The 57,671-nt window shown below is 44.8% G+C and carries 56 protein-coding genes (1 of these 56 running past the window's edge); 40 read left to right on the top strand and 16 right to left on the bottom strand.

Annotation, left to right across the window (positions count from 1 at the left end):
* The 12 genes in view from gspC to DBZ36_RS19200 are tightly spaced (at most 15 nt apart) and all read left to right on the top strand, a layout consistent with a single transcriptional unit that may run on beyond the window.
* A protein-coding gene (gene gspC, locus DBZ36_RS19255) for a type II secretion system protein GspC (RefSeq protein ID WP_158589153.1) crosses the window boundary here: on the top strand, positions 1-321 show its 3' portion. The gene continues 546 nt to the left of window position 1, outside the view; only the last 321 of its 867 coding nucleotides appear in the window; its start codon lies off the left edge, out of view; it ends in the stop codon at positions 319-321.
* 15 nt (positions 322-336) lie between these two features.
* Positions 337-2,376, top strand: a complete 2,040-nt coding sequence (gene gspD, locus DBZ36_RS19250) for a type II secretion system secretin GspD (RefSeq protein ID WP_120356611.1) — start codon at positions 337-339, stop codon at positions 2,374-2,376.
* Position 2,377: 1 nt separating this feature from the next.
* Complete coding sequence (gene gspE / locus DBZ36_RS19245; RefSeq protein WP_120356610.1) at positions 2,378-3,880, top strand: type II secretion system ATPase GspE; 1,503 nt, start codon at positions 2,378-2,380, stop codon at positions 3,878-3,880.
* Positions 3,881-3,883: 3 nt separating this feature from the next.
* The gene (gene gspF, locus DBZ36_RS19240; protein WP_120356609.1) at positions 3,884-5,098 is read left to right on the top strand and encodes a type II secretion system inner membrane protein GspF; all 1,215 of its coding nucleotides are present in this window, start codon (positions 3,884-3,886) and stop codon (positions 5,096-5,098) included.
* Positions 5,098-5,535, top strand: coding sequence for a type II secretion system major pseudopilin GspG (gene gspG, locus DBZ36_RS19235; protein ID WP_120356608.1), 438 nt, complete (start codon positions 5,098-5,100; stop codon positions 5,533-5,535). Before gspF ends, gspG begins: the two co-directional genes overlap by 1 nt.
* 7 nt (positions 5,536-5,542) lie before the next feature.
* Positions 5,543-6,124: a type II secretion system minor pseudopilin GspH gene (gene gspH / locus DBZ36_RS19230; RefSeq protein WP_120356607.1), complete on the top strand. Its 582-nt coding sequence runs from the start codon at positions 5,543-5,545 to the stop codon at positions 6,122-6,124.
* Positions 6,121-6,531: a type II secretion system minor pseudopilin GspI gene (gene gspI / locus DBZ36_RS19225; protein ID WP_233558188.1), complete on the top strand. Its 411-nt coding sequence runs from the start codon at positions 6,121-6,123 to the stop codon at positions 6,529-6,531. Before gspH ends, gspI begins: the two co-directional genes overlap by 4 nt.
* Positions 6,532-7,155: a type II secretion system minor pseudopilin GspJ gene (gspJ, locus tag DBZ36_RS19220; RefSeq protein ID WP_120356606.1), complete on the top strand. Its 624-nt coding sequence runs from the start codon at positions 6,532-6,534 to the stop codon at positions 7,153-7,155. It begins immediately after the preceding gene.
* Positions 7,155-8,144 carry a type II secretion system minor pseudopilin GspK gene (gspK, locus tag DBZ36_RS19215; RefSeq protein WP_120356605.1) on the top strand — a complete coding sequence of 330 codons (990 nt, stop codon included), beginning with the start codon at positions 7,155-7,157 and terminating at the stop codon, positions 8,142-8,144. Before gspJ ends, gspK begins: the two co-directional genes overlap by 1 nt.
* Positions 8,141-9,400: a type II secretion system protein GspL gene (gene gspL / locus DBZ36_RS19210; RefSeq protein WP_120356604.1), complete on the top strand. Its 1,260-nt coding sequence runs from the start codon at positions 8,141-8,143 to the stop codon at positions 9,398-9,400. The genes gspK and gspL overlap by 4 nt, the downstream gene beginning before the upstream one ends.
* The gene (gene gspM, locus DBZ36_RS19205) at positions 9,397-9,867 is read left to right on the top strand and encodes a type II secretion system protein GspM (RefSeq protein ID WP_120356603.1); all 471 of its coding nucleotides are present in this window, start codon (positions 9,397-9,399) and stop codon (positions 9,865-9,867) included. The genes gspL and gspM overlap by 4 nt, the downstream gene beginning before the upstream one ends.
* Complete coding sequence (locus DBZ36_RS19200) at positions 9,864-10,625, top strand: type II secretion system protein N (protein WP_158589152.1); 762 nt, start codon at positions 9,864-9,866, stop codon at positions 10,623-10,625. The genes gspM and DBZ36_RS19200 overlap by 4 nt, the downstream gene beginning before the upstream one ends.
* On the opposite strand, the gene yrfG is transcribed toward DBZ36_RS19200, so the two are convergent.
* Positions 10,614-11,285, bottom strand: a complete 672-nt coding sequence (yrfG, locus tag DBZ36_RS19195) for a GMP/IMP nucleotidase (protein ID WP_120356601.1) — start codon at positions 11,283-11,285, stop codon at positions 10,614-10,616. The genes DBZ36_RS19200 and yrfG overlap by 12 nt on opposite strands.
* Before the next feature lie 78 nt (positions 11,286-11,363).
* Between yrfG and nudE the strand changes: the two genes are divergently transcribed.
* The 4 genes from nudE (at position 11,364) to DBZ36_RS19175 (ending at position 14,102) form a co-directional block, all read left to right on the top strand.
* Positions 11,364-11,930, top strand: a complete 567-nt coding sequence (gene nudE / locus DBZ36_RS19190; RefSeq protein ID WP_120356600.1) for an ADP compounds hydrolase NudE — start codon at positions 11,364-11,366, stop codon at positions 11,928-11,930.
* Positions 11,923-12,744: a 3'(2'),5'-bisphosphate nucleotidase CysQ gene (cysQ, locus tag DBZ36_RS19185; RefSeq protein WP_120356599.1), complete on the top strand. Its 822-nt coding sequence runs from the start codon at positions 11,923-11,925 to the stop codon at positions 12,742-12,744. The genes nudE and cysQ overlap by 8 nt, the downstream gene beginning before the upstream one ends.
* A gap of 138 nt (positions 12,745-12,882) precedes the next feature.
* Entirely contained in the window at positions 12,883-13,269 is a 387-nt protein-coding gene (locus DBZ36_RS19180) for a c-type cytochrome (protein WP_199711935.1), read from the top strand.
* A gap of 44 nt (positions 13,270-13,313) precedes the next feature.
* Positions 13,314-14,102 (top strand): AAC(3) family N-acetyltransferase, encoded by a 789-nt coding sequence (locus DBZ36_RS19175; RefSeq protein ID WP_120356598.1) that lies wholly within the window; start codon positions 13,314-13,316, stop codon positions 14,100-14,102.
* A 13-nt stretch (positions 14,103-14,115) separates the two neighbouring features.
* Here DBZ36_RS19175 and ylqF read toward each other — a convergent pair whose 3' ends face one another.
* Positions 14,116-15,042 (bottom strand): ribosome biogenesis GTPase YlqF, encoded by a 927-nt coding sequence (gene ylqF / locus DBZ36_RS19170; protein ID WP_120356597.1) that lies wholly within the window; start codon positions 15,040-15,042, stop codon positions 14,116-14,118.
* A gap of 166 nt (positions 15,043-15,208) precedes the next feature.
* Here ylqF and DBZ36_RS19165 point away from each other — a divergent pair, with 166 nt between their 5' ends.
* Positions 15,209-16,837: a methyl-accepting chemotaxis protein gene (locus DBZ36_RS19165; protein ID WP_120356596.1), complete on the top strand. Its 1,629-nt coding sequence runs from the start codon at positions 15,209-15,211 to the stop codon at positions 16,835-16,837.
* Between the two features lie 66 nt (positions 16,838-16,903).
* Here the strand turns inward: DBZ36_RS19165 and DBZ36_RS19160 are convergent, their stop codons facing one another.
* Positions 16,904-17,755: an SDR family oxidoreductase gene (locus tag DBZ36_RS19160; protein WP_120356595.1), complete on the bottom strand. Its 852-nt coding sequence runs from the start codon at positions 17,753-17,755 to the stop codon at positions 16,904-16,906.
* A gap of 71 nt (positions 17,756-17,826) precedes the next feature.
* The gene (locus tag DBZ36_RS19155; RefSeq protein WP_199711929.1) at positions 17,827-18,963 is read right to left on the bottom strand and encodes an MBL fold metallo-hydrolase; all 1,137 of its coding nucleotides are present in this window, start codon (positions 18,961-18,963) and stop codon (positions 17,827-17,829) included.
* Between the two features lie 101 nt (positions 18,964-19,064).
* Here DBZ36_RS19155 and DBZ36_RS19150 point away from each other — a divergent pair, with 101 nt between their 5' ends.
* A complete protein-coding gene (locus tag DBZ36_RS19150; protein ID WP_120356594.1) occupies positions 19,065-19,703 on the top strand; it encodes a TetR/AcrR family transcriptional regulator in 639 nt (212 codons plus the stop codon).
* 58 nt (positions 19,704-19,761) lie between these two features.
* On the opposite strand, the gene gorA is transcribed toward DBZ36_RS19150, so the two are convergent.
* Together gorA and DBZ36_RS19140 are read right to left on the bottom strand one after the other, a co-directional pair.
* Positions 19,762-21,111, bottom strand: coding sequence for a glutathione-disulfide reductase (gene gorA, locus DBZ36_RS19145; protein ID WP_120356593.1), 1,350 nt, complete (start codon positions 21,109-21,111; stop codon positions 19,762-19,764).
* A gap of 55 nt (positions 21,112-21,166) precedes the next feature.
* A complete protein-coding gene (locus DBZ36_RS19140; RefSeq protein ID WP_120356592.1) occupies positions 21,167-23,140 on the bottom strand; it encodes an ATP-binding protein in 1,974 nt (657 codons plus the stop codon).
* 151 nt (positions 23,141-23,291) lie between these two features.
* Between DBZ36_RS19140 and prlC the strand changes: the two genes are divergently transcribed.
* The 12 genes from prlC (at position 23,292) to glpG (ending at position 36,896) form a co-directional block, all read left to right on the top strand.
* Positions 23,292-25,322, top strand: a complete 2,031-nt coding sequence (prlC, locus tag DBZ36_RS19135) for an oligopeptidase A (RefSeq protein WP_120356591.1) — start codon at positions 23,292-23,294, stop codon at positions 25,320-25,322.
* 36 nt (positions 25,323-25,358) lie between these two features.
* Entirely contained in the window at positions 25,359-26,261 is a 903-nt protein-coding gene (locus tag DBZ36_RS19130; RefSeq protein ID WP_407641494.1) for an AAA family ATPase, read from the top strand.
* The gene (locus DBZ36_RS19125; protein WP_120356589.1) at positions 26,261-27,226 is read left to right on the top strand and encodes a DUF58 domain-containing protein; all 966 of its coding nucleotides are present in this window, start codon (positions 26,261-26,263) and stop codon (positions 27,224-27,226) included. Before DBZ36_RS19130 ends, DBZ36_RS19125 begins: the two co-directional genes overlap by 1 nt.
* Positions 27,223-29,139 carry a transglutaminase family protein gene (locus DBZ36_RS19120; protein ID WP_120356588.1) on the top strand — a complete coding sequence of 639 codons (1,917 nt, stop codon included), beginning with the start codon at positions 27,223-27,225 and terminating at the stop codon, positions 29,137-29,139. The genes DBZ36_RS19125 and DBZ36_RS19120 overlap by 4 nt, the downstream gene beginning before the upstream one ends.
* 5 nt (positions 29,140-29,144) lie before the next feature.
* A complete protein-coding gene (locus DBZ36_RS19115) occupies positions 29,145-30,236 on the top strand; it encodes a mechanosensitive ion channel family protein (RefSeq protein WP_120356587.1) in 1,092 nt (363 codons plus the stop codon).
* A 463-nt stretch (positions 30,237-30,699) separates the two neighbouring features.
* Complete coding sequence (locus DBZ36_RS19110) at positions 30,700-31,794, top strand: branched-chain amino acid ABC transporter substrate-binding protein (protein WP_120356586.1); 1,095 nt, start codon at positions 30,700-30,702, stop codon at positions 31,792-31,794.
* 99 nt (positions 31,795-31,893) lie between these two features.
* A complete protein-coding gene (gene livH, locus DBZ36_RS19105) occupies positions 31,894-32,820 on the top strand; it encodes a high-affinity branched-chain amino acid ABC transporter permease LivH (protein ID WP_120356585.1) in 927 nt (308 codons plus the stop codon).
* A complete protein-coding gene (locus tag DBZ36_RS19100) occupies positions 32,817-34,094 on the top strand; it encodes a high-affinity branched-chain amino acid ABC transporter permease LivM (protein WP_120356584.1) in 1,278 nt (425 codons plus the stop codon). Before livH ends, DBZ36_RS19100 begins: the two co-directional genes overlap by 4 nt.
* Position 34,095: 1 nt before the next feature.
* Entirely contained in the window at positions 34,096-34,860 is a 765-nt protein-coding gene (livG, locus tag DBZ36_RS19095) for a high-affinity branched-chain amino acid ABC transporter ATP-binding protein LivG (RefSeq protein WP_120356583.1), read from the top strand.
* 9 nt (positions 34,861-34,869) lie between these two features.
* Positions 34,870-35,571 (top strand): ABC transporter ATP-binding protein, encoded by a 702-nt coding sequence (locus DBZ36_RS19090; RefSeq protein ID WP_120356582.1) that lies wholly within the window; start codon positions 34,870-34,872, stop codon positions 35,569-35,571.
* A gap of 153 nt (positions 35,572-35,724) precedes the next feature.
* Positions 35,725-36,057: a thiosulfate sulfurtransferase GlpE gene (gene glpE / locus DBZ36_RS19085; protein WP_120356581.1), complete on the top strand. Its 333-nt coding sequence runs from the start codon at positions 35,725-35,727 to the stop codon at positions 36,055-36,057.
* Complete coding sequence (glpG, locus tag DBZ36_RS19080; protein WP_233558187.1) at positions 36,054-36,896, top strand: rhomboid family intramembrane serine protease GlpG; 843 nt, start codon at positions 36,054-36,056, stop codon at positions 36,894-36,896. The genes glpE and glpG overlap by 4 nt, the downstream gene beginning before the upstream one ends.
* 17 nt (positions 36,897-36,913) lie before the next feature.
* Here glpG and DBZ36_RS19075 read toward each other — a convergent pair whose 3' ends face one another.
* A complete protein-coding gene (locus DBZ36_RS19075) occupies positions 36,914-37,321 on the bottom strand; it encodes a flagellar basal body-associated protein FliL (RefSeq protein ID WP_120356580.1) in 408 nt (135 codons plus the stop codon).
* Between the two features lie 178 nt (positions 37,322-37,499).
* On the opposite strand from DBZ36_RS19075, the gene DBZ36_RS19070 reads away from it, so the two are divergent.
* Positions 37,500-38,066, top strand: a complete 567-nt coding sequence (locus DBZ36_RS19070) for a chorismate--pyruvate lyase family protein (protein ID WP_120356579.1) — start codon at positions 37,500-37,502, stop codon at positions 38,064-38,066.
* Positions 38,067-38,068: 2 nt separating this feature from the next.
* Positions 38,069-38,926, top strand: coding sequence for a 4-hydroxybenzoate octaprenyltransferase (gene ubiA / locus DBZ36_RS19065; protein ID WP_120356578.1), 858 nt, complete (start codon positions 38,069-38,071; stop codon positions 38,924-38,926).
* On the opposite strand, the gene plsB is transcribed toward ubiA, so the two are convergent.
* A complete protein-coding gene (gene plsB / locus DBZ36_RS19060) occupies positions 38,923-41,313 on the bottom strand; it encodes a glycerol-3-phosphate 1-O-acyltransferase PlsB (RefSeq protein ID WP_120356577.1) in 2,391 nt (796 codons plus the stop codon). The genes ubiA and plsB overlap by 4 nt on opposite strands.
* A 114-nt stretch (positions 41,314-41,427) precedes the next feature.
* Positions 41,428-42,510 (bottom strand): glycerol dehydrogenase, encoded by a 1,083-nt coding sequence (locus DBZ36_RS19055; protein WP_120356576.1) that lies wholly within the window; start codon positions 42,508-42,510, stop codon positions 41,428-41,430.
* Positions 42,511-42,945: 435 nt separating this feature from the next.
* Between DBZ36_RS19055 and dhaK the strand changes: the two genes are divergently transcribed.
* The 3 genes from dhaK to ptsP are packed head-to-tail and all read left to right on the top strand — an operon-like array spanning position 42,946 to position 47,085.
* A complete protein-coding gene (dhaK, locus tag DBZ36_RS19050) occupies positions 42,946-44,010 on the top strand; it encodes a dihydroxyacetone kinase subunit DhaK (RefSeq protein ID WP_120356575.1) in 1,065 nt (354 codons plus the stop codon).
* Between the two features lie 10 nt (positions 44,011-44,020).
* A complete protein-coding gene (dhaL, locus tag DBZ36_RS19045) occupies positions 44,021-44,659 on the top strand; it encodes a dihydroxyacetone kinase subunit DhaL (protein ID WP_120356574.1) in 639 nt (212 codons plus the stop codon).
* The gene (gene ptsP / locus DBZ36_RS19040) at positions 44,659-47,085 is read left to right on the top strand and encodes a phosphoenolpyruvate--protein phosphotransferase (protein ID WP_120356573.1); all 2,427 of its coding nucleotides are present in this window, start codon (positions 44,659-44,661) and stop codon (positions 47,083-47,085) included. The genes dhaL and ptsP overlap by 1 nt, the downstream gene beginning before the upstream one ends.
* Positions 47,086-47,383: 298 nt before the next feature.
* On the opposite strand, the gene dhaR is transcribed toward ptsP, so the two are convergent.
* The 4 genes from dhaR to mtgA form a co-directional block, all read right to left on the bottom strand.
* On the bottom strand, positions 47,384-49,315 hold the full coding sequence (dhaR, locus tag DBZ36_RS19030; RefSeq protein ID WP_158589151.1) for a dihydroxyacetone kinase operon transcriptional regulator DhaR: 1,932 nt from the start codon (positions 49,313-49,315) through the stop codon (positions 47,384-47,386).
* A gap of 156 nt (positions 49,316-49,471) precedes the next feature.
* Positions 49,472-49,783: a nucleotidyltransferase family protein gene (locus tag DBZ36_RS19025; protein WP_120356570.1), complete on the bottom strand. Its 312-nt coding sequence runs from the start codon at positions 49,781-49,783 to the stop codon at positions 49,472-49,474.
* Positions 49,776-50,189, bottom strand: a complete 414-nt coding sequence (locus DBZ36_RS19020) for an HI0074 family nucleotidyltransferase substrate-binding subunit (protein ID WP_120356569.1) — start codon at positions 50,187-50,189, stop codon at positions 49,776-49,778. The genes DBZ36_RS19025 and DBZ36_RS19020 overlap by 8 nt, the downstream gene beginning before the upstream one ends.
* A 53-nt stretch (positions 50,190-50,242) precedes the next feature.
* A complete protein-coding gene (mtgA, locus tag DBZ36_RS19015) occupies positions 50,243-50,926 on the bottom strand; it encodes a monofunctional biosynthetic peptidoglycan transglycosylase (protein ID WP_267900187.1) in 684 nt (227 codons plus the stop codon).
* Positions 50,927-51,140: 214 nt separating this feature from the next.
* Between mtgA and DBZ36_RS19010 the strand changes: the two genes are divergently transcribed.
* Complete coding sequence (locus tag DBZ36_RS19010) at positions 51,141-52,007, top strand: TraB/GumN family protein (RefSeq protein WP_120356567.1); 867 nt, start codon at positions 51,141-51,143, stop codon at positions 52,005-52,007.
* Positions 52,008-52,022: 15 nt separating this feature from the next.
* On the opposite strand, the gene DBZ36_RS19005 is transcribed toward DBZ36_RS19010, so the two are convergent.
* From DBZ36_RS19005 to DBZ36_RS20490, 3 genes are all read right to left on the bottom strand, one after another.
* A complete protein-coding gene (locus DBZ36_RS19005) occupies positions 52,023-52,433 on the bottom strand; it encodes a hypothetical protein (RefSeq protein ID WP_120356566.1) in 411 nt (136 codons plus the stop codon).
* A 165-nt stretch (positions 52,434-52,598) separates the two neighbouring features.
* The gene (locus DBZ36_RS19000; protein WP_120356565.1) at positions 52,599-53,567 is read right to left on the bottom strand and encodes a DUF5107 domain-containing protein; all 969 of its coding nucleotides are present in this window, start codon (positions 53,565-53,567) and stop codon (positions 52,599-52,601) included.
* A gap of 190 nt (positions 53,568-53,757) precedes the next feature.
* Positions 53,758-54,105 (bottom strand): hypothetical protein, encoded by a 348-nt coding sequence (locus tag DBZ36_RS20490; protein WP_147395047.1) that lies wholly within the window; start codon positions 54,103-54,105, stop codon positions 53,758-53,760.
* A 98-nt stretch (positions 54,106-54,203) separates the two neighbouring features.
* On the opposite strand from DBZ36_RS20490, the gene rfbB reads away from it, so the two are divergent.
* From rfbB to rfbC, 4 genes are read left to right on the top strand one after another with little or no spacing between them, the layout of a single operon-like run.
* Positions 54,204-55,268: a dTDP-glucose 4,6-dehydratase gene (rfbB, locus tag DBZ36_RS18990; protein ID WP_120356747.1), complete on the top strand. Its 1,065-nt coding sequence runs from the start codon at positions 54,204-54,206 to the stop codon at positions 55,266-55,268.
* The gene (gene rfbA, locus DBZ36_RS18985; RefSeq protein WP_120356563.1) at positions 55,265-56,155 is read left to right on the top strand and encodes a glucose-1-phosphate thymidylyltransferase RfbA; all 891 of its coding nucleotides are present in this window, start codon (positions 55,265-55,267) and stop codon (positions 56,153-56,155) included. Before rfbB ends, rfbA begins: the two co-directional genes overlap by 4 nt.
* Positions 56,152-57,027: a dTDP-4-dehydrorhamnose reductase gene (gene rfbD, locus DBZ36_RS18980; protein ID WP_120356562.1), complete on the top strand. Its 876-nt coding sequence runs from the start codon at positions 56,152-56,154 to the stop codon at positions 57,025-57,027. The genes rfbA and rfbD overlap by 4 nt, the downstream gene beginning before the upstream one ends.
* A 14-nt stretch (positions 57,028-57,041) precedes the next feature.
* On the top strand, positions 57,042-57,596 hold the full coding sequence (gene rfbC / locus DBZ36_RS18975) for a dTDP-4-dehydrorhamnose 3,5-epimerase (RefSeq protein ID WP_120356561.1): 555 nt from the start codon (positions 57,042-57,044) through the stop codon (positions 57,594-57,596).
* Positions 57,597-57,671 lie beyond the last annotated feature (75 nt).

Genomic DNA, 57,671 nt, shown 5'->3' with positions numbered 1-57,671 from the left:
ACCAATCGTTCAACTAGAACAAAAGTCGCAGAAATTGCCTCGACCCCGGGGAAATTGAGTGACTATATTCGTATCTCTCCAGTACAGCAAGACGGTGAAGTTCGAGGATATCGTGTCAATGCAGGCAAACAACAACAGTTTTTTGAAGAATCGGGTTTACAGGCTAATGATTTGGCAATCGCTATTAATGGTTATGACTTAACCGATAAGGAACAGGCCATGCAAATCATGCAAGAATTACCCTTACTAGTGGATGCAACCGTGACGGTTGAGCGTGAAGGGCAACTTGAGGATATTTATGTGCAGTTACCACAAGAATAGGAACCACAAATAGACATGGGAAATAATACCGTTTGTCGCTGCTTGTTACTGCTAGTACTAAGCTTGAGCAGTGTTGCACAGAGCACAGAATTCACCGCCAGTTTCAAAGATGCTGACATTAACGAGTTCATCCTAACTGTGGGGCAGAACTTAAATAAAACCATAGTGGTGGACCCAAGTGTGCGCGGTAAAGTAAGTGTGCGTAGCTATGATTTACTTAATGAAAAACAGTATTACCAGTTTTTTCTCAATGTATTGCAGGTTTATGGGTATGCAGCTGTAGAGATGCCCAATGGCTTAATTAAAGTAATAAAAAGTAAAGATGCAAAAATTGCTGCCATTCCGGTACTTGGAGATGATGGTTATGCGCAAGGCGATGAAATGATAACTCGTGTTGTTGCGGTTAAAAATGTATCTGTACGAGAACTAGCACCACTACTACGCCAACTAAATGACAATGCTGGCGGTGGTAACGTCGTCAATTATGACCCTTCAAACGTGATTATGATTACGGGCCGCGCCGCTGTGGTCAACCGATTAGCAGAGATCGTTCGTCGTGTTGATAAAGCTGGCGATCAAGATGTTGACATCATTCGTCTGCGCTATGCAAGTTCAGGAGAAATGGTAAGGATAGTACAAAACCTCATCGCGACTACCACAGCCAAAGGTGCTGCACCGAGTCTGTTACAGCCAAAAGTGGTAGCTGATGAACGAACCAATAGCTTGATCATTTCGGGCGAGCCTCAGCTTCGTCAACGCATTTTGGCTTTGGTTAGTCAATTGGACAATGAACTCGAAACCTTTGGTAATACGCGGGTGTTTTATCTTAAGTATGCCAAGGCCGAAGACCTTGTTACTGTGATAACTGGGGTGCAAAGCTCCTTAGCAAGCGAAGAGAAAAGCGCAGCGAAAGGCCGTACTAAAAATGGAACCTTTTCTGTGGTTGCGCATTTAGAAACCAACGCGCTAGTGATTACTGCCCAACCCGATACGATGCGCACCCTTGAAGGTGTTATCGGTCAATTGGATATACGCCGTGCGCAAGTGAATGTAGAAGCAATAATTGTTGAAGTCGCCGAAGGTGATGGAGTGAGCTTAGGTGTTCAATGGGCAACGCAAGCTGGTGGTACTCAATTTAACGATGGCATTAATGTTCCAATAACCGAAATAGGTGCTGGGATCTACGATGCACAGCCTACTGAGGGAAGTACGGTTATTTCTGACAATGGGGCGACTACAATCAATCCAGATACCCCGGGTGACATTTCTGCATTGGCTAGCTCGCTAGCTAAAATATCGGGAGCCGCATTTGGATTTAGTGGTGCAAACTGGGGTGTGCTCATTCAGGCTGCAGCTAACGATTCGCGCTCAAACTTGTTGGCAACACCATCCATCACCACTTTAGATAACCAGGAAGCTTTTTTTGTTGTTGGAGAAGAAGTGCCCGTGTTAACCGGTTCAACTTCCGGCTCCAATAATGACAATCCGTTTACAACTGTTGACCGACGAGAAATCGGCATCAAGCTTAAAGTGACGCCGCAAATTAATGAAGGCAACGCAGTTCAGCTGACCATAGAGCAGGAAGTATCTAAGGTTCAGGGGCAAACAAATCTAGATGTGGTATTCGCGACTCGCCAACTGAGAACCACTGTATTAGTTGATAGCGGTGAAACGGTCGTGCTTGGTGGACTGCTTGACGATCAAGTTGAAGAAAGTGAAAGCAAGGTTCCAATTCTTGGAGATATTCCAGTGCTTGGGCATTTATTTCGCTCAACAGGCTCCAAAAAAGTGAAGCGCAATCTAATGGTTTTTATTCGCCCAACGATTATTCGCGATGCATCAACCATGCAGGACTTGAGTGCTCGAAAGTACTCACAAATTCGTGCGCAACAGCTTATGCGTAGCGATATAGGTATTGCCCTGATGCCGAATACTAGAACCCCCGTTTTACCAGAATATGGCGTTATCGATGAAGTTCCAGTGGAAGTACAAGAATATTTGGACTACATAAAACAGAAGGAACTCGAGGAGCAAGCCGAGCAGGAGACGCAATAGTATGTCTCATTTGCCAGTAGAGCAAAGTCAGCAATCCAAAGACCTCGATTGGCAGTTGCCGTATAGTTATGCGAAAGCGCATGGCGTATACCTACACCGAGAGAACTCTCAACTCGAATTATGCTATTGCCAGCAGCCATCATTAGATGTCCTACTAGAAGTATCACGATTTGTTGATGAAGACTTTCTTCACATTGAGCAGGATCAACAAGGTTTTGAAAACGGACTAACTCAGTGTTATCAACGAGACAGCTCGCAAGCTCGAGAATTGATGCAAAATATCGGTAATGAGATGGACTTTTTCACCTTAGCCGAAGAATTGCCAAACAACGAAGATCTACTCGATAGCGATGATGACGCGCCAATTATTAAGCTGATTAACGCCATGCTAGGCGAGGCCATCAAAGAAGGTGCCAGTGACATCCATGTTGAGACCTATGAGCGCCAGTTAGTTATTCGCTTTCGTATCGATGGTGTCTTGCGTGAAATATTGCGGCCTCAGCGCCGCTTAGCCTCTTTGCTTGTTTCTCGTATTAAGGTTATGGCTCGCCTCGACATAGCCGAAAAACGGTTGCCACAAGACGGGCGGATCAGCTTGCGCATAGCAGGAAGAAATGTCGATGTTCGTGTTTCAACCATGCCCACCGCGCATGGTGAGCGGGTTGTGTTACGTCTGCTTGACCAAAACCAAGCGCGTTTAAGTCTGGGTAACCTCGGCTTACAAACGCATTCGCAACAGAATTTACACGATATATTATACAAACCGCATGGCATTGTTCTGGTGACCGGTCCAACCGGCTCTGGTAAAAGTACCACGCTATACGCAGGGCTAAGCGAGATCAATGGAAGTCAACGTAACATCCTTACGGTTGAAGACCCAATTGAATACAACATCGAAGGCATTGGTCAAACTCAGGTAAACACCAAAGTTGATATGACCTTTGCCCGCGGCCTAAGAGCTATCCTTCGTCAAGATCCAGATGTGGTTATGATCGGTGAGATTCGTGATCTGGAGACCGCTCAAATTGCTGTGCAGGCTAGTCTCACTGGACATCTAGTGTTATCTACATTACACACCAACACTGCTATCGGCGCCATTACTCGGATGCGTGATATGGGCATTGAACCTTTTTTACTCGCGTCAAGTTTGCTTGGGGTGCTAGCCCAGCGACTAATCCGGTGCCTGTGCAGGCAATGCCGTCAGCCGCATATGGCAAGTGAGCAAGAAATGGCCTTGCTCGGTATAAAAGAGAGTCTCGAAATATATAGCCCTCGGGGTTGCGAGCAATGTAACGGAACAGGATACAGAGGTCGAGTCGGCATCTATGAACTGTTGCAGGTAAACGATAGGGTCCGAGACTTAATTCATAGCGATGCAAGTGAGCATCAATTTATACAAGCGCTTGGAGACGAACACCTTTCGATTCGGCAAGATGGTATTTCCAAAGTTCTTTCTGGTGTCAGTACGCTGGAAGAAGTATTGCGTGTGACTCGAGAGGAGTAAGACGTGCCTGCGTTTGAATATCAAGCCATTGATGCTAAAGGTAAAACTTGTAAAGGAGTATTTGAAGCCGATACACCTAGGCTTTTGCGCAGTCACTTAAGAGAACAAGGCTTACAGATATTTGATTACAAATTAGTTAATCAACAATCTAAACATAAACTTAAAGGCGGCTCAAAAACAACGGTATCTGCCGCAGACTTGGCATTAATTACTCGCCAACTGGCAACCTTAATCAGCGCGGGATTACCTATCGAAGAATCTATCGAAGCGGTTTCCCAACAGTGTGAAAAACCAAAGTTACAAGCTGTCATTGTCGCTGTGCGCTCAAAAGTACTAGAAGGTCATAGCCTTGCTGAATCGATGCAGGAATTTCCTCGGGTATTCAACCACTTGTACTGTGCAATGGTAGCCGCCGGAGAGAAGTCTGGACATTTAGACGGGGTACTTGAACGTCTCGCCGATTACACCGAACAGCGTCAAGCTCTGCGTTTAAAGACGCTGCAAGCAACTATCTACCCTGCAGTGTTAACCCTGGTGTCGATAGCGGTGGTGGTATTGTTATTGGTGTCAGTGGTGCCCAAAGTTGTTAGCCAGTTTGTCAACATGGGACAGCAACTACCATGGACAACTCAACTCCTGATCAATACATCTGAATTTATCGCAAGTTACGGCATCGTTTTATTTATCGTCGTTGTTTTTGTGCAGCAATTAGTAAAGCGTTTGTTGCTAAACCCGCCGCTTCGGTTGGCTTGGGACAAGCGAGTGTTGTTTTTACCGGTGATTGGTCGAGTGAGTCGGCAGTTGAATACCGCCCGTTATGCTCGAACCCTAAGTATCCTGAATAGCAGTTCAGTTCCTTTGTTAGAAAGCATGGCCATTTCAGCCCAAGTGCTTGGCAATATGCATATGCGAAGCTTATTGTTGACCGCAGCTGAACAGGTACGTGAAGGTAGTGGTTTATACCAAGTTCTAGACGCAACTCACTTGTTTCCACCGATGATGTTGCACATGGTGTCAAGTGGAGAACGCTCGGGGGAATTGGGACAAATGCTCCATCGTGCTGCTGACAATCAAGATCAACAATTTGAAGCACAAGTTAGTATTGCGTTAGGGGTATTTGAACCAGCGCTGATCGTATCGATGGCAGGTATAGTCCTATTTATTGTGATGGCAATTCTACAACCAATTTTAGAACTTAATAATTTGATGGGGATGTAATGAAAGCAGCGAATAAACGTCAAGCTACACTAGGATTTACCTTGCTTGAAGTGATGGTTGTGGTGGTCATTCTGGGCATACTTGCCAGTGTGGTCGTGCCAAACTTAATGGGTAATAAGGATGTCGCAAACCGTCAGAAAGTTAAATCAGATTTAGTGAGCTTTGAAAATCAATTGGATTTATATCGCTTGGCTAATGACCGTTATCCTACAACCGAACAAGGTCTAGAAGCTTTGGTTGAAAAACCTACCATTGAGCCGCTTCCGCGACGTTATCCTGAAGATGGCTATCTACGTCGCTTACAGCAAGATCCTTGGGGTAACGATTACATTCTAATTAGTCCCGGCGAAAATGGGAAAATTGATGTGTTTTCAATGGGGCCGGACGGTGAAGAAGGCACAGAGGACGACTTAGGGAACTGGGATATGGATTTTTAAATAGACCATGATAAACGCGACGGCGCGAGGATTCACCTTAATGGAAGTGATGCTAGTAGCACTAATCATGGGCCTACTAGCAACAGCCGTTGCGGTTCGTATTGTACCAACGCAGCAAGATAGTGAACGCCAACTACAACAATTTTCTACAGTACTCACTTACGCGCAAGAGCAAGCCTTAATCAGTGGTCGTCCGATAGGGATGCACGTCAATGCTCAGCAGATTCACTGGCTAGTTTTAAACATCGAAGACAAGATTACGTGGCGCTGGAGTATCGTTGACCAAAAGCCTTTGTTACCGCAAACTTTTGAAGCCTTGGAACTGGAGTTACAACTAGACGGATTCGATCAAGGTGAAGATTTACGACTTAGTAGCGATACACTAGCTAGCGGAGATTTTGGTGTTGCTAGTCAACGTATATTCGAGCGTGACTTTGTCACCGAGCAAACCCAAGAGCTTAGCCCCCAAGTGTTGATTTCTCCCGGTGGAGAAGTGACACCCTTTGTGTTGCATGCCAGAGATGAGCAACAACACTGGCGTATAAGTGTTGATGATCTTGGCCAGCATCAACTTGAGCCTATTAAATGAAAACGTTGAATGTGCCAAGTCGTGGACTTAAACATCAACAGGGAATGACCTTGCTCGAGGTGATGGTCGCGATGGCAATTCTTGCGATAGCAGGCGTGACTATCGCGCAAAGTGCATCAGGGCATCTGCGTTCGCTACAAATGCTAGAGCAAAATACCTATGCCTTGTGGGTTGCTGACAATCAAATGGCCGATTTGGTACTTACCCAAGACTGGCGTAGCGCCGCTGGTGATAAAGGCACAGAACAAGTTGCACAACAGACCTTTTTTTGGCGTTGGGAGCGCGTGGCGACGTCCGATCCCGAATTTTTAGCGTTACGTGTATTCGTCTACGAAAGCGAAAATCTGCTAAATAAACGCGATAATCCAATTGCCCAGCTGCAAACCTATGTTTGGGACGGATCGTAGATGCGCCAAATTCAGCATGGATTCACCCTTGTGGAACTAATGGTCGCTGTTGCGATTTTCAGTTTCTTGAGCCTAGCTAGTTATCAGATGCTGCAAGGCGTTTTGAATACTGATAAACAAGCAGAAGTACATGCTAAACGATTGGCTGAGGTGAACCGTGCCTTTGTACTCATTGGCCGAGATATTAACCAATTAGTTGATCGTCGCATTCGTCAAAATGGAGAGCAACATCAAAGCTCTTTTAATGCGGGCTTATTTGAGAACGATAGTGAAAGTTACGGCTTGGAAATATTACGCAGTGGCTGGAGTAACCCTCAAGCAATGCTACCTCGTTCACAATTGCAAAAAGTTGAATATATACAACAGCAAGACAGTCTTCTTAGGCGCCACTATTACTACGCGGATACGAGCGTTGGCGATGAGGGAAGAGCCCAAGTAATATTGAGCGAAATTGAATCGTTTGAACTGCGTTTTATGGACGATGGTCAGTGGTTGGAAAAATTTGACAGTGAACAATCAAAGCTACCAAAAGCGCTGGAAGTTAACATACAACTTAAAGACTTAGGAAAGCTAAGACGAGTGTTTATGGCTAATGATATTACGACTCAGGTAGAAAGCTTGTGATGATTAGTGCGCAGCGACAACGCGGTGCCGCATTGGTTACCGTGATGCTTATTGTCGCACTGATGGTTATTGTCGCTAGTGGATTTGTGCAGCGAACCTCAACCTCAATTGCGCGTGTCTCCTTGCTAAAGGAAGATCGCAAGCTCTACTGGTATCTTGAAGGGGCGCAGCAATTTGTACTAAAAATATTGGCCCAAGACTTATCGGATAACGAACAAGTGAGCTTGGGTCAGTATTGGGCCACCGAGGGTTTAGTTTTCCCAATTGAAGATATACAAGTTGCTGGCGAAGTGCTTGATGCACAAGCGTGTTTTAATCTAAACGCATTAACTACGATCAGCGGCGATGAAACGTTTGAAGCGACCGATGAGCTTAGCCCAACAGAGCTGTTATTTAAAAACATACTCATGAGTGGAGATATTGATGAGTATCAAGCTAGTCAGCTACTGCAAGCTCTTCAAGATTGGCTAGACGAAGATACAGTACCTCGAGAACTTGGAGCCGAAGATGGAATTTACGAAGCCAAAACCCCACCTTATCTTCCGGCCAATCAAGCGCTATTGGAAATAAGCGAATTGCGGGCAGTTGAAGGTTATCAGCAGAGCATTTACCACTTCCTCGAACACTTAAGCTGTGCGCTTCCAATCACTGAGTTAGTTATCAATGTAAATACGTTAAAAGCTGAGCAAAGCCCGATATTGATGGCTTTGTTTTATCCAAGTTTAAGTCAAGATGATGCTATAAGCTTGTTAGATGATCGACCGCGAGAAGGTTACGAGAGTATCGAAAGCTTTGTTGAACTCGCATCAGCGAAGGGACATTCTTTGGCCCGAGAAGACTTTAACACTCTACTAGGATTAAGTAGCCAATACTTTAAATTGCGTTTAGTCGCGCAGTCCGACAATAGTCAACAAGAGCAATCAGCACTGATTTATATGCAAGACGGGCAAGCGCAGATATTACGACGACAATTAGGAATACAATTGTGAATGAAACCTTGATCTTACATTGGCCGGCAAGCAAGCAATCAAGTGTGATGTGGGTAGTCTATGACAATCTTGGGGCTAAGCTAATCTCTAGCGGTCAGTGCAAGATTGAACAGTTAAGTGAACTGCAAACTAAAACTAAACAACGTCAAGTTATTGTACTCATGCCTGCGAGATTATGCCGTGTCATTAGCCTAGAGTTAGCCAAAAGTGCACAGCGTAAATGGCGGAAATTAGTTCCTTACATGTTAGAAGATGAGCTTGCGCACGACCCTGAAGAGCTGCACTTTGCTTTATTAAAACGCCAAGCAACAACCATGTCATTTGTGGTCTGCCAAAAGCAGTATATCAATCAAATATTAGACCAACTAAATACGCTTGAAATTAAACTTAGTCAACTCGTTCCTGATGCCTTATTGCTTGAGCAAGAAGGGGACAACTATACCGGTTTAAGAATCGATGATGAATGGCTTCTACGTGGCCCCGAACTGCTATTTTGTGGGGTTAAAACGAAACAAATTGAGTTCGTCCTGGCGGCTATTGCAGCCCAAACTAAGCTTACAGACAATTCAGGTTCCGAAATAGTTGATGAAACTACAGAGGATGCTGCGCAGCCTTTGCGCCTACAGAGCTATCATGCGCTGAAACTGAGCCCTAGTTTAGAGCAAGACTGGGAAGTTCATGCTTTGGAGCCGCAACTCCCACTTGAAGTGTTAGCGCAAGGCCTACAAGTACAACAATTCAGTTTGCTTCAGGGCGAATTTGAAGCGGAAAATCCTTGGCGAGAGACGTTCGCACATTGGAAAAAAGTACTCGTTGCCGCGAGTATCTGTTTAGCCTTATTAGTTGGGGAACAATACCTTGAACTGAGGCAACTGCAAGCGCAAAGCCAACAAACAACTGAGCAGCTGCGCGACCTTTATAAAGAGGTGTTTCCAAATGCAAGACGCTTTAGAGACTCCCAAATTCAACGTGATTTTAAACGGGTATTAGCTCAGCAGGCTAGCGGTGGTTTAAACCCAGACATTGAGATACTAATTGCCTTAGAACCGGCGTTTGCAAAGGTACCGGATCTAGACGTAAGCTCACTGCGTTTTGACCAATCACGCGGCGAGCTCAGGGTTCAAGCCCAAGCGGATAGCTATCAAAGCTTTGATAAATTTTCTAGGATCGCCAGTGATTTTGAGGTGGAACAAGGTGCAATGAGCCAAGGAAAAAATAAAGTGCAAGGCAGTTTAGTCATACGGAGTCGCCAATGAAACAGTGGTGGGTACAACTGCAAAAAAGAGAGCAACAACTGCTTATTGTTGCTTCAATGTTCGCGTTTTTTGCCTTGGTATATTGGGGGATTTGGCAACCATTGAGCAGTCAAAAAGCAAACCTGAGTCAGCGCCTACAAACTCAGCAAGTTCTATTGGACTGGGCCTTGGACAATCGAGATCGCTTAAAACAAGCACCGCAACAAGCTGACGGCAGCTTTGACAATTTGAACCAGTTGGTAAGTAGCACAGCAAGAGCCAATGCAATTACTATCACTCGTTTACTACCCAAGGAAAATCAAGTTGAGTTGTGGATTGATGCGGTTCGATTTGAATCCTTACTTACTTGGTTGGAACAACTAAAAAAGAACCATGGTGTTAGCACACTACTCCTAGAAGTCGAAGAAATTGAACAGCGTAGCGCGTGGGTAAAAGTTCGGCGTTTGAAACTAGGAGAGTCTCAGTGAGCAAGGTGCTTAAGCCAATAGTATGGGCTTGTTTGCTAGTCTCGATTGCCATCTGGGGATTTATAAAACTATTGCCGGTTAGCGCTGTTTTGGCATGGACACCAAACTCAACTCCCTTAGCTTGGAAACAAGCAAAGGGAAGTTTATGGGAAGGTAGCGTTAAGAGCTTAGCCTATGCGGGGCAAGAGTTAGGTCCGATCCATTGGCAATGGTTGGCTGGCGACTTGTTAAAAGGGCGCTGGGCATATCATGTCCAAGTTGGAAACGGACGGCTCGGAGGAGGTGAGGGTATAGTCGCTAAATCATTGTATGGTTGGCAATTAACTGATGTGAATGTTTACTTACCTGCACAACGCTTAAACGACACCGTTGCGCTTATGCTACCTGTGAGCGTTGATGGACTTTTGGAGCTACAGATAAGGCTGCTTGACTGGACCGAGTCCTGCCAGCAAACGATTACTGAATTTACCTGGCGAGGACCACAGATTGCCAGTCCGCTTGGCGTACTCGAATTTGAAAATGTTGTTGGTCAGATAAGCTGTGACCAACAACAGCTGAGTTTGGAAATTAAGCATAATGACTCTAAGCTTGACTTAGAAGCAGAGATTTTGGTTTCGTCCTCGCAATGGCTTAGCAGTGGTAAACTTAAAGCTGGTGCCGGTCTTGATAAGCAGTATCACGATTTACTGCCGTATATAGGGCAAGCAGATGCGCGTGGCTATTATCGTTTTAATGATAGTGGCCCATTAATGTGGTGAAACTGGGTCAAATAGTTCGTTATATAAATCTACAGCGCGGTGGCGCTCAAAAACTTTGCTTTGGTTTTGGCTATCTGGAGTTTTAATACCTAGGGTATATGCAATGCCAAAGTTTGACGCAGCATCTAGCAGGTGCTCATTATCGTCAACAAATAGACAACGACTAGGATCGAAGGGGTAGGATTTTTGCAGTGCGCTCCAAAGCTCAGCTGCTTCTTTTGGGTATCCAAATTGATGGGTCGAAAACATTCGATCTAAATGAGTATCAATAGCTGTTTGTTGAATTTTTAGTTCCAGGCCATCGGGATGGCAATTGGTTAACAATACTCGCTGGATCCCTAGCTGCGATAATTTTGACAAAAAATCCTTGGAATCGGCTCTCCAAGCAATACGGGCACTAAGCTCAGGGCTTGATTTAAGCGCTCTCACATCGAGCTGAGTCACTTGGCTCCAATGATCAAGACAATACCAATCCAAGCTACCAGCAACAGCTTGATAGTGCTGGTAAAGGACGGCTTCAGCTTGTGCATGGCTGATTGCGTGTGCCTTGGCATAACAAGCTGGCAAATGCTGCAACCAAAAATAGTTGTCGTAGTGGAGGTCGAGTAAGGTGCCGTCCATATCGAGTAAGACAGTGTCTATTTGTTGCCAGTCAAACATGTAGATGCGCTTTTTCTTGTCAGTTTAGGCTTGGCAGTGTAACAATGTTGTAAACATAAAATAAGGTTATTGAGTGTTATGCGTCGCGGACCACCAAAGATCCATCGCAGTCATACTGTTGCCCAAAGTCGATTTTTTCAAATTGAAGCCTTGGATCTTGAGTTTAGCAATGGTGAGCAACGCGTCTACGAACGCCTCAAAGGAGGTGGACGTGGCGGGGTTATGGTATTACCTCTGGATGAAAACGATGAGCTAATCTTGATTAGCGAATACGCCGCAGGCAGCGAACGCTACGAACTAGGATTTCCTAAAGGCTTAGTTGACCTTGGCGAAGCCCCTCTTGATGCTGCTAATCGCGAGTTACAAGAAGAAATAGGCTATAAGGCCGGTCGTTTGGATTTGTTGTGTGACTTAAGTGTTGCCCCAAGTTATTTTACTAGCTCTATGTCGATATACTTGGGCCGGGACTTAAGCCCAAGTCAGCTAGAAGGTGATGAACCTGAGCCATTGGATCAAGTGAGGGTCCCATTGGCACAAATTGATACACTATTACTAAACCCTCAATTTAAAGAGGCTCGTAGTGTCGCTGCCTTATTGATGTTAGAGCGTAAGTTACGCTTCGAACAAGGAGATACGGATGCCTAATATTGACCAACTATTAGAGCCAGCGATAACGATATGTCAAGACGCTGGACGTCTCATAAAAGCGATCTATTTGGAAAATAGCTATCAATCTGAAACCAAGGCCGATGATACCTTGGTTACGAGTGCCGATATTGCCGCTCATCATCAAATTATAGCGGCGCTCAAACGTTTAAGTCCTGAGATTCCAATCCTCTCAGAAGAAGATGCTGACATTGCGTATGAAAAGCGAAAACAGTGGTCGAGTTATTGGATTGTTGATCCACTCGATGGCACTCAAGAATTTGTAGCACGCTCCGGTGATTTTGCTAGTGAATTAGCGTTGATTGTAGATGGTGAGCCTGTTCTAGGTGTGGTTTATGGTCCAATGCAAGATGTTTGTTATTTCGCAGTTAAAGGAAATGGCGCATTTAAGCGCGACTCCGGCGGTACCAAGGCGATAACCGTTCAGCAGCATCATCAGCATCCTGCTCAAGTTCATATTGCGGTTAGTCGGGTACAAAAACTTGCCATACTGCATTCAGGACTCGATCCTGAATTTGATTATCGATTTACCCCTTTAGGCAGTGCGAGTTTGAAAAGCTGTTTAGTGGCTGAAGGTAAAGCTGACGTCTATGTACGCTTAGGTCCAACTGGAGAGTGGGATACAGCTGCGCCGCAGATTATTTTGCGCGAGGCAGGCGGTGATTTACAAGATTTAAGCATGCAACCACTTAGCTATAATCAACGTGAAAGTTTGATTAATCCAAATTTTGCAGCGCTTGGTGATTTGAATTTGCCATGGCTAAAAATATTAGCAGGATTGGAACGACGTTGATGACAGGGTATACTGCCAGATATCAAGGATGTACCTACTTAGATAACAATCTAAAAACATAATAATATTCAGGAGAGACCCCTAGTGAAGCTGATCCACAAAGCCGTTGTTGTCAAAACCATCGTTGTCGCAGCCCTCATGGCGATGAGTTCTAGTCTTTTTGCTGCGGACATGAGCGATGCTGCAATCGCTGATCGTATTACACCTGTTGGTCAGGTTTATCTCGATGGTGAAATAGATGTTAACAAAGCACCAACAGCGAGTGCTGATACAGGTCCGCGTGATGGTGCAAGTGTTTATCAGAGCTTCTGTTTCGCATGCCATGGAACTGGCGCAGCCGGTGCTCCGAAAAAAGGCGATACAGCTGAGTGGGATGCTCGCCTAGCTCAAGGCGAAGATACCTTATTTGACCACGCTTGGAATGGTTTTACCGGCGCAAAGGGTATGATGCCGGCTAAAGGAACGTGTATGGATTGTAGCGAAGATGAAATTAAAGATGCAATTGCGTTTTTAGTCGCTCCTTAGAGTATCTTTAGCAGTATAGCTACCAAACTATACTGCTGTTCATAATGACCCATATTCACCAAAGCCTACAATCTCAGTTAAAGGCCGCTAGTATTGATACGCAGCGGCCTCTACTTGTTCATTCTTCAATGAAAGCCATTGGACATGTTGATGGTGGCCCGCAAACGGTACTAGATACATTTTGTGACCACCTTAATGTCGAACAGTCGAATCCTGGTTTACTCATCTTCCCTAGTCATAGTTGGCTCGACGAAAGCAATCCTGGTGGTGTTTTCAAGGTGCAAAGCGAGCCTTCATGTGTGGGTTTGCTTTCAGAGTTGTTTCGCCAGCGCAGTGGGGTTCAACGCTCAAAGCACCCTACCCATAGTGTATGTGCTATCGGCAAAGGTGCTGAGGAATATCTTGCGCTTGACGATCAGGCTCAAAGCCCTTGTCCGCCCAAAGGGTGTTGGGGGGAGCTCGCTAATATGCAGGCGCAGATCGCCTTTATTGGCTGCACTTTGAGTAGTAATACATTTATACATAGCCTAGAAGAAAAAGCCAATGTACCCAATCGGTTAGGAAATCCTTTGCACTTAGTAATTGAGTCGCAAGCTTATCGCCGGCAAGTGCTTATGCAACGCCATCAAGCTCCAGTAAAAGACGTATCCAGGCACTATGTGAAGCTTGCACCAGCCTTATACAAGCATGGCGCACTTAAGCAATTTGAGTTTGGTGACGCTGCTTGCTATTTGCTCGATGCAGCTAAAACGCAGGCTATCTGCCTAAAGCTTTTGAATCGCGATAGCGACCTATTTGGAGATCCAGCCCCAATTCCAAACGACTGGTTTTAATGTCAGATAAACGCTAGTAACGACGCGGTCTTTTACGGCGCTTTTGTTTATTAGGATCGGCAGCTTTCTCTGCCAACATGATGTCCACGGCAGCTTGTTCAGCAACAGCCATCTCGGGACTTTCAAGCGTAATTCGGCCTAAGGTCGCATCCCTTAATTCATTAAGTACAATTGTCGATACTTTGGTGAAATCAATATGTCCGCCGCGCACTAAACAACCCCGTTTTCTTCCTATTTCTTCGAGCAGTTCAATTTCAGACTCAGGCAAACTCTCAAACCCGTAGCGTTCTTTAATGAGTGTCGGGTAGGCCAACAGTAGGTACTCTGCAGCAAAGGCCGCAACTTCATCATGACTGATAGCAGTGTCTTTAACTGCCCCTGTTACTGCTAATCGGTAGCCGCTGGCTTCATTATCGAACTTGGGCCAAAGCATGCCCGGAGTGTCACGCAGTACTATATGCCCATCTAAGCGAATTCGTTGTTGAGCTTTGGTAACGGCTGGCTCATTACCGGTTTTAGCCACAATGCGGCCCGCAAGGATATTGATTAGCGTCGATTTTCCAACATTGGGAATACCACAAATTAAAGCGTTAATCTGTTTATCTGCGCTACCTTTATTGGGCACTGTTTGACGCACTAGCTTTAGTAATTGACTAGCCATTTGTGGTTGTTGGGCACAGCTAATTGCAAACGTTTTGATGCCACGCTCTTTTTCCAAATGAGCTTGCCAGGCTTGAGTCAGCTCTGGATCCGCCAAGTCACTTTTGTTAAGCACTTTAATACAGGGTTTGTCACCTCGAAGACTCGATACCATCGGGTTTTCGCTGCTGTACGGGATGCGAGCATCAAGTACTTCGATAATCACGTCAACGCCAGGCATAATTTCGCCGATCTCTTTTTGGGCTTTATGCATATGCCCGGGATACCACTGAATGGCCATTACTTGTCCTCACCTATCGTTGTGCGCGAAGTTTAGCTGAAAATGCCGATGAACTCGAATATTGAATATAGTTAACAAATGTGTAGGACATTAGCATGAACTGCCCGATAGTGTGCCCACGATTGAATTAAACGTTTACGCTAAGACTCACAACAGGATCCCTTGAATGCGAAATAGTATTAAATTTCAGATGACAGTATCGCTTGCGGTGATGGGTTTAATGCTCATTGTGGTTGCCAGTCTAGGTTTTAGAATGGGAAGTAAAACAGAATCTGAATTGAACTCAGTAAACCAAAAAATCTTACCAGCACTTGAAGCGGTTCTAAATGGAGACCGAGATTTATACCAGGCGCAGCAAGCTTTACTTCAGGCACTTATCATCGATCCTAATTCGTCCGAACTATCTCAAAAAGTTAACAATTATGAAGGAAACGCAAGGCAAGCTAAGAATTTAATGAATCTTTTTGAGCGTTTGTTTGCCGAACAACTTAATGCTTCGGAAACAACATCATTTCGCAGAGACTTTGAGCGATGGGAACAGGCTTCGAGGCTAGTATTTACCAAAGTTAAAAAGGAAGGAACCGCGCAAGCGATTGCGTACACTCAAGCTACGGTAGAGCCGCTTTTCGAAACGCTAAGAGAACACTATGATACTCGGACTGAAATTGTTGAAGTGTTTGCTGATCAAGTAAATGTCAAAGCAATGGAAAACATTTCCGAGAACAAGACGATTATGGTTATTGTCACCCTAATTTCTATAGGCTTCTCCATTATTGTGGCGTATTTTGGACCAACCTTAATGGTTCGGGCCTTAGATTTAGTGCAGACCCGTATTGATGAAATCGCCAGCGGCGATGGCGATCTAACGCTACGTATAGCGTCCACCCGCGAAGATGAAATAGGCAAACTATCCAATAGCTTTGATGCCTTTGTAGCAAAGCTAGAGACCTTGATTAAATCTATAAGTGACCAATCAAGTACCTTAGAGATGTCCATGGGTGACCTAAATAGCTCAACGCGTCAAAGTGCTGATATAGGTCAAGAGCAAAGTAAATCGGTTGAATTGGTTGCGACGGCGGTCAATGAAATGAGCGTTGCGATTCGAGAAGTTGCCAATAACGCCAGTCATACTGCTGAAGAAATAAACCAAGTGAATTTGCAGGCTGAACAAAGCCAGCAGGTTACCCTACAATCAAAGCAACAAATCGAATCCTTGTCCGAGACTGTAGCTGCAGCCTCTAAAGTAATTCAGCGTTTATCTGAGGATTCTAATAGTATTGCTTCGGTATTGGATGTAATTAGAGGTATCGCGGAACAAACCAACTTACTTGCGTTAAATGCTGCTATTGAAGCGGCGCGAGCGGGAGAGCAAGGGCGTGGTTTTGCAGTGGTTGCCGATGAAGTACGAAATTTGGCTAGCAAAACTCAACAATCTACCGAAGATATTCAAAAGATGATTGAAACCTTGCAAAACCGCGTGACTGAAGCCGTTGACTCGATTGCACTTGGCAGTTCTGCAGCAGAAATGACAGTAGAGCTCGCGGATAAGACTCAGCTATCGCTGGCTCAAATTCTCGAATATAGCTCAAGTGTTGCTGAAGTTAGTGCGTCAACTGCGACGTCTACAGAAGAGCAAAGCCATGTAACGGAAGATATTGATCGCAACTTGGTTGAACTGGCAGATAAAACGAGAAGTAATAGTGAGCTATCAGCGCAGACTACAGCTGTAGCTCAGCGTTCACTAAACCAAGCTCAGCAATTAAAAGCGATGTTATCTCAATTTAAAACTAGCTAGGTAAGTGACTCAGTTTTCACTTGTTCATGAGTATTAGGGCAGCGTGTCCACGCAGCCCTAATGTTTTTATTTCAGAAAACGCTCAAAGATTTCTGCTTGCATGCGCTTACCATCGGGATCGGCTTGGGTTTTGAACTTGCAAAGGTCTTCGGCCCATTCCGAGGTTCGGATTCGGATCGGCGGTTGTTCGAGGCTTGCAATTTTAGCAACCACTTGCGCTACTTCAAGTGCGGTTTGATAAACAGCGTGCCCATCGGTTGCAGCACGTTTTTGTGCATTACCGATATAGTTTTCTAAAATGCTCTGATAAGCATCTGCTTTCATACCGCCACCATCTTGAAATTGGCGCAGTGCGCTATTGGCAAATTCACTTTGAATCCCGCCTGGCTCAACCACTGTAAAGTGAATGCCAAAGCTTGGGCTTATATAACTAGCCATTGATTCGGTGTAACCTTCAACCGCAAACTTAGCCGCGCAATAAATCTCATTAAAAGGTTGACCAACAAGCCCCCCAACCGAGCCGATGTTAATGATATGGCCGCTGTTTTGGGCTCGCATTTGTGGCAAAACTGCTTTGGTAGTACGAACAATTCCTTTGAAATTTACATCCAAAACCCATTCAACTTCTTCTTCGGTTGCTTGTTCTGTCGTACGTACAAATCCAGCTCCTGCGTTATTGACCAGCAGGTCTAGTTGCCCTTCTGCGCTAACAATAGTTTCAATGCAACTGATTACACTAGTGGATTGGCTAACATCAAGACTGACTACATTGATGTTAGCTGATTCAATTAAACGCGGGTCAGCTTTGGTGGTATCACGCATCGAGGCGTAAACCGTCCAATTTTGTTGCGCCATTAGTAAGGCCAATTCTAAGCCTAAGCCTGTTGAAGTACCGGTGATTAATGCAACGTGTTTCATTTTGTACATCCTTGGATTCGAATTTACTGATAACGAGCTGGGCCAGCTTTCGTCAGCCCAAAGTATTGGTATTAAAGTGCTGTCGCTACTGTATCTAGGTGTTTAGCACTTTGTTGAGTTTGCAACGATTTCCACCAAGCCTGGGTTGGGGTTAGAGGTTCTAAAGCTAGGCGCGATCCGATAGTCGGCGTGACTAAAGGAATATTTAGCGCGTGAGTTAGCTTTTCGATGCGATTTAGCGGTTCGTGCCACGCATGTAAGGCTAAATCAAATGTAGAGTTGTGGATGGGTAGCAATGCGCCAGCTTGTAGATCAATATGGGCTTGAACGCTTTGTTCAGGTGTCATGTGAACACCTTCCCAAGCTTGATCATAAGCGCCGTTTTCCATGAGGCTCAAATCGAAGGGACCTAAGCGTTCTCCAATTTCTTTAAATCCTTCAAAGTAGCCACTGTCACCGCTAAAAAATATTTTTCGATGTTTGCTTTGGATGACCCATGATGCCCACAAGGTTTCGTTCTTGTCGCTTAGGGTCCGTCCTGAAAAGTGTTGCGCAGGGGTAGCGGTTAAGATGGTATTGGTTGACTCAACTTGAATGCTTTGCCACCAGTCAAGTTCTACAACGTTAGCACTATCCACACCCCATTTGCGTAGGTGTTTGCCTACATTTAGTGGGACTATGAAGGTCTCTACTTTGTCTGCAAGCGCCTTTATGCTTGATTTATCTAAGTGGTCATAATGATCGTGAGAAATGATGACAGCTTTGATTTCTGGCAATTGATCGATTGTGAGTGGAGTAGCATGGAAACGTTTAGGGCCTGCAAAGGACACCGGAGAGGCGCGCTCGCCAAACACAGGGTCAATCAAATAGAATTCTTGATCTAAGTTCAGCAGCAAACTGGAATGGCCGATTCTATATAATGCATCGCCAAGCTTGCGCTCCGCTTCCAAGCTTTGTTGACTCATCGCTTTAACCGGGATTTGTGTTTCAGGGCTGCTTTCTGGGTCTTTTTCAAATAAAAATCGTTTGGCGCTGTTCCAGCTATCTTTAAGGGAAAACGTAGATGCATCTGATTTTTTATTGATGAACACGCCATCAGAGTATTGTGCGGAGGCTTCGATCGCCGTTTTGGTTTTTTCGGGGGTATTATTACAAGCGCTTAAAAGGACCATGATGACTCCGCTAATGCTGATGTGTTTGATATTCATGTAGACAACCATAAGTAAACTATACGGTGTAGTTTACATTCTGTTTTACAAAAGTAAACTCATTAGTGTAAAATAAATTAAAATTTAGTTTGGAATGACACATGACATCTCTAAGTCCTATCGCAATACCGCAGTCAGAACTACGCACTTTAAGCCAGCGAAAACGCGAAGCTGTGGTTCAAGCAGCGCTATCTGAGTTCCAATCTAAGGGATTTCAAGCCGCGAGTATGGATGCTATTAGTAAGGCTGCTGAAGTTAGCAAGCGCACGGTCTACAATCATTTTGAGAGTAAAGACGCCTTATTTGAAGAGATTGCAGGGCGCTTGTTTAAGCATAGTGCAAAAGCGACTGAATTCGATTATCACGCGACAAAAGCGTTAGCGCCACAATTACGCGATTTTGCTCATAAAGAGTTGTTGATGTTAAGTAATCGACAGCATCGTGAGTTAGTTCGTGTCATGTTGGCCGAGTCAATTCGCTCTCCAGAGCTTTCTGAGCGAGTGATGTCACGTATTGAAGTGATGGAGTCTAGTCTTGAGAAGTGGATGAAATCAGCATGCGAAGATGGTCGCTTGAGACCAGTTGAAGCCAACTATGCGGCAACGATGTTTTTAGGCTTGCTAAAGTCTAATGCATTCTGGCCGCAGTTATTAGCTCGTTTAGACTCACCAAATGCCGAGCAAAGCGAAGTGATTATTGAAGATGCTGTTCAGATGTTCTTAGGATACTTTGCGACGTAAATAAACCTAAATAAGGCCAGAAACGTAATGTTTTTGGCCTTTTGACAATATTTAGCAATTACGACAGCGTTACAAATTCCTCTGCCGAAGTTGGGTGAATCGCGACGCAAGCATCAAAGTCTGCTTTAGTTGCGCCCATCTTCATCGCCACTCCAAAGCCTTGCAGAATTTCGTCCATACCAAGGCCAATACCGTGTAAACCAACTACTTTTTCATTATCGCCAGCACAAATTAGTTTCATGCGTGTGATTTGGCGATGCGAGGTAACCGCGGTGTACATCGCTCCAAACGTAGAATTGTAAACCGTAATATTGTCCTTACCATACTGCTCAATTGCTTCAGGTTCGGTAAGGCCAATGGTACCAATCGCGGGATGACTAAAGACGACCGTTGGAACGAGATCGTAGTCCATTTTGGCATGGGTTTGTCCGTTAAACAGACGTTCCGAAAGTAAACGACCGGCTTTAACCGCTACCGGAGTCAGCTCAATTTTACCAATGTTGTCGCCAAGAGCATAGACACCCGGTACGCTGGTATTAGAGTACTCATCAACCTTAATGTAACCACGTTCGTCACAAGTTACGCCAATTTTATCTAAGCCTATTTTGTCGTTAGCTGGCTCACGTCCAATGGCCCAAATGAGACTGTCTACTTCAAGCTCCTTTCCGTTTTCAAAGCGTAGTAATAAGCTTCCGTCAGCTTGCTTGGTTACCGATTCCGGTGTGCTGTGGGTGTGCAAAGTAGGACCATCTTGTTCCATCAACTCAACTAAGGTTTCACTCAGCATAGGATCAAAATTACGCAGCGGCGCATGTTTTCGCACAGCTAAGTGGGTCTCACTGCCTAGAGAGTGTAAAACACCAGCAAGTTCAACGGCAATGTAACCAGCACCGATAACAACAACTCGTTTCGGCTGGTGGTCAAGAGCGAAAAATCCGTTTGAGTCTATGCCAAGTTCAGCGCCGGGAATTGCCGGAATACTCGGGCGACCTCCAGTGGCTACGAGAATGTGTTCAGCGCTATAGTGCTCGCCATTTACCTCAACAGTATTACGGTCGACAAAGCTGGCAAAACCGTTCACAACCGTGATCCCATTTTTGGCAAGAACCGTGTCGTAAGAACCGTGGATACGCTTAATATAGGCTTCGCGACTGGCAACTAAAGTTGCCCAATCAAACTTGTTTAATGTGACATCAAATCCGTAATCTGCAGCATAAAGGTTAATCGCTTCTGCGACTTGCGCGCCAAACCACATCGCCTTTTTAGGAACGCAACCCACGTTCACACAGGTGCCACCGACTTGCTTAGCTTCGATAAGAAGAACTTTTTTACCATGACGAGATGCGCGATTCGCTGAAGCGATCCCGCCGCTACCTGCGCCGATACAAATATAGTCGAATTGTTGCATGAGTCTGCTTCCTAGTTGATCTGGATAATTGGTTAAAAGATGGGGGTTATTTGCCCTAAATCAAATTCTTTTTGTTTTCTTCGAGTGGCAGCACAATTTTTATGCGGCTACCGGGACCTTCGCTGAGGTCGATGGATATCTCCCCGCCCAAGAGTTGACGCACTAAGGAGGCGATAATATGGCAACCCAAGCCATTAGCGCTCGCCTGGGCTGAGCTCGGGCTAGCTGAGAAAAGTGTCGCCGCCATCGTCGGCTCAATCCCTTTACCGCTGTCTTGATATATGACGCGTAAATGGCTGCGATAAGTACTAATTTGGATATCGATACGCCGCTCACCAGACCATTGATCAAAGCCATGAACCAGTGAGTTGCTAATTAAATTTGAAAATATTTGAGAAAATGCTGCTGGATAACTGTGAATTTCAAGTTGAGGATCGCATTTAATATGACAGCTGACATGCTGATTTTCGAGGCGATCATGCATGCTATGCAGTAGTTGCTGGATGTTGTCATTGATACTAAATGCATAGGCGATACGTTGCTCATCATCTACGACTAATTGCTTGAAATTGCTAGTGACGTGCGCCAGTCTTTCAAGCTGTGATTCAAGATGCAGATGTTGTTGCTGTTGCTGGTCTAAAGTCTCAGCAGCATCCGTTATGGTTACTTGCTCAGATATTTTTTCACAACGCAGTCTTAAGTCCTGTGCATCGCTAAGTGCTGATGCAATGGGTAAATTGAGCTCGCGACTGAATATTTGGAACAACTGGTTAAAACTAGCTTGTTTTTCTGCAGCTATTAGTGACTCTTGGGTGTCTTTTAGTTCTTCTAGTGTGGAGGCTAATAGGCGGTTTCGTTCTTCTAAACGCTGGGTCCGTTGGCTAACCTTAGCTTCCAGTTGTTCGTTAAGTTCCAACACTTGCTGCTGGCTACTTCTAATACTGGTAATTTCGTGACCAAAAGCGACGATTGATTTAACGCGTTCGTGCTCGTATACCAAGGCAAAACTCCATAGTAAAGTCTGTTGTCTCCCTTGAAGATCTGTGAGGTTTAGTTCGATATCTTGTAAGTTTTTACCACTGGCTAGTAAGGGCTCAATGATATTACGCTGTTCATGGTCTACAAATAAGCTGATCCAATTTTGGCCGCGCATTTCGTCTTGCGTAAATCCTGTTAGTAAAACACCGCTAGGATTAACATCTTTGATTTTGAATTTCTTATCTAGAGTGATGATGACTGCATTACTAGAATCAATGACGGTTTTAACAAAATCGCGCTCTGCTTGTAAGGCTATGTTGGTTGCTTGATTGGCTCTGAGTTCGCTATGAATTCGTTGATGCATTTGATCCAGCGTTTCAACTAAGGAGTCGAGCTCATCTTTGCGGCTAGAAAAGGCAGGGCGTTGTAGTTTTAAGCCTGGCGCACTTTTATCTAAATCTAAACTGCGAGTGTGTTCGACAATGCGATTAAGGTGGCGAATCAGCGAAAAATAAATAATCAAAAGAATTGCAATGCTAAGGCATAAAGTCTGGATAATTTGCGTCAGTAGTGAGATCCAAGCCTTACTTTTAATACGCTCAATAACTGAGTGTAAAGAGCTTCCAATAATGAGTTCCCCAACCGGTTGCCCTTGATAAATAAGCTCAAAGCTTTTCTTAGTTTGTTGCGGCGCGTTAATATCGCCGCGCAATAAAATCGGTACACCGTTACCGTCGATGAGCTCTCGTACTTGCACCGATTGCACCGTTGCCAGCGATAATAAACCTTCAACTTGGATTTCTAATTGTTGCTCGTCTAAATTCCAAAGGCTTGCAGCCATGGGTTGCGCTAAGCTAGATTCAATTTTTATAGCTGTTTCTTCAATGACGGATAGATCTTGTTGGTAATCGAAGCGTAATTGTACCAAGGTGCTCAAAATGGCAAAGATGGTGCTTACCAAAATGATGTAGACAAGAATTCTGAGCGATAAGCGGCTGAGGGCTGGCTTAGCGTTGGTGCTGTTTTGAGAGTTAATCGCGTGTTGGGGCATCCACTCTCCTACAAGGGTTTGCTCATCAATGATAGTTAGCAGAATAGAGTAAAATCGTAATTAGATAAATATGCTTGTTGCTTGAGCATTGAAATTTGGGAGCAGAGTCTTCATCTTATACACAACATGTGTTGACAGATAAGGTCTCGAAATGTCCAACCCTTTACTAGAATTACCTACGCTTCCAGCGTTTTCCAAGATTAAAGTAGCACTAATCCAGCCAGCTTTGGAGGCTTTACTAGCCGAATGCCGTGCTGAAGTTGAGGCCGTATTGCAACACGAGCAACCAAGTTGGGAAAATTTTATTGAACCGTTGGATGCCGTCAATGATCGTCTAAGCCGCATGTGGTCTCCTGTGAGCCATATGAACTCGGTCGTTAACAGTGATGAACTACGAGAGGTTTACGAATCGTGCATCGCGTTATTGTCTGAGTATAGTACCGAAATGGGCCAGCATGCTGGATTATATAAAGCGTACTTGGCACTAGAGCAATCTCAAGCATATAGCAGCTACTCAACAGCTCAGAAAAAGGCAATTGAAAATGCCCTGCGCGATTTTAAGTTGTCGGGAATTGCGTTAGATGTAAATGATCAAAAACGCTATGGTGAAATTAGCTTGCGCTTAAGCGAGCTTGCCTCTCAGTTTTCTAACAATGTACTAGATGCCACGAAAGCTTGGACTAAAAATATCACTAAACTTGAGTTGCTCTCGGGCATGCCTGAATCGGCTTTGGCCGCGGCGGCTCAAGCTGCAAAAGCTAAGGATTTAGACGGCTATTTATTAAGTTTAGAATTTCCAAGCTACCTACCGGTGATGACTTACGCAGATGATGCCAAACTGCGCGAGGAAATGTACTCGGCGTTTTGTACTCGTGCTTCGGATCAGGGCCCCAATGCTGGCGAATTTGATAACAGTGACATTATCGCAGAGCAGCTACTATTGCGCCAAGAGTTCGCCACCTTGCTCGGTTTTGAAAGCTTTGCACATAAATCTTTAGCAACCAAAATGGCGAATAGTCCAGATCAGGTTGTAGGCTTTTTAGAAGACTTGGCTCAACGCTCGCTTCCTGGTGGGCGAAAGGATCTCGAGGAGCTACAAAACTTTGCGAAACAAGAATTTGGCATTGAGCAGCTAAACGCATGGGACTTAGCCTATTACAGCGAAAAACTTAAACAACATAAGTACGCTATTTCCGATGAAGAACTGCGCCCATATTTCCCGGAAGAAAAAGTCGTAAATGGCCTATTTGAGGTGGTTCAACGTTTGTTTTCAATTCGCGCTGTTGAAAGAGATGATGTGGACACTTGGCACCAAGATGTTCGCTTTTTCGACTTGTTTGATGCGCAAGACAAACACCGCGGTTCATTTTATCTCGATTTGTATGCACGAGAGAACAAGCGTGGCGGGGCATGGATGGATGATTGTGTTGGCCGTAGAGTTCTCGCCGATGGAAGTGTTCAACTACCGGTTGCCTATTTAACCTGTAATTTCAATGGACCTGTAGGTGACGCGCCTGCGCTATTTACCCATGACGAAGTCATCACATTATTTCATGAGTTTGGTCATGGTTTACATCACATGCTTACTCAAGTAGATGTCAGCGATGTAGCTGGAATTAATGGCGTTGCGTGGGATGCCGTGGAACTACCGAGTCAATTCTTAGAAAACTGGTGCTGGCAGCCGGAAGCCTTATCATTTATTTCAGGGCATTTTGAAAGTGGTGATCCACTACCGCAGGAAATGCTGGATAAAATGCTTGCAGCAAAAAACTATCAATCAGCAATGGGTATGCTTCGTCAGCTAGAGTTTTCGTTATTTGATTTTAACTTACACTTAAAAACCAGCGATTTTGATGTCCCGGCTGTTCTCGCAAAAGTGAGGGAGCAGGTGTCGGTATTAACACCACCAAGCTTTAACCGATTCCAACATAGTTTTGCTCATATCTTTGCCGGAGGTTACAGCGCCGGATACTACAGTTACAAATGGGCTGAAGTTCTCTCCGCTGATGCTTTCTCGCGTTTTGAGCAAGAAGGTATATTTAATCAAGCAACGGGGAAAGATTTCTTGGACAACGTGCTTGAGCAAGGCGGGAGTAAAGACGCTATGCAGTTGTTTGTTGGGTTTATGGGGCGCGAGCCACAAGTTGATGCTTTATTGCGTCATAGTGGGATATACGCTTAGTATGTTGTAAAAACCCAAAGGATGAATCGATTGAACTTGAATCCGCAGTTATCTCAGATTGCTAGCAATATAGATCAGCATCTTTTGGGTAAGTCCCAAACCGTTAGGTTAGCTTTAAGCTGTTTGCTTGCTGGGGGTCATCTGTTGCTAGAAGACGTTCCAGGAGTAGGGAAAACCAGCTTGGCTAAATCCTTGGCCGGCCAGTTTGGCTTAAGCTTTCAACGCATACAATTCACTAGCGACATGTTACCTGCAGATATACTCGGCGTTTCTGTTTTTGAGGCGGCCGAGCATGCGTTTCGATTTCATCCCGGTCCGATTTTTAATCAGCTCTTACTTGCCGATGAACTAAACCGAGCCAGTCCGCGGGCGCAAAGCGCGCTGTTAGAAGCAATGGAGGAGCGTCAAGTCAGTATTGATGGACAAAGCTATCCACTCGAACAACCTTTTTTTGTTATCGCAACTCAAAACCCAAGTGAACAGTTAGGCACCTTTGAGTTACCCGAATCCCAACTCGATCGTTTCGCCATGCGTTTGGCTATTGGTTTTCCTGACCCCAAGTCTGAGTTACAGATGCTTAAAGGAATTAGTACAAGTGACGTCCCATCAACTAGCCTGAGTGCAGCCGCATTAAGAGCGCTACAAAGTGAAGTTGGACAAGTGCATGCCAGTGATAGTTTGCTTAACTATATACTGCGTCTGGTCCACCTGAGCCGACATACTGAGAATGCTCGAGGCTTATCGCCGCGAGCGAGTAAAATACTGCTGAGTTGTGCCCAGGCTTGGGCATTTATTCATGGCTCTGACCATCTTTTACCTGAGCATGTGCAAGCGGTATTTGTAGCCGTGAGTAGCCATCGTCTAGCCAGTGGCGACAATGGTGCCCAGATGGCACAGTTGCTACTCGAACAAGTAGATCCTTATCGCGAACTAAGCTAATGAGTTTACGTAGGCGCTTTAAGTCGTTTCGACAAATGCGGTACCAATCTTGGATTGAACGAAGAATTCCGGCGAGTCATTCAATTGTTTTAAACCGTAATAACTTGTTTATCCTACCCAGCCATTTTGGCTTTCTTTGGTTAATACTAGTAATCCTGCTATTGCTGTTAGGCAACAATTACCAGAATAACTTAGTGAGTTTGATGGGTTTAATACTTCTAAGTATTTGGTTGTTGTGTTTAGTGCTTTGTCATCAAAATATGTCTGGTTTAGAGCTACGCTTAAAACAACATCCAGAGGCACAGCAGGGGCTAATGGCTAGCCTCAAAATAGCTATTGAGGCTGATAAGCAGATATTACCGATTGGGCTCAATTTAAATCTACCCAAAGATTGGGGGCAAACCAATAGCTTACACAATGATGACGAACTAAGTTTGAGCTTTACTGCGGGTCAACGAGGAGAGTATTTGCTACCTAGGGTCCGAGTGTGGAGTGTCTTCCCGTTAGGCCTGTTTCGTTGCTGGTCACACTTGAACTTCAAGGCCAAAGCCTTGTTCTATCCAATGAGTCGGCCGAGTCGAGTTTGTCCTGCAGACGAAGCTCAAGGGCAGGGAGAACAATCGTTGGCATCGGGACCATTAATGGATGAATTTAGCGGTTTACACGCCTACCGGCCAGGTGATCGGCTTAGCCATGTGGCTTGGAAGCAGTTTGCTGCTGGGCATGCAATGCAACGTAAAGATTTTAGTAGTCGCAGTGGCCAAGGGCTTATCTTAAGCCATCGTCATTTAAGTCACCTAGCTTACGAAGCTAGACTCGAAGTTCTGTGTTATTGGGCACAACGTTTAAACCAAGAACACAAGCCTTTCGGTTTAGAGCTAAGCCATCAACATTTACCTGCTGGGCATGGCTCGGTCCAGTTAAACCTAGCGCTGCAGGCCTTAGCTAGAGAGCCGCGTCGATGAATGGCTATCTTTCCGCAAGCACCATTAAAATTGCGATGGCTTGCTATGCATTAACGTGCTTGGTATTACTTACAAACGTGCTGTGGCTGTTGCCTGTTGTTGGTCTACTAAGTTGTTTTTGGTCCTATATGGCAGTGACGGGGAAGTGGTCACTGCCCAGTCGAAAAATCCTGCGCTTTGTTACCATCGTAGCCGCGATTCTCGTGCTTTACTTAGGTCGAGACCTACCGAAGTTTGAGTTATTTACTTGTATAATATTGCTGGGTTACGGGCTAAAGTTTGCTGAACTCAAACTGCGGCGGGACATCGAAGCGCTGAGCATGTCAGGTATTCTATTGGCAGCTTTATCCTTAGTTATTTCGAGTCAGATTATCGATGCTGTGTTTGCGCTAATAATAATAGTCATGCATCTATTACTACTGCTGAGTTTAGATAGCAAACTGCAAAAGCTGCGCTTTTCAACGGCCATTAAACCTGCGCTCGTGGTTATTCCCTTGAGCATCACTTTATTTTTACTCCTTCCGCGTTTGGCCCCACTTTGGAAAATGCCAAGCGCCAACCAGGCTCAAACCGGTTTATCCGATGAGGTGCAAGTTGGTGATATTAGTGAGTTGATCCGCTCAGATCGCTTGGCGTTTCGAGCGTCCTTTGAAGCACCGCAGAACTCGAGCCAAGCATGGTATTGGCGAGCGATGGTTATGGACCGTTTTGACGGGCAGCGCTGGTTTCGAAGTCAAGCCACACAATTAAAGTCGAACCCACCCCGAGGTGCTCAAGGTGAGTCATATCAAGAATATAGTTTAATACTCGAATCCAATTCTCAAGCTTGGCTGCCAAGTTTAAAATATAGCCAAAGTACTGATGTTGGGATTTTTTATCGGGCGGATGATAATTGGGAGTTTGAAAGTCCCCCGATGAATCGGCAGCAAAAATCAATGCGTTGGTTGGGCAGCTCGGGTAACAGTGATATCAGCGAGTCAAATTTAACCGAGCTCATCGATCTTCCGCCACAATATCGAGTTGAGTTAGAGAGCTTTATTCAAGGCTTTCGAGCTTACTCAAGCGCCTCTCAACAAATGTCGGCCCTCAAACAGTGGTTTTTAAGTCAGGAATTTGGCTACACCTTACAGCCGCCAGCATATTCTGGATTGCAGGGTTTTTTAGATTTCAGTTTCAATCAACAGCAAGGCTTCTGTGTACATTACGCCCAGAGCTTGGTTGTATTTGCTCGCGCGCTAGGCATTCCGTCGCGTATGGTCACTGGTTATCTTGGCGGCGAGTGGGATGATAACGGTAAGCAGATAACCATTCGTGACTTTGATGCGCATGCCTGGGTTGAGTATTGGGATGGCGAGCATTGGCAGCAAGTAGACCCAACGGCTTGGATATCACCACAACGGGTTGCGCTCAACTACAGTAATAATCCCGACACCGCGCAGCAATGGCAACAAACAGCTGGAACCTGGAATCGTATCTGGTATTCACAAAGCTTGAATCAGTTAAGGCAAGGACTCGATCAAATTGATTACTGGTGGGCAAGTTGGGTGCTGAACTTTGACTCACAACGCCAGTTTGATTTTTATAATCGCCTACGTACCTTGTTGGGCAATAGTAGTCTTATTGTCGCCACCGCATCGGTACTTGCTTTGGGCATTTTAATAAGTGTGCTGCTTTGGATGCAACCGTGGCACTGGCGACCCGCCCCAAAAACGACGAGAGAGCTACGCCGACAGTTGAAGCGTGTCAAAGCCAAAGGCCTCATTCGTAAAAAATCTGAAAGCCTGCAAGATTTTAGCGCTAGAGTCGCTAAGCAACAACCGAATGAGTATGCGCAGCTCAAGCAAGCCATTCATAAATATGAGATGTATCGCTATAGCGCACAATCTACAATCGACAACTATAAGGATAGCTAAGCACGATGGAAGTTTTATTAGACTGGATTGATCAACGCCATGCTTTATTGCAGCAATCAAACTGGTTGTTAGAAATTGGCATTGTTTTAGGAATGACTTTATTTTGCTTTATCTTATGGCGAGTATTAGCCGGTTACGTGTCGAAATGGACTGAAGCAACCCGCTTTGCTTGGGATGAGATTGTATGGTTTGCACTATGGAAGCCGATGAACTGGGCTATCGCAATTATCGGTCTTTCTATGGTAGCGGCTGTTTTTGCTAGGGCGCTAGAATCAAATCTTATGGGGGTGATTCCAACGATACGTTATGTGTTGATGAGCTCCATGTTACTTTGGGCTGCGATTCGAGCGATAAAACTTGGAGAGCAAAAGCTGTCTGAGCAGCATGATCCCACAACGGTATTTGCGGTTGGTAAACTACTGCGTTTCACCAGTATCATTTTGTACTTATTGTCTGTATTTCAGAGCTTAGGCTTTAGTATTTCTGGCGTCTTGGCCTTCGGTGGTATGGGCGGGCTTATTGTTGGAATGGCAGCTAAAGATCTACTCTCCAATTTTTTTGGTGCCATCGTTATCTATCTCGATAAGCCTTTCAAAGTTGGGGATTGGATACGCTCTCCCGACCGTGAAATCGAAGGCACTGTCGAAAAGATTGGTTGGCGGGTTACGCAAATTAGAACCTTCGATAAACGACCCTTGTATGTTCCCAATTCAATTTTTTCCACTATTGCGGTTGAAAACCCATCACGGATGAGCAACCGACGGATTAAAGAAACGGTAGGTCTACGTTACGCTGACGCCAGTAAAATGAGCGATGTTGTGGCTCAAGTAAAGCAGATGCTTAGCGAGCACGAACAAATCGACACCACTCAAACTTTGATCGTCAACTTTGACAAATACAATGCGAGTTCAATCGATTTCTTTATTTACACCTTCACCAAAACCACGGATTGGGTGTTATTCCATGAAATTAAGCATGACGTGTTAACGAAAGTAATGAAAATTGTCGAAGATAATGATGCTGAGTTTGCATTTCCAACACGCTCTTTGCACCTTCATCAAGCACCATTGGATGCTGAGGCGAAAATAAACGAATAATGCGTACAATATCGAGATGTCCGATCAGTTGATGCTCCATCCCGGTGCAGGATGTTAATTAAGTGTTATTGCGGAGTAAATAGCCAGATGATGCTCATTTATAGCATTATCTACGGGTATACCTAAAACAACTGACTTTAAAGCATGGGTCTTTATAGGGATATATTTTAGGCGGATCGCAAAATAAAAGTTTGCGACTGCCTTTTGTTTAATTTCCAGTCTATATAACTGCTCAATTGTTAAATATATTTCGCTTAATCTAACAATGTGACCTAGCGCAACATTTTAAGCTGAGCGGTGAAGGTCAAATTGCATCAGTTCTAGAATTTCTGACTTGTTCTTAGTCAATCCAACAGGTAAAAATGTCGTAACGATGGAATGCGATCACCCCATTATAAAGCAAAAATTATGGGTGACGGTCTATCGCAGCAGCACACATAAAATACTTCATGGAGAAATAATAATGACAAAATGGACAAAAACTGCCGCTGGTGTCGCAGTAAGTTTTGCTCTTTTCGGTAGTTCTTTAGTTAGCGCTGAAACGATTAAAGTTGCCATCGCTGGTCCACAAACGGGCCCTGTTGCTCAATACGGTGATATGCAATTCACCGGTGCAAATATCGCCGCAGAACTTATTCAAGGCGACATCACCATTCAAGCCATTTCTTATGATGACGCGTGCGAGCCGAAGCAAGCAGTTGCTGTAGCAAACAAAATCGTAAACGACGGTATTCAATATGTTGTTGGCCACTTGTGTTCAGGTGCAACTCAAGCTGCTAGTGATGTCTACGAAGACGAAGGCATTTTGATGATTACTCCGGCATCAACTAGTCCTGACATTACCGCTAACGGTTACGAATATGTATTCCGTACTATTGGTTTGGATAGCGACCAAGGCCCAACCGCAGCGCGTTACATCATCAACTCTGTTAAGCCGGAACGCGTAGCAGTTATTCATGATAAGCAGCAATACGGCGAAGGTATCGCAACTTCAGTTAAACTTGAATTGGAAGCAGCTGGCGTATCGGTTGTAGCATTCGAAGGGGTTACTGCGGGCGACAAAGATTTCTCAGCACTGATTGCTAAACTGCAAAAAGAGAAAGTTGATTTCGTTTACTACGGTGGCTATCACCCTGAATTGGGCTTGATTTTGCGTCAATCTGCCGAGAAAGGCCTTGATGCTAAATTTATGGGTCCAGAAGGTGTTGGTAACAAAGATATCTCCGCTATCGCTGGTGATGCATCAGAAGGTTTATTCGTTACTCTTCCTAAGAAATACGACTTAGATCCTGCTAACGGCTTTATCGTTGATGCAATTAGTGCGAAAGGTGAAGATCCAACCGGTCCTTTCGTTTGGACAACTTACGCTGCGATGCAAGCTATCGCTACTGCAGCAGCCGTTGATTCAGATCCAGAGGCAATTGCAAACTACTTACGTAGCAATACTATCGAAACAGTTGCAGGCCCACTTCAGTGGGACGAAAAAGGCGACCTTAAAGGTTTCGACTTTGGTGTATTTAGCTGGCATGCAGACGGTACCTCGTCAGTAGCTGAGTAATTTGTAGTTCAAACACCAGCTTTAGGGCTGGTGTTTTTTTAGTTATTGTTTCTTGTTCGTCGCTTTTTCAGCCTTGAGCAAGGAAATCTTGAGGCACCTATGTCTGAGCAGTTCTTCTATTTTTTCCAACAGATGGTTAACGGTCTAACAATTGGCAGTACCTATGCGTTGATTGCGATCGGCTATACCATGGTTTACGGTATCATCGGCATGATTAACTTTGCCCATGGCGAAGTGTATATGATTGGTAGCTACGTGGCGTTTATGGTGCTTGCAGCACTAGCAATGCTAGGTATTGATGCGCTACCTGTTTTGATGGTCGGTGCATTTGTGATCAGTATGATTGTAACCAGTGCCTATGGCTGGACAATTGAACGTATCGCCTATCGCCCTTTGCGAGGCGGCAATCGACTAATTCCATTGATCTCAGCAATCGGTATGTCGATCTTTCTTCAAAATTTAATTCGTCTTGCTCAAGGCAGTCGCGATATTGCGATGCCAAGCCTAATCACGGGTGGTTGGAGCTTTGGTCCTGAAGACGGATTTAATCTCACTATTTCTTACATGCAGGTCATCATTTTTGTGGTGACCTTTGTGGCGATGACCTTGCTTACTTTGTTTATTTCGCGTTCTCGTATGGGGCGCGCATGTCGTGCGTGCTCAGAAGATATTGGAATGGCAAATTTGTTGGGCATCGATACTAATAAAGTTATTTCAGTAACCTTCGTCATTGGTGCTGCATTGGCAGCTGTTGCTGGCGTCTTGCTTGGGCTCTACTATGGCGTAATTAACCCGTATGTAGGCTTTATGGCGGGTCTTAAAGCATTTACAGCAGCTGTTCTTGGTGGTATTGGCTCGATTCCCGGCGCGGTATTAGGTGGCTTATTGCTTGGTATTACAGAAGCAATTACCGCGGGCTACTTTAGTACTGAATACAAAGACGTGGTTTCGTTTGGATTGTTATGTTTTGTATTGTTATTTATGCCTACAGGTCTACTAGGAAAACCGGAGGTTGAAAAAGTATGAGTTCTTCAGCCTTAAAGAATGCATTAATTTCTAGCATTACTTTTCTCATCCTTGCCGGTTGGATGCTTGGCGTGCGCATGGAAGCCAGTAGTCAAGGGATTCAACTGTCATTAGCGTCAGCGAAGTCCCTACAGTGGCTCTATATTGGCGTGGCGGCAGTTTTCTTTAGCCAGCTATTTCATCAGGCCATTTTTGGTCGATTTAAAAAGAAACCTGGTGATGCGAGTTCTGGATTTAAACTCAGTTTTAAATTGCCGACCATGGAGAGTAACCCTAAGGGGTTTCGCTTAATGGTCAGTTTTGTTCTGGCGGCATTGATTATTTGGCCTTTCTTAGTCACACGCGGCTCTGTAGATTTAGCAACCTTGGCGCTTATCTATATCATGCTAGGCCTTGGGTTAAACGTTGTGGTTGGCTTGGCTGGCCTGTTAGATTTGGGCTATGTCGGCTTCTATGCAGTAGGTGCTTACAGCTATGCATTACTTAGTGAGCAGGGTTTAGGTTTTTGGACTTGCTTGCCAATCGCTGGTGGTTTGGCAGCTTTGTTTGGTTTAATACTGGGCTTTCCCGTGCTGCGTTTACGCGGTGATTATTTGGCGATTGTAACCTTGGGGTTCGGTGAAATAATCCGTCTGTTGCTAAACAATCTAACCCATTTGACCGGCGGTCCTAACGGAATAAGTGGAATTGCAAAGCCGACTTTCTTCGGTCTAGAGTTTAATCGTAAAGTTAAAGATGGTGGCTGGGATACCATGCATAACTTCTTTGGCTACGACTACTCGTCGACCCATAAAGTTATCTTCTTATACTTAATGGCCGTTTTGTTGGTAGCAATAACCTTATTCGTGATTAATCGTCTGCTGCGTATGCCGATAGGACGCGCATGGGAAGCCTTACGTGAGGATGAAATCGCATGTCGTTCGCTGGGTTTAAATCCAACAGTGATTAAACTTAGTGCCTTTACGATTGGTGCAGGCTTTGCAGGTTTTGCGGGCAGTTTTTTTGCGGCGCGCCAAGGCTTTATTAGCCCTGAGTCTTTCACCTTTATTGAGTCTGCGATTATCTTAGCTATTGTTGTTCTGGGTGGTATGGGATCACAATTGGGTGTGGTTTTTGCCGCCATTATTATGACCGTATTACCTGAGCTGGCTCGCGAATTTAACGAGTACCGGATGTTGATGTTTGGATTAATGATGGTATTTATGATGATTTGGCGGCCACAAGGTCTGTTGCCAATGAACCGACCGCACTTAGAACTCAAGGAGGCGAGTTAAGATGAGCGCCTTACTTAAAGTTGATAATTTGACCATGCGTTTTGGTGGTCTACTTGCGGTAAACAATGTTGCCTTGGAATTACATCCGGGCGAAATCGTGTCTATCATTGGTCCGAATGGTGCCGGTAAAACGACAGTCTTTAATTGTTTGACTGGTTTTTATAGACCGACCTCTGGTGAGATTCACTTCAATGGAGAAGCCATCCAAGGAATGAAAGGACACCAGATCGCACGTAAAGGCATTGTGCGTACCTTTCAACATGTTCGCTTGTTTAAAGACATGACGGTAATTGAAAACTTGCTGGTTGCTCAGCATCGTCATCTCAATAACAATTTTATCGCCGGCCTGCTGAAAACCCCTGCGTTTAGACGCAGTGAACAGGATGCTATGCAGCGAGCGCTTTCCTGGTTAGAAAAAGTAGGCTTAGCCGAATTCGCTAACCGTAGCGCGGGCAACTTAGCCTATGGTCAGCAACGGCGTCTTGAGATTGCGCGCTGTATGGTGACGCAACCACAAATACTGATGCTGGACGAACCCGCAGCTGGTCTAAATCCTAAAGAGACAGACGATTTAGATAATCTGATTGAAGATTTGCGCAGCAAAGAGAACGTATCTGTTTTGCTCATTGAGCATGACATGAAGCTGGTTATGGGAATTAGCGACCGTATTTACGTGGTTAACCAAGGTTGTCCACTAGCAAATGGCAAACCTGCAGAGATTAAAGATAACCCGGACGTCATCAAAGCCTATTTGGGTGAGTTTTAAGAGGTATACATGCTCGAATTTAAGAACGTATCGACCCACTATGGCCCGATCCAAGCTTTGCATGATGTCAACATTAAGGTTGAACAGGGTGAGATTGTTAGTCTGATTGGTGCCAATGGTGCTGGTAAAACCACCTTGCTTATGACGCTGTGTGGCGATCCTCGCGCAAGTTCAGGACAGGTGCTGTTTGAAGGCCAAGATATTACTCAGAAAAAAACCCACGAAATTATGCGTGGCGATATTGCAGTGGTTCCTGAAGGACGGCGTATTTTCTCGCGGTTAACGGTTGAAGAGAACCTACGCATGGGGGCTTTCTTTGCCACCAGCGAGCAAGCCGACGAGCGAATAGAAGAAATGTATGAGTTGTTTCCTCGTTTGAGAGAACGAATCTCCCAACGGGCAGGTACCATGTCTGGTGGGGAACAACAAATGCTAGCCATTGGTCGAGCCTTAATGAGTGAGCCAAGATTGCTGTTACTCGATGAACCTTCGCTGGGTTTAGCCCCAATCATCATTCAACAAATTTTTGATATTGTGGCCAGTTTGCGAGATAGAGGCATGACCATCTTTTTGGTTGAGCAAAATGCCAACCAAGCCCTACGTTTAGCCGATCGTGGCTATGTACTCGAGAACGGTAGAATTGTTCTTGAAGATAGCGGCGACGCGCTGTTGACCAATGAAGATGTACGCAAAGCATACTTGGGTGGCTAAGCTTCATTTGTATCGAAATACGGGCAGCTTCGGCTGCCTTTTTTGATGCATCTTTTCCAGAATATAGTATTTTTGAAATAGAAAAGCGTGGCACTATGCTTCAACATCCAGCATATTCTGTGTTAAGCAGTTTGGAATAGGAATTACAAGACGATGGAACAATTTGAGAGCATCGAGGTTGCAGACGCAGTTACACTGTTAGACACCGGCACGGCGCGCATCGTAGACATTCGCGACCCTCAGTCATATGCGCTGGGACACCCAAAGGGAGCAATGCATTTAAGTGACGGCACAATAAATACACTGCTTAGTGAGACCGAGTTCGATACACCAATAGTCGTGTGTTGTTATCACGGGATAAGCTCACAAGGCGCTGCGCAGTACCTTATACAACAAGGTTTTGAAGAGGTTTATAGTTTAACTGGAGGCTTTGAAGCATGGCAGCGTAGCAATGGTCCAACAGATATTGATATCGAGGTCTCTTGAAAACATTAGTGGTACTTAAAAACGCGCGTTTGGCTCAAGCTTTTGTGGACTATATGCGAATTCAAAATATTGAATGCCAGCTTGCTCCGCATAATGACGCGATTGCTATTGTACTCATCGACGAGTCAGCCTTGGAGCATACTGAAAAAGAACTACGTGCCTTCATGGATAACCCCGGTGATAAAAAGTATCAAGCCGCATCTTGGGAGCGCAACGACGTTAGCGGTGCGCCGCTGAGTTACCCCAAAATGGGCAGCTCCTTTTGGCAATCATTGAGCGCTCATGCGGGGATTGTCACCATGTTGGTAATGGCGATTTCTGGTATAAGCTATCTGCTAATGAACATTGGTTTTCGTGGCGAGGTTTTTATGAGCCTACGAATTCCAGAGCTTGATCAAATTACCTTGAGCAATAGTTGGCGGGTGATTACTCCTATTTTTCTGCATTTTTCAATTTTACATATTGTCTTTAATAGTTTGTGGTGGTGGCAACTCGGTGGCGAAATAGAACGGCAATTAGGTTGGCAAAAACTACTACTTGTTACTGTTGTAGCAGCGGTGATTCCTAACCTTGCACAGCTAATTGCAACGGGCCCTAATTTTGGTGGATTATCGGGTGTTGTCTATGCGTTGCTAGGTTATTGCTGGTGGACTGGTTGGTTACGTCCGGAGAAGGGCCTAACCGTTAGCCGTTCGATTGTCGGTTTTATGCTGGTATGGCTAGTCATTGGTTTTATGGATCTCGCGGGACCACCAACGGCTAACCTTGCGCATTTGTTTGGTTTAATCGTTGGTTGTTTACAGGCAGTTTTTGACCGTTTCACTTCCAAGAAAAATTAACACTTACGTACTTAGTTTTACTCATAGAAATAGGTTGTAAAAAGTAGGTCATTGACAAGTTTTTTACCGGTTTCTTGGACGAGCAAATCATTGACGCGGACGAGGCATAGTTGTCGGATCCGCTCTTTTCCGTCTATTGCTCGCACTTCATCTTCAGTTTGCTGCCCAAAAATTTCGATAATGGCATCGCGTAACAAAGGGTCATGTAACTCTACCAACGCAAGGTCTGGTCCCGCGTTAACCATCAGTTCAACCGAGGTTTTCACATAACCTAAACGGCGACCACTACTGATATAGTTGGTAACAATTGCAGGTTGCATACGATGATAAGTCCAGTTGTTAGTCGTTGTTTCTTGCTCTGCATGGGCAGAAAGAACAAAAAGGCTAAGTAGCGAACATAGAAAAAATGCGGGCATTTTCAACATGATGGTGGTGTCCCAAAGCTATATCAGTCGAGGACTGATAAATTAATATCCATTAGGTACATTGTTTAGATATTCGTAGCAAGCGTCAAGCAAGCATCGTGTTAAGTTCCGATCTAGGCTGTGCTTTCTGTAAAATATTGGTGATAATGGCTCGCTGTTTCAAATCTATGGTCGTACTTTGTTATATACCAAACCAAATATGCAAATTTCTGAGCCGACTTGGCTTCCAAGTGCGTCAACTGAAAGCTTGCCGTCATCCTTGAAAAGTTGGTTACTTGACCCACATTCATTAACCGCTCGACTGCGTAAGCATTGCCAACACTTTGCCGTACGAGTTCTTAGTGAAGGCTTTGCACCTTTGTACCAAAGTGAAGCCGCGCTTTTTGACCAACAAGTACAACAGTTTTGGGTTCGAGAGGTTGAGCTTCTTTGTGATGGGCAGGTTTGGGTTTTTGCACGAAGTGTTATTCCTCAATCAACCTTAGAGCAAGAAGCACAGCAGATCCCAGATCTTAAAACCAAACCTTTAGGCGAGTTTTTGTTTAATCACCCTAAAGTTCAACGTCAATCAACTCAAGTTGCTCAACTCAGAGGTAATGATTATGGGCTTGAGCCAACCCGATATGCGCAACGCGATTCGCTTTGGTCGCGACGCTCTTTATTCCATCTCGACAGTGCGCCCTTATTGGTAACCGAAGTATTTTTGCCGCACAGCGCAGCTTATTGTGATTTTCTAAAGGACTAGCAATGCTTAAGCAAAAGCTAACGAGTTATGCGCAATTGATGCGCTTAGACAAACCCATCGGCACGCTGTTGTTACTGTGGCCATGCTTGTGGGCGCTTTGGTTAGCAGCCGAAGGGGTACCGGATATAAAGGTATTGGTTATTTTTTGCCTCGGCGTGATTGTTATGCGCTCCGCAGGGTGTGTCATCAATGACTATGCTGACCGTAAACTTGATGGTCATGTTAAACGCACGGCTAATAGACCGCTAGCCAGTGGGCAGATAAGTAGTCGCGAAGCATTACTATTATTTGCGAGCTTACTATTGTTAGCCTTTGTTTTGGTGTTGCAACTAAATTCCCTAACGATTGCGTTATCGTTCGCTGCAGCAGCCTTGGCATTTGTTTATCCATTTATGAAACGCTTTACCCATCTTCCTCAGTTTGTACTGGGGCTTGCTTTTAGTTGGGCTATTCCAATGGCCTTTGCTGCTCAAACTGGTGCTGTCCCTGCTTACGCTTGGCTATTATTGTTGGCGAATGTACTGTGGACTGTTGTGTATGACACGATGTATGCAATGGTTGACCGGGATGACGATTTAAAAATAGGGGTGAAATCGACAGCGATTCTGTTTGGTCGCAGAGATAAACTTGCAGTAGCACTATTGCAGCTTGGTTTTTTGCTTTGCTTGTTCTGGCTTGGACAACAGCTAAGGCTAAGTTTAGTTTTCCAACTTAGCCTGTTAGTTGCGTTCTTTATGTTTATTTATCAGCAATACTTAATCAAAGACCGTGATAGAGCCTTATGTTTTAAGGCCTTTTTGCACAACAACCAAGTAGGCTTGGTTGTTTTTATCGGAATCGCGGCTGTCTATTCGTTCTAAAGCGCCTCTATGGTATCAAATACCCCATCTTCGAGTAGTGGTTCCAAAACGGAGAACAGAGGTGCTGCTGAATTGGCTATTTCGTTGTCGTAGCCTTGTTCCTTCATTTTTGCGAGTAGACGGCTATTGGTTTTCTTGTCGTAGAGAATGGGTCTGTCTACTTGATGCATGGCTGCTAAACGTTGGTTGGCCGCCAAGCAATGTTGCTCTAAATCGCTGCGAGAGCTACCGGTTTTGGTATTAATGGCCATTGCCATTACCGCGTAACGATTAAGCGTATCGTCTGCCATACGTCCCAACAAGGCCAAGGTGCCGCGGTGTTCGCTGCGTAAGGTATGCACGCCGTCCTCACTGCTAATTAACTGTAAATCAGCAAATAATTGCAAGTATTGCTGACAGACTGTACTCAGATCGTCTAACTCATATTGCATAAATAGCTCGTCAGCAATCATCGGGTAGAGCGTTTTGAGGATATTATCTAATTGAGCATCACGCACTTTGTTAATACGCACGAGACAGCATGCGAGAATTGCTGGTATCACGAGCAAATGATGGATGTTGTTTCGATAGAAATTCAATAACACCTGCTGGCGTTCATCCAAACTTATCATTTTCCCAAGGCTATCTTCCACAACCTCAAATTTATCCAAGCTGATCGCGTGGGTCAGTACGGCTTCGCTATCTCCTTCGGGGAAAGTGACGTAAGGGCTGTAGGGGATTTTCCGCAAAAGGCTTAAGCATAAATCAACTTGGCGCTCCATCTGCGAATAGGACAATTTACGTTTTTCACTGGCAAGTAGCACACTGGCACAAAGAGCCAGTGAAGATACCGCCGCCGCCGAGTTAATTTTTACCATCATCTCATCAGCGATTTGGTTCACCGCTGGAGTGAGCCATGTTGGCCTAGATAGTTCAATCGGATCGATACTGTCACGCCATTGAGGCGCAAGTTGATTTAGACGTTGATTGAGCGGGATTGGCTCGCCAAAATTCACGTAGCCATGGCCAAAGTTACGCAGTTTGCGCACCATGCCAAACAGTGAGAACAGTGATTCTTTTTGCTTTGGTTTGCCGCGAAGTTCTTCGAAGTAAGTGCCTACTTCCATTACATGTTCATAACCAAAATAGACCGGAACCAAAGTTACAGGGCGTTCCATGCCTCGAAGCATGGCTTGTAGAGTCATTGCTAACATGCCAGTTTTTGGTGGCAATAGACGTCCGGTTCGGCTTCGGCCTCCTTCACTAAAGTATTCAATCGAATAGCCTTTAATAAACAGCTGACTGAGGTACTCGCGAAAAACCGTAGAGTACAGTTTATTGCCTTTAAACGAACGACGAATAAAAAAAGCACCAGTACGGCGGAAAAATGGTCCTGCTGGCCAAAAGTTCAAATTTACACCAGCGGCGATATGCGGTGGAACCATGCCCTGGTGATATAAGACATAGGACATTAGCAAATAGTCCATGTGACTTCGATGACAAGGCACGTAGACGATTTCATGGCCATCTTGAGCCAGTTTGCGGATGGGTTCGGCATTGTTGACTTGTACGCCAGCATAAATTTTGTTCCACACCCAACTCAGCAGAGCGTCGGCGAAGCGAATTTGTTTATAGGAGAAATCAGTGGCTATTTCATCCAAATAACCTAGCGCCGTTTCGCGTGCTTTATCATTGGAAATATTTTTAACTGACGCTTCGTCCTGAATGGCCTTACGCAGCGCTGGTGATGCCAATAGTTGTTCGAACATATGGCGTCTTTGCGGTAAGCGCGGTCCTTGGGCAATGCTTTGCATGCGGCTAAAGTGAATACGCGCTACTCGCGCTAGCTTTTGAGCACTTTTAAGTTCAACACCTTGGCGCTGAGACATGTCGCGTAAACTAACGGCTTGGCTAAACCGAATTAGATTTTCGCGGCCTTTGAATAAGACCAAACACGATTGTTTAAAGAAACCAGGGGGTTTTGGGCTGCGTCGTTGTGCTACATCATGGATGCTTTCGCGACCCGGGTGTCTGTCCCAAAAAACTTTGACTGGCAGCATTTGCACATCCAAGCTGTCATCACCTTGATGTAAGCCTAGAGCCAATTGTAAGTTCTGGATTAAGCTGGCGCTGGTTTCACCGCGACGATTAATTAAATATCCATAGCGAGGGTAGGTGTTGCCATTATGCACAATTGGGGATAATGGATCTGGAAGTCCTTGTTTGGCACAGGTTTGTTGAAGCGCCAATAAGTCACTTAAAGAGTCCCCGGCTAACACATAGAAAATAGGTTGCGATAAATTGAGATTAAACTCACTAACAGGATTTTCAGGGACAACTTTGCCGCGCGCTAATAACTTAATCGCTGGACGAAATAGAGCTGATACTACTGGGGAATTCGATGACATGATGAATGCATTTCAAGGGTATTAATTCTGTCATTAGCCTAGCATAGTTTTGAAAAAAAACAGCCACAACTGTGAGTTGCGGCTGTTACTTAGCGTTGAACACCATTTAAAACACTACGCACCTAATTCATGCGCCGTTAAAATGGCTGAAAGTACTTTAATTGGTGTAACTTCAAATGGCATGTTATGGATAGTTTCACCTTCCGCACATGACGCTTCAGCGACTTCTAACAACTTGTCTCGATTTAGCTCTTTAACGCCCATAGCAAATAGGTTCGTTGGTAAGCCAAGCTCTTTACAGAAGGCAATTACAGTGCGGATTTCTTCGATATCGGCGTTTTCTAACACTAGCTGAACCAAGGTGCCGAAGGCAACTTTTTCGCCATGGAATAAGTGGTGACACTCTTCCAGTTTAGTTAAGCCATTGTGGATGGCATGCGCAGCAGCAAGGCCACTACTCTCAAACCCGATACCACTAAGATAGGTGTTGGCTTCAATAATGTTTTCAACAGCTGGTGAAGATAAACCGTTTTCGACCGATATTTTCGCTTTAAGGCCATCAGCTAACAAGGTTTCATAGCACAGTTTAGCTAGTGCTTGAGCCGCGCGAGTTGGAGCGCCGCCGGCCATTGTTGATTTACCTGAAATTGCGTTAGCACGTGCTTCAAAATAAGTAGAAAGTGCGTCACCCATGCCTGATACCAATAAACGGCTTGGGGCTCCAGCAATGATCTTGGTATCCATAACGACCATATTTGGATTGGTAGGGATCATCAAGTATTCGCTGAACTCGCCGTCAGGGGTATAAATAACCGCAAGGGCGCTGGTTGGTGCATCGGTTGATGCAATGGTTGGAACAATCACAACCGGGACTTTTTGATAAAACGCCATTGCTTTAGCTGTATCGAGCGTTTTGCCTCCCCCAATACCGATAATCACATCAGCTTTTGCACTAGCGCTAATTTCGCGAAGACGATCAATTTCTGGACGACTACATTCGCCGTTAAATTCTTCCATCGACAATTCGATGTTCTGCTCGGAAAAGCTTGTACGAACTGTATCTCCGACGAGATTGGTTACAAAAGCGTCAGCTATCGCCATTGGGCGTGAGCCAATTGGGGCAACGTACTTAGCTAAGCTGGCTAGAACATCTTCACCTTGCACATACTTACTTGGAGAAATTATTATTTTGTCCATTATGGGCTTCTCAATTTGTAGGAACGAAAGTTAGCTAACGCAGCAGAGGGATATGCACGTCAACCTTGGATTAAGTTTAGATTATTCCCATTGGCGCAAATCACAATTACTGTCGCACTGTGGAGATTGGAATCTGTGAGAGTCAACTCAAACTCGCTAAGTCCCTAGGGCTGAGAATCTAGCAAAGTTGAATCTGATCACAGCAAGATGATTTTGAAGACTCGTGCGGTTCATTATGAAACACAGGTAATGACAGGTGGTTTCATTATGAAACAAATTTGGTTTTGTTTGTTCCTTGCTTTGGAATATGAATACTAGAGCCAAGTTTAACGATCTTTTTCAGCTCAACGGACGACATTTAGTTAGCTTAATGCCTCGGCGTTGCCTGACTTAGCTTCAAACACCTAATCTATAATTCTTAAGAAGGCTCTACAGATGAAAAAACTTATTAATAATGTTGACGATATCGTTAAAGAGCAGCTCGAAGGCATGGCCTTAGCGCATCCGGAGCTTAAATTTAATGATGAGCCGCGTTATGTTTGGCACGAACCGAAACAAAAGCAAGTAGCCTTGTTATCCGGTGGCGGCAGTGGTCACGAACCTTTGCATGCAGGGTTTATCGGAGATGGAATGCTTACCGGTGCTTGCCCAGGGGAAGTCTTTACGTCACCCACACCTGACCAAATGTACGAATGCGCGCAGAAAGTTGATGCCGGTGAAGGTGTTTTGTTTTTTGTTAAGAATTATACCGGTGATGTGCTCAACTTTGAGACGGCTGTGGAGTTACTTCATGGTGATGACGTGAAAGTAGGAAGTATCATTATCGATGATGATGTTGCGGTCAAGGATAGCTTATACACTGCTGGCAGACGCGGCGTTGCGGCAACCGTGCTGCTTGAGAAAATCGTAGGTGCAGCAGCTGCGCAAGGTCAAAGCTTAGAGCAATGTGAAGCGCTAGCACGCCGAGTCAATAATCAAGCCCGCTCTTTTGGCGTAGCCTTACAAGCGTGTACGGTCCCTGCTGCAGGCAAGCCGTCCTTTGTATTGGCCGATAATGAAGTTGAATTTGGCGTAGGTATTCATGGCGAGCCGGGAATAGAGCGTCGTGAATTTACCGATGTAAAAACTCTAGTTGAGCAAGTGTTTTCCGAGTTAGTGGACTGCCCAGATTATAGCCGAACCCTGCGTGAGTGGGACCGTGAAAAAGGTGAATGGACGGAGCTTGAGACAACAACAGAGCGCTTTGACTTAGACAGTGAGTATATTGTTTTGGTTAATGGGCTAGGCGGAACACCGCAATGCGAATTACTTGGTGTGTATCGTGAGTTTGCTCTTAAATGTAAAGCCACCGGTTATAACATTGGTCGTCAATTGATAGGCGATTATTGCACTGCTTTAAACATGGAAGGCTTCTCAATTACGATGCTAAAAGCCGATAAAGAACTTCTGGAACTATGGGACGCAGCTGTAAATACCCCAGCGTTACGTTGGAAATGCTAAGGACACTATGATGACTATCGAAAAATCACAAATTCTCAACTGGCTCAATAGCTGCGCCGATATCTTTGCCAAAGAACGTGACTACTTAACCCAACTTGATGCCGACATTGGGGATGCCGATCACGGTATTAATATGAATCGCGGTTTTGAACGGGTAAAAGATAAAATCACGACTATTGAAGACCAAGATATTGGTACGATCTTTAAAACAACCGGTATGACCTTGTTGTCTAGTGTTGGCGGAGCAAGTGGCCCACTTTACGGTACGTTCTTTATCCGAGCAGCTGCGGCTGGTAATGGTAAACAAAGCATTGACCTTAACGATCTGTGTCAAATATTTAGTGATGGTGTTGATGGTGTTGTTGCACGCGGTAAAGCGCAACCAGGTGACAAAACTATGTGCGATGTTTGGTGGACAGTGGTTGAGGCTTTAGAAAAATCTAAAGATGAAGGCCAAGACTTGCAGCAGGCTCTAGTTGCTATGGGCGAAGCTTCGGAAAAAGGTGCGGCTGCCACAATAGAAATGCAAGCGAAGAAAGGCCGTGCTAGCTATCTTGGCGAACGTAGTATTGGACATCAAGATCCGGGTGCAACATCGAGCATGATGATGGTTAAAGCCTTGCGAGATGTCGTTGTAGGTCAAGCATAATGGTTGGGATCGTAGCTGTTTCACATAGTGCAACCTTAGCCAAAGGGCTTGCAGAACTTGTGAACCAGATGACTCAAGGCAAATGTTCACTTGCGGTTGCAGGTGGTGTTGACGACCCTCAGAACCCGATTGGAACCGATGCTATTGCAGTGATGGATGCGATCACAGAGGTTCACGACGAGTCTGGTGTATTGGTGTTGATGGATTTGGGCAGCGCGCTTTTAAGTGCTGAAATGGCCTTAGAGCTGTTACCTGAGGATATTTCGGCGTCGGTCCAACTTTGCTCAGCACCTTTTGTTGAAGGTGTCATGGCAGCTGCGGTTGCCGCAGCGGCCGGCCTACCAATAGCGACGGTTAAAAGCGAAGCCTATGGCGGTTTACAAGGTAAACAGAGTCATTTGCAAGATTGCGAACCGGCGACTGTGGTTGATAGTGAAACTAAGGCCAGTGACGAACCGTTTTTGTCATTTGACTGGACCGTCGAAAACCCACATGGCCTGCATGCGCGTCCGGCTGCTAGTATTGTTACCGCTCTGGCATCGTTTAAGGCCACACTTGAACTGGCTAAAGGCGAGAGGCGTGTCAGTGCACTTAGCTTAAACAGCATTGCAACCTTAGGGGTTGTCAAAGGTGATGAAATCACTTTTATTGCTAGTGGTGAGCAAGCACAGCAAGCCATTGACGCATTTTCTAGTTTAGCTAATCAACACTTTGGCGAAGCACAACTTGTTGCAAACCCTAGTGCTCAACTTGATGCGATTGATAATAAAGTTGAAGAAGCTATCGATATGCATGAGATTGCGGGTGCATTGCGAGGGCTGGCCGTCAGTGATGGAATAGCTAAAGGCCCTGCTGTGTTTTTTAGTGTCAGTATGCCTGAAGTACCAAAGCGCGAATTCACCGACGCCAAAACTGAGATCCAGCGCTTTCATACAGCACTCAATAGCAGTGTCGATGCTTTGCAGCAGCAGGCTAGTGCCAGTGCAGTTGATCCGGAACATGCGCAGATTTTTAATGCACAAGCCTTAATGTTGAGCGATCCGGAATTAGTGGTTAATGTTGAGAAGGGGATTCGAAGCCAACTCATTGCTGAACAGGCTTGGCTCGATGCTGGTAGTCAATTAGCAGACAGCTATCAACGTGCTGAAAGTGAGTATCTCCGAGAACGTGAAAGCGATGTATGGGATATAACAAGGCGAGTGATGAATCAACTCTGCGGCGTTGAAAAGGCCAGTCTAGAACTAAAGCAGCCTTCAATATTGTTAGCAAAAGATTTGTCACCATCTGACACTATGGGCCTCGACCCTGAAATGGTTATCGCTATATGTTTAAGCGAAGGTGGTAAAACATCGCACAGTGCCATTTTAGCTAAAGCAATGGGTATTCCTGCGATAGTCCAAGCTAATGATTGCATGAATCGTGTTAAAGCTGGTCAGCAAGTTATTGTTGACGGTTTCAAAGGCTTGTTGTGGTTGGAACCTAGTGTAAGTACTGAAAACGAATTGACGTTAGCCAGGCAACAGTGGCTTGAGAAGCGCGAACTCGAATTAAGTAGTGCACTGCAAACGGCAACGACATTAGATGGAAGAGCGTTTGAAGTACAAGCCAATATAGGCGGTTTATCTGATGTCAGCTTAGCGCTTAAAAATGGTGCTGATGGCGTAGGTTTATTGCGTACCGAGTTTTTATTCCAAGCATGTAGTGAGTTGCCAAGCCAGCAGTACCAATACGAAGTGTATCGGGATATTGCTAAAGCACTTGAAGGCCGCAGTCTTACTATTCGTAGTCTTGATGTGGGTGGAGACAAGCCGCTAGCTAGCTATCCTATGGCCAGCGAAGAAAACCCATTTCTTGGTCACCGTGGCATCCGGATGTGCTTAGCTGATCCTGAGCTGTTTAAGACCCAGTTGCGAGCGGTTCTGCGAGCATGTGCTGAGTACTCTAACATTCAACTTATGATCCCAATGATTGCACAAGTTAGCGAGCTATTAGCCGTTAAACAGCTGATTGCCGAATGTCGGCTTGAACTCAAGCTAAATGAACAACAGGCGCCATTAAAACTTGGAATCATGATTGAAGTTCCAGCAGCAGTACTTAATGCTGATGAGCTAGCTGAACATGCAGACTTCTTTTCTATTGGTACCAATGATTTAACTCAATATGTAATGGCAGCCGATCGTGGTAATCCATCGGTTTCTCAATTAGTAGATTATCAGCAGCCTGCGGTATTAAAGGCCATTGAATTGACCTGCAAAGCCGCTAATCAAGCGGGTATTCCTGTTAGCATGTGTGGAGAAATGGCAGGCGACAGCGAGATGGTTGAACGATTGCTTGCTATGGGCTTAGATAAGTTCAGTGCCAGTGCCGCTTTAATCCCTGCGGTAAAAGCCAAAATTAGAACTCAAAATTTAGTTTCAGTTAACTAAGAGTTTCAGCTCTCCCAGCCCGAAGACCTTTACTACTGAGTTAGTAAAGGTCTTTTTTTTAGTATTGCGAACAAAATCGGTCGTCGATAAGCTTGCACCTTGCACCTTGCACCTTGCACCTTGCACCTTGCACCTTGCACCTTGCACCCTGAAGCAGTCTTGACTGCGCCCTTGTACCCTGAAGCTGTCTTGAATGCGCTCTTGTACCTTGAAGCTGTCTTGACTGCGCTCTTGTACCCTGAAGCAGTCTTTGACTGCGCTTTTGTACATTTAAGCAGTCTTTGATTGCGTACTTTACCTACCGTATACCGTACTGTTTCAGCTTACGCCACAGCGTTGTGCGGCTGACCCCAAGTGCCTGTGTTATTGGCTTAATCTGACCGTCAAATACATCCCAAGCATGTTGAATTGTTTGGCGCTCAACGGTTTCCAAATTTTGTACAAATTGCCATTGTTGGTCGTGTTGTTGAATTGAGCTTGCAAAGCATTGCTGAGGTAAATCGTTAACCGTGATTTTCTCTTGAACACAACTTTGCAAAGCCGAGCGCAAGTGGTGTTTAAGTTCAGCAATATTGCCTGGCCATTGATAACGCTGCAATATTTCTAAGGCATCAGAGCTAATGGATATTGTTGACTGAGTGTTATCGCTTAGACGGCGCAATTGGTGGTTAATCAATGCCGATAAGTCTTCGGGACGATGCCGCAATGAAGGGACATGAAGTTCAATACTGCTGAGCTCAAAATACAATTGCCGTCTGAATTCACCAGCTGAAATAGCTTGTTGAATATCGCTACAAGAACTACAAATAATACGCAAATTGGGCAATGCCAAATCAGTATTGGCACTGTAGACACTACTTTTACATATTTGAAGTAACAAGGACTGTGCATCGCTGGGTAAAAATTCGATTTGTTCTAGGTATAAAGTGCCTCCGCCGCGCAGATTAATGCTGGTTGATTCCGCATCATTGGGACGCTCAAGCAAGCCTTGTAGTTGCGCTAACACATGAGAGTCTTTTCCATCAAGAATAACAAAGGGCGCATCTCTATTAGGGGACGCGTAGTGAATTGCTTGAGCAATTTGATTTTTCCCAACCCCTTCTTCACCAACGAGTAAAACATGTTGCAAGCTCAAGGCTGCTTTACGTGCTAATTCGACCAATTGTTGCATGTTTTTGGATTGAGCAATTAGTGAAGAAAAACTACGCTCAACACGACTACCCTCAGCGATACTTGGGCTCTTATGGTCAACCTGCTCGGGATGCATAAAGAATAGCCAACTGCCATCATTGAGTGGTCTTACAGTTACTTTTGAACTCACAAAATCATTATCGCATTCAAAAGTAATGTCTACATGTGACAAACTGCTGCGTTCTTGAAGTGCATGCATAATCAGTGGTGGAAATCGAAATAACTCAGAAGCTTTACAGCCAATAATGCGGTCGCGCTGGCGATTAAATAGGTTTTGAGCTTGTCGATTTATAAAGCTAATCCGTTGATTCTCGTCCCATGCGATTAAGCCATCGTCGATAGACTCCAACACTGCATCACGCTGGCAAATCAAAGTATTACGTTCAGAAACACTGTTTTCTAAGCTAATGAGATTACCAATTTCTTTGGCATACGAAGCGACTAAAGCCAAATCGCCACCGTGGTGGTTACTTATATCGCTTACTATCATCACCGCTGCATAAGGCTTACCTTGGTCGTCAAAAATAGGGGCGGCATGGCAACTGAAAAGGTGAAGCGCCTGTTGAAAGTGCTCACTGGCAAATACGCTGGTGGCTTCATTGTTGTGAAGTGCTAGGGCTAAGGCATTGGTGCCAATTTGGTCTTCGTTCCAATAGCTGCCGCGGGCCAACCCAAGTGCCTGTAAGTTTTGAATCAGGCTTTGATCTCCCCAAAACTTGAGGCAACACGCACTAATATCGCTAACCACTATAGCTAATCGTCGTTGGGGTTGATATTGCTCGCTATCTTCTAGCACGGCTGCGCTTAGTGTGGTTAAGTCTTTACTGCGTTTGAGTAAGGACTCTAAGGTCGCGCCGGATGCGATAGCTGGCTTGTTCCATTGATAAGCATTAGAGCGGCGACAACAGCGCTCCCAAGATTGAATAACAGGACTAAGAGCATGCTCTGGAGCCACCCAACGATGCTTTTGAAAAAACTCCCAGCGCGACAGTTTTTCTTCTAGAAGCGTATTTAAACTATCGCTGTGCTGTGCAGACATGGACTTGCTTGACATAGACTCGGGATTTAAAAGGAACTTGTCACCAGTTTAAAGACAAACTCAAAACTGTCATTGATAAAATACAAACCAAGTTCAAAAATGTGTGTCGTATGGGTTTAGTAAAAGGAAAGGTAATAGCTAAGCGGAAGTTGAAATTTATAGCAAACGTATACCATGCTTTTCTATATGATCAATTAAGTCCGGGTTTTCGATCTGATGTTTTATGAGCACATCAACTTTATAAGGGATGGTGGTTTGATCTAGTTGATCAATAACGGATGCGAGATCATTGATACCCAGATCGTTACCTTCGAGTGCAATATCAATGTCAGAACTATCTTTATAGGTCCCGATTGCCCGAGAACCAAATAACAAAGCGCCGTCTAGATGCTTCGTTTGAGTCAGAATCTGAATTAGTTGACGATGGTGCCGATCTTTTAGCCCTGTTCTAATCTCAAAGTTATTCATCGAGATTTTTTTTCACAAGGTAGTTAGTAACATTAGTAATGCAGGGGCCATAGCTATTCACGATTAAAGCTTGTGCTTCGAGTACATGCTTTTCATCGTAAGCATGGCTTAATAGATTCCTTTTTATCAGCGCGTCTAAAAGAGTTTCGCATTGAACCGCATTAAGGTGTCTTGCTTCAAGACTAGTGCGAATCACATGGCGGGGCGATGCTACATCGTAACCCTCAAATTCAAGTAAATCCTTTAAGGTCTTCCAACTTAGCTCAAAAGAAAACTCAAAGGTTTGAATTAGACCTGCCAACTCTAGCTCGTTATAGCTTTCTTGTTCGCAGGCCTTTGATAGTCGAGCTTGCGCACGTTGAAGGTTTTGTAAACGTTGTTTCCAACGATCTGGATTTACTGACATTGAAAGACTCATTCGTAAGGGTTAACAGCAGTACTTTAACATAAGCATTGTGCTCATTGCACAGCCCAATGCTGGGAACCTAGTTGGCGCATTTGTCGTTGGATCCATACTCTTCTATTTTTTAAATGGGTACTGGGCTGTAACACCGAATAGCGGTAAGGCGAGGGAAGGATCGAAGCTAGGGCAGCGCTTTGTGCTTGACTTAGATTGCTAGCGGAACGTTTAAAATAGTGTTGGCTCGCCGCTTCAACGCCATAGATCCCGGGTCCAAACTCAATAATGTTCAAGTAGATTTCTAGAATTCTGGTTTTATCGAGGTTCAACTCCAATAGCAGTGCAAAGTAAGCTTCGACCAGCTTGCGCACAAAGCTATTTGATGGCCACAGGTATAGATTTTTTGCAGTTTGCTGAGTGATAGTACTGGCACCTCGCAGTTGTCCACCTGACTGGCGCGCAAGAATCGCATTTTGTAATTCAGTCCAATCAATACCATGATGGTGCGGGAATCGTTGGTCTTCGGAAGCGATGACGGCTAATTGCATTGATGGGGCAATCTGCTCAAGATTATGCCATTGATAAAGTACGGCTGTGGGATAGCTCTCAGGGGGATTGATGCTTCTAGCGATTCGCCACATCCACATCGGGGGATCGATAAACTTGAGCGACAGCACGGCTAATTCACTGAGAATAACCAATACAAGCGTCACCATTAATAGCTTTTTAAAGAGATAAAGCATCTTAGCTTTGAGATTCATTCCTTGGACTCAGGTGACCATAATAACTTGAATGTTAGCACAAGCATCGTTTAGATATTACTGTGTAACATTGCAAGAGTCTCATTGGCTATTTTAGAACTTCAATCCGCTATACAATTGTATTACTTAGTTTAATTCAGTGTATGTGATAAGTGGCTTGCTCCAAGGCTTGTCTCATTGCGCCTAAAGGTTAAATATGAATTATTGGTCTAAATTAGCATCGTTACTATTACTTACTATTGGAGGTGCGAGTCAGGCTGCTCCTAACCTTTGGCATGCTCGAAGTGCTAACAATGAATTGATTATCTTAGGTTCGATACACCTAGGTGATGATTCGATTTACCCCTTACCATCATTGTATCAACAGCATCTTGAAAGCAGTGAACGTTTAGTTGTTGAGACTGATATCAATGCTATCTCCAAGCAAGATAGAGCTTTGATCGCTAGTCTTACGACACAAACTGACGGAAGCCTGCTCTCAGAGCAGCTTAGCGCTGAGTTAATGAATAACTTGTCGAAACAAACACAAGCGCTAGGTATCTCTTCCGCAAGGTTCGAGAACTTCCAAGCTTGGTATGTGGCCTTAAATTTAACGCAGTTGAAAATGAACCAGCTTGGGTACGATGCGCAACTTGGTATTGATCAGCATTTTCTACAGCGAGCTCAAGACCTAAGTTTGCCTATTTACAGCCTAGAGACGGTATCTGAGCAATTTACCGCTTTATCAGTATTACGCGAAGGCCAACTTGAGTTACTGAAGCAAACATTAGAGCAATTGCCAAATTTAGACCAAGACTTTTCGCAATTGATAGCATTGTGGAAAGCGGGAAAGGAGCAGCAACTGTTCGATCTGCTTTCAAGCGATGCCATGTTTGATAATGAAGACCAAGGTGTTCTACAAAGTTTGTTATACGAGCGTAATTATAACTGGATAGAACAGTTGCTTACTTTATCGGGTAAAAGTTTTGTGGTTGTTGGCGCAATGCACTTACAATCTGAGCAAGGCCTGTTAGCTCTACTGGAGGCTCAGGGCTATGAACTTGAGTCCTTAGATTCCGAGTAAGTCGTGGGATTGGTATTAGTATAACATTTGGTCTTCTTCGCAGCCGAGGTAGCGGGTATCAAACTTTTGTTCTCGTTCCAGCAATGGGAAATTTGGATTGATTCGCCCTTGGTTTGCCCACACCCTAGGCCCAATGTTGCGATCGATATACTGATATTGGTAGTAAATGCTCATATTACGCCATAACCCGGTGATCAATTGAGCTGAGTAAATCATTTGGTCTGAATACTCGGGGCTTCCTTCAATATACACCTCAATCTTTTCCGAATTTATGCGTACATAGTAGACAAGACTTAAAGGCCCTAAATCTGTATTAAGCAGTTGTGCTGTGCGTTGCGTAGCTTTCAGCGGCCCCTCTCGTTTAAGTGAGGCTTCAATTTGGTCAACTGTTTCTTGTTGAGCCACTATTGTGAATATGTGCCGCATGAATTTTTACCGCTGCGTTCGTCTATCTTCATAATACTAGCGCTTTGAAAAACCGGCGGATGTGATCGGGAGCACTGCCTTGGTAAATATGATTTAGATTATATGTATCTGCGGCTTTAGTACTTCGGTTTCGGTTCGTGTTGCTTAAATGCCTTCGTTCTGTGGCTAATTGCTGGTCTGAGCCTTTACTTGAATATTGAAATACCACTGTGCACTTTGACCAGGCTCGATAATGGCGCAGCGTTGGTGAGTATAAGCATCATCAACCGCGTCATAAATACCGCTACAAGGCTCAAGCGCGAAGTTAAGGTCGCCTTTATAAGCCCCTTGGTTCTTCCAAATTCCTAGATAGGGAACCGTTGCTGCATCAACTTGCATGACGACTTGATGGTACTCATCACTAAAACCAAAACTGTCATCTGCTTGCAGCAAACTATCAAAATAATACTTCTCGCAAGTGTTACTGCTTTGAGATCGCAATAATGAGAAATCCATAGATTGACCATTAACTGCTGTAGCGACAGGATACGGATGTTGCGACTCGTAGATGCCCAAACTGGGGCAACCATCAAAGGTGTTGGTAATGCTTTGCATATGGGAGGGGACTTCAAGTTGAAGCCTTGGAAAAACTTGAAATAGTGCGTGCGGTGTCCACACAAAGGGCAAGCGAGGAGCGCTTGCAGCCAAATCAACATGGTAACTCGACAGTAATTTGTCTTTTTCTAAGCGCACGCTTTTACTCAATGTGTAGCCAAGCTTAGGACTTTTAACTTCGAACACTAGCTGCGAAGAACTTAACTCTATGAGTTTCCAAGCCAGCGCCCAAACTTCTCCATGATCAGGAATGTGTTGTAAAAGCGCAGGACTAACTAAGTTGTCACAGCGATTGATAGTTGGAAAGCACTCGTCAAAGCCACTGCTATCGTATTGGCTAAAGTCGTCGGCGTAGTTTGGAATTTTAAATTGTTCATCACCTGACTGCCAAAGCAATTCGCGCCAATTCTCGCCATCAAATCGTTTTAGTGAGCACAATTTAGAACCATATTCGGGTAACCATTCGCAGCGAAGTAATCCGTTTTCGAGAATTACGCTAGCGACGCCCTTAAAGCTGCCATGGCTTACAACAGATGACATTCCAAAGCCTTATTTTGTTAAAAGTGCATTGTGTACCATTGCAGCTGCGAGTTGCAAGTTCCAAGGGCGCTACTGCGTAGCTTCAAGGTACAAGTTTCAAGGGCGCGGTTTCACCGCTTCAAGGTACAAGTTCCAGGGGCGCTACTGCGTAGCTTCAAGTTACAAGTCCCAAGGGTGCGGTTTCACCGCTTCAAGGCAAGATAAAGTGAAAAGTACGCCGTTGCACGGCTGCAAGTTTAAAGAGAAAAGTTGAAGGTAAGCAAGCTGCTGAAAGTAGGTAGAACAATACAACTTGAGGGGGCTTCTCTTGTCTTCTAGTTTCTTTTAGGAGAGCAGCGACGAACTTTTCTACTTTCAGCCGTGACAACGGCGCTCTTTTATCTATTCCTGACCTTCCTTGAAGGAGCGCAGCGACGCACTTGCAACTTGCAGCAGCACTGCTGCGCTCTTGAAGCTGCTTTGTAAAAGCTGCAAACTTTTCACTTTCAGCCGTGACAACGGCGCTTTTGTAGCTTGAAGTAGCCTGTTGGCTGCGCACTTTAAGCTTTTCTCTAGCGACATTGAGCTTGCTTGGTTATGATTGTGTTAATCTTGGTCAAGGTTGACCACAAAATTCAAAGACGAGTTAAGCGTATCATGAAAATCCTTCTCACTGGCGGTGCTGGTTTTATTGGCTCCGCAGTCGTTCGCCATATTATTCAAAATACTCAAGACAGTGTTGTCAATCTAGACTCCTTGACCTATGCGGGTAACTTGGAGTCTATCGCTGAGGTGTTCGATAGCCCTAATTACAGTTTCGAGCAAGTAGATATTTGCGATAAAAATGAACTTAAACGAGTTTTTGATTTGCATAAGCCGGATTGTGTTATGCACCTTGCCGCTGAATCTCATGTTGATCGCTCAATTGATGGTCCGGCAGCATTTATTGAAACTAATATTGTCGGCACCTATTGTTTATTGGAAGCAGCTCGCAGCTACTGGAGCCGATTACCGGCCTCCAAAAAAGATGCTTTTCGCTTCCATCATATTTCCACCGATGAAGTTTATGGCGACTTAGAGGGGGTCGACGATTTATTTACGGAAACTACTTCTTATGCACCAAGCAGCCCATACTCTGCGTCTAAAGCATCAAGCGATCATCTAGTTCGCGCTTGGCAGCGTACTTACGGGATGCCAACTTTAGTGACCAACTGCTCGAATAATTACGGGCCCTATCATTTTCCAGAAAAACTAATCCCTTTGATGATTCTTAATGCACTAGAAGGCAAAGCCTTACCTGTTTATGGCGATGGTCAGCAAATTAGGGATTGGCTATACGTTGAAGACCATGCCCGTGCTTTGTATACGGTTCTAAATAAGGGTGAAGTTGGGCAAACCTACAATATTGGTGGTCACAATGAAAAAGCAAATATCGATGTGGTTAAAACTATCTGTTCGTTGTTAGAAGAGCTGGTGCCCAATAAACCCGAGGGTATTGCGGCATATTCAGACCTGATTACCTATGTCACCGATCGCCCTGGACATGATGTTCGATATGCGATTGACGCTTCAAAAATCGAGAAAGAATTAGGCTGGACTCCAGAGGAAACTTTCGAGTCCGGTATTCGTAAAACCGTTGTTTGGTACTTAGATAATCAACCATGGTGGTCTCGAGTGCTTGACGGCTCGTATGCACGAGAACGCTTAGGAGATCAAGCATGAAGGGAATCGTACTAGCTGGTGGTTCGGGTACTCGGCTATATCCTCTAACGCGCGGCGTATCAAAACAGTTGTTACCTATTTACGACAAGCCGATGGTTTTTTACCCAATTTCTACGCTGATGTTAGCCGGCATTAAAGATATTTTAATAATCACCACCCCCGAAGACGAGCAAGGTTTTCGCCGTTTGCTGGGTGATGGTTCCATGTTTGGTATCAATTTAAGTTACGCCCAACAACCTAGCCCTGATGGCTTGGCGCAAGCCTTTATTCTCGGTGAAGAGTTTATAGGCAATGATAGTGTCTGCCTCGTGCTGGGGGATAACGTATTTTATGGGCAGTCGTTTAGCCAAACATTACGTAACGCAGCGGCTCGCACTTCAGGGGCTACGATTTTTGGGTATCAGGTGAAAGATCCTGAGCGCTTTGGTGTGGTTGAGTTTGATCCGAATATGAAAGCTATCTCGATAGAAGAGAAGCCGAAACATCCGAAATCTGATTATGCTGTAACAGGGCTATATTTCTACGATAATCGAGTTGTCGAACTCGCCAAGCGGGTTAAGCCTTCTGAGCGAGGAGAGCTTGAAATTACCAGCCTGAACCAGATGTACCTAGAGGATGGTTCGCTTAGTGTTGAACTGCTCGGCCGTGGCTTTGCTTGGCTAGACACAGGAACCCATGAAAGCTTGCACGAAGCTAGCTCCTTTGTACAAACTATTGAAAACATACAGGGCCTCAAAGTTGCCTGCCTTGAAGAGATCGCTTGGCGACAAGGGTGGTTAAGCGATCATCAGTTGTTGGAGTTAGCGAAGCCCATGCAAAAGAATGATTACGGACAATACCTCACTCGCATCGTTATGGAGCAACAAGCTAAAGGTCGCAATAAATGAGAATTCTAGTCACCGGCTCAAATGGGCAAGTTGGTCAAAGCTTGGTTCAGCGCTTAAAAGATAAAGTTGAATTATTGGCAATTGATAGAGACCAACTGGACATTACTGATGGCAAACAAGTTTCGGATTTTGTCGCTAAGTTTTCACCTGACTACATTATTAATGCTGCTGCGCATACAGCTGTCGATAAAGCAGAACAAGAAATAGAGCTCTCCTACGCAATCAATAGAGACGGCCCCCGATATTTGGCAGAGGCCGCGCAGCTTTGCGGCGCTACTTTGCTGCACATTTCCACGGATTACGTATTTGATGGCAGTAAGCTTGACGAATACAGCGAGACCGACAAACCAGCACCGGTAACGGTTTATGGGCAAACTAAACTCGCTGGAGAAAATGCGGTATTTGAAGCCTGTGATAAGTCGATAGTCATCCGCACAGCTTGGGTATTCTCAGAATTTGGAAACAACTTCGTCAAAACAATGCTCAATTTGGCTAAATCAAAAGACGAGTTAGGCATTATCGACGACCAATTTGGTGGCCCTACCTACGCCGGAGATATTGCTGATTGTCTAATTGGCATGATAAATCAACTTGAAAGTAAACCTGAGCATGCCAAATATGGTCTGTACAATTTTTCGGGTTTACCCCATGTAAGTTGGTGTCAATTTGCCCAAGAAGTATTTACTCAGGCGAAGCAGCAAGGGGCTTTAGCATCTACGCCAATGGTTAAGGCGATAACGACAGCGCAATATCCAACGCCAGCTAAGCGCCCAGCAAACTCTCGTTTAAATTTAAGTAAAATCTCAGGCGACTATCAAATCGTTGCTAGTAATTGGCGTGATGCCTTAAAAAATATTCGTAATTATCAATAGGTATTGAACTCAACATGAATGTTATTGAAACAAGTATTCCAGATGTAAAAATTATCGAACCACAAGTGTTTGGTGATGAACGTGGATTCTTTATGGAAACTTGGCAGCAAAAGCAATTTGAAGAGCTTGTAAGTGGGCAGCCAACCCAATTTGTGCAGGATAATCACTCAAAATCGTCGTTTGGAATTCTGCGTGGCTTGCATATTCAAACGGAGAACACACAAGGTAAGTTAGTGAGAGTGGTGGCAGGCGAAGTCTTCGATGTAGCAGTAGATCTTAGAAAAAACTCAGCGACGTTTGGTCAATGGGTAGGCGTGCTACTTTCCAGTGATAACAAACGTCAGCTGTGGGTGCCAGAAGGTTTTGCGCACGGCTTTTATGTAACTAGTGAGCATGCAGAGTTTGTGTATAAATGTACTGATTATTACAACCCGAAAGCCGAGCTATCTATTGCTTGGAATGACCCAACATTAAACATTGAATGGCCAAGCATGAGCAAGCTGCCTTCGCTCTCGGCGAAAGACGCAGACGCCGAGGCATTTGATCTTGAGCGAGATTATGGGTTCTGAAAGCAGGGTCAAGGGCGCTACTGCGTAGCTTCAAGTTACAAGTTACAAGTTACAAGTTTCAAGGGCGCTACTTCG

The organism is Alginatibacterium sediminis (genome assembly GCF_003610775.1).
GTDB lineage: Bacteria > Pseudomonadota > Gammaproteobacteria > Enterobacterales > Celerinatantimonadaceae > Alginatibacterium > Alginatibacterium sediminis.
This window is presented reverse-complemented; position numbering and strand designations above follow the sequence as displayed.

What these genes read in the sequence shown, in the direction of transcription:
- gspK (WP_120356605.1), top strand. Translation starts at nt 7,155, where the DNA reads ATGATTAGTGCGCAGCGACAACGCGGTGCCGCATTGGTTACCGTGATG.
- DBZ36_RS19115 (WP_120356587.1), top strand. Translation starts at nt 29,145, where the DNA reads ATGGAAGTTTTATTAGACTGGATTGATCAACGCCATGCTTTATTGCAG.
- mtgA (WP_267900187.1), bottom strand. Translation starts at nt 50,926, where the DNA reads ATGCTTTATCTCTTTAAAAAGCTATTAATGGTGACGCTTGTATTGGTT.
- nudE (WP_120356600.1), top strand. Translation starts at nt 11,364, where the DNA reads ATGCGTCGCGGACCACCAAAGATCCATCGCAGTCATACTGTTGCCCAA.
- DBZ36_RS19075 (WP_120356580.1), bottom strand. Translation starts at nt 37,321, where the DNA reads ATGTTGAAAATGCCCGCATTTTTTCTATGTTCGCTACTTAGCCTTTTT.
- dhaL (WP_120356574.1), top strand. Translation starts at nt 44,021, where the DNA reads ATGACTATCGAAAAATCACAAATTCTCAACTGGCTCAATAGCTGCGCC.
- gorA (WP_120356593.1), bottom strand. Translation starts at nt 21,111, where the DNA reads ATGCAACAATTCGACTATATTTGTATCGGCGCAGGTAGCGGCGGGATC.
- DBZ36_RS19140 (WP_120356592.1), bottom strand. Translation starts at nt 23,140, where the DNA reads ATGCCCCAACACGCGATTAACTCTCAAAACAGCACCAACGCTAAGCCA.
- glpE (WP_120356581.1), top strand. Translation starts at nt 35,725, where the DNA reads ATGGAACAATTTGAGAGCATCGAGGTTGCAGACGCAGTTACACTGTTA.
- DBZ36_RS19175 (WP_120356598.1), top strand. Translation starts at nt 13,314, where the DNA reads ATGACCCATATTCACCAAAGCCTACAATCTCAGTTAAAGGCCGCTAGT.
- prlC (WP_120356591.1), top strand. Translation starts at nt 23,292, where the DNA reads ATGTCCAACCCTTTACTAGAATTACCTACGCTTCCAGCGTTTTCCAAG.
- gspJ (WP_120356606.1), top strand. Translation starts at nt 6,532, where the DNA reads ATGCGCCAAATTCAGCATGGATTCACCCTTGTGGAACTAATGGTCGCT.
- rfbA (WP_120356563.1), top strand. Translation starts at nt 55,265, where the DNA reads ATGAAGGGAATCGTACTAGCTGGTGGTTCGGGTACTCGGCTATATCCT.
- DBZ36_RS19110 (WP_120356586.1), top strand. Translation starts at nt 30,700, where the DNA reads ATGACAAAATGGACAAAAACTGCCGCTGGTGTCGCAGTAAGTTTTGCT.
- DBZ36_RS19160 (WP_120356595.1), bottom strand. Translation starts at nt 17,755, where the DNA reads ATGAAACACGTTGCATTAATCACCGGTACTTCAACAGGCTTAGGCTTA.
- cysQ (WP_120356599.1), top strand. Translation starts at nt 11,923, where the DNA reads ATGCCTAATATTGACCAACTATTAGAGCCAGCGATAACGATATGTCAA.
- livG (WP_120356583.1), top strand. Translation starts at nt 34,096, where the DNA reads ATGAGCGCCTTACTTAAAGTTGATAATTTGACCATGCGTTTTGGTGGT.
- livH (WP_120356585.1), top strand. Translation starts at nt 31,894, where the DNA reads ATGTCTGAGCAGTTCTTCTATTTTTTCCAACAGATGGTTAACGGTCTA.
- DBZ36_RS19005 (WP_120356566.1), bottom strand. Translation starts at nt 52,433, where the DNA reads ATGCGGCACATATTCACAATAGTGGCTCAACAAGAAACAGTTGACCAA.
- plsB (WP_120356577.1), bottom strand. Translation starts at nt 41,313, where the DNA reads ATGTCATCGAATTCCCCAGTAGTATCAGCTCTATTTCGTCCAGCGATT.
- DBZ36_RS19165 (WP_120356596.1), top strand. Translation starts at nt 15,209, where the DNA reads ATGCGAAATAGTATTAAATTTCAGATGACAGTATCGCTTGCGGTGATG.
- rfbB (WP_120356747.1), top strand. Translation starts at nt 54,204, where the DNA reads ATGAAAATCCTTCTCACTGGCGGTGCTGGTTTTATTGGCTCCGCAGTC.
- DBZ36_RS19155 (WP_199711929.1), bottom strand. Translation starts at nt 18,963, where the DNA reads ATGAATATCAAACACATCAGCATTAGCGGAGTCATCATGGTCCTTTTA.
- DBZ36_RS19010 (WP_120356567.1), top strand. Translation starts at nt 51,141, where the DNA reads ATGAATTATTGGTCTAAATTAGCATCGTTACTATTACTTACTATTGGA.
- yrfG (WP_120356601.1), bottom strand. Translation starts at nt 11,285, where the DNA reads ATGTTTGACTGGCAACAAATAGACACTGTCTTACTCGATATGGACGGC.
- DBZ36_RS19025 (WP_120356570.1), bottom strand. Translation starts at nt 49,783, where the DNA reads ATGAATAACTTTGAGATTAGAACAGGGCTAAAAGATCGGCACCATCGT.
- rfbD (WP_120356562.1), top strand. Translation starts at nt 56,152, where the DNA reads ATGAGAATTCTAGTCACCGGCTCAAATGGGCAAGTTGGTCAAAGCTTG.
- gspI (WP_233558188.1), top strand. Translation starts at nt 6,121, where the DNA reads ATGAAAACGTTGAATGTGCCAAGTCGTGGACTTAAACATCAACAGGGA.
- gspH (WP_120356607.1), top strand. Translation starts at nt 5,543, where the DNA reads ATGATAAACGCGACGGCGCGAGGATTCACCTTAATGGAAGTGATGCTA.
- dhaK (WP_120356575.1), top strand. Translation starts at nt 42,946, where the DNA reads ATGAAAAAACTTATTAATAATGTTGACGATATCGTTAAAGAGCAGCTC.
- DBZ36_RS19090 (WP_120356582.1), top strand. Translation starts at nt 34,870, where the DNA reads ATGCTCGAATTTAAGAACGTATCGACCCACTATGGCCCGATCCAAGCT.
- DBZ36_RS19100 (WP_120356584.1), top strand. Translation starts at nt 32,817, where the DNA reads ATGAGTTCTTCAGCCTTAAAGAATGCATTAATTTCTAGCATTACTTTT.
- dhaR (WP_158589151.1), bottom strand. Translation starts at nt 49,315, where the DNA reads ATGTCTGCACAGCACAGCGATAGTTTAAATACGCTTCTAGAAGAAAAA.
- DBZ36_RS19055 (WP_120356576.1), bottom strand. Translation starts at nt 42,510, where the DNA reads ATGGACAAAATAATAATTTCTCCAAGTAAGTATGTGCAAGGTGAAGAT.
- ptsP (WP_120356573.1), top strand. Translation starts at nt 44,659, where the DNA reads ATGGTTGGGATCGTAGCTGTTTCACATAGTGCAACCTTAGCCAAAGGG.
- rfbC (WP_120356561.1), top strand. Translation starts at nt 57,042, where the DNA reads ATGAATGTTATTGAAACAAGTATTCCAGATGTAAAAATTATCGAACCA.
- ubiA (WP_120356578.1), top strand. Translation starts at nt 38,069, where the DNA reads ATGCTTAAGCAAAAGCTAACGAGTTATGCGCAATTGATGCGCTTAGAC.
- DBZ36_RS19125 (WP_120356589.1), top strand. Translation starts at nt 26,261, where the DNA reads ATGAGTTTACGTAGGCGCTTTAAGTCGTTTCGACAAATGCGGTACCAA.
- gspD (WP_120356611.1), top strand. Translation starts at nt 337, where the DNA reads ATGGGAAATAATACCGTTTGTCGCTGCTTGTTACTGCTAGTACTAAGC.
- gspG (WP_120356608.1), top strand. Translation starts at nt 5,098, where the DNA reads ATGAAAGCAGCGAATAAACGTCAAGCTACACTAGGATTTACCTTGCTT.
- gspM (WP_120356603.1), top strand. Translation starts at nt 9,397, where the DNA reads ATGAAACAGTGGTGGGTACAACTGCAAAAAAGAGAGCAACAACTGCTT.
- DBZ36_RS19150 (WP_120356594.1), top strand. Translation starts at nt 19,065, where the DNA reads ATGACATCTCTAAGTCCTATCGCAATACCGCAGTCAGAACTACGCACT.
- ylqF (WP_120356597.1), bottom strand. Translation starts at nt 15,042, where the DNA reads ATGGCCATTCAGTGGTATCCCGGGCATATGCATAAAGCCCAAAAAGAG.
- DBZ36_RS19020 (WP_120356569.1), bottom strand. Translation starts at nt 50,189, where the DNA reads ATGTCAGTAAATCCAGATCGTTGGAAACAACGTTTACAAAACCTTCAA.
- DBZ36_RS19180 (WP_199711935.1), top strand. Translation starts at nt 12,883, where the DNA reads ATGGCGATGAGTTCTAGTCTTTTTGCTGCGGACATGAGCGATGCTGCA.
- DBZ36_RS19000 (WP_120356565.1), bottom strand. Translation starts at nt 53,567, where the DNA reads ATGTCATCTGTTGTAAGCCATGGCAGCTTTAAGGGCGTCGCTAGCGTA.
- gspE (WP_120356610.1), top strand. Translation starts at nt 2,378, where the DNA reads ATGTCTCATTTGCCAGTAGAGCAAAGTCAGCAATCCAAAGACCTCGAT.
- DBZ36_RS19120 (WP_120356588.1), top strand. Translation starts at nt 27,223, where the DNA reads ATGAATGGCTATCTTTCCGCAAGCACCATTAAAATTGCGATGGCTTGC.